51 protein-coding genes and 1 riboswitch (2 of these 52 only partly in view) are annotated in these 57671 nt (G+C 46.3%); of the genes, 40 read left to right on the top strand and 11 right to left on the bottom strand.

Annotated features, from left to right (window positions below; translation table 11 throughout):
• Both G9U52_RS10410 and kduI read left to right on the top strand, forming a co-directional pair.
• On the top strand, positions 1-908 hold the 3' portion of the coding sequence (locus tag G9U52_RS10410; protein ID WP_166149035.1) for a sensor histidine kinase. It extends 847 nt beyond the left edge of the window; 908 of the gene's 1755 nt are visible here — the last part of the coding sequence; its start codon lies off the left edge, out of view; it ends in the stop codon at positions 906-908.
• A 207-nt stretch (positions 909-1115) separates the two neighbouring features.
• On the top strand, positions 1116-1949 hold the full coding sequence (kduI, locus tag G9U52_RS10405; protein WP_166149033.1) for a 5-dehydro-4-deoxy-D-glucuronate isomerase: 834 nt from the start codon (positions 1116-1118) through the stop codon (positions 1947-1949).
• 79 nt (positions 1950-2028) lie between these two features.
• Here kduI and asd read toward each other — a convergent pair whose 3' ends face one another.
• On the bottom strand, positions 2029-2826 hold the full coding sequence (asd, locus tag G9U52_RS10400) for an archaetidylserine decarboxylase (protein WP_166149031.1): 798 nt from the start codon (positions 2824-2826) through the stop codon (positions 2029-2031).
• Positions 2827-3012: 186 nt separating this feature from the next.
• Between asd and G9U52_RS10395 the strand changes: the two genes are divergently transcribed.
• The 10 genes from G9U52_RS10395 (at position 3013) to G9U52_RS10350 (ending at position 12509) form a co-directional block, all read left to right on the top strand.
• The gene (locus G9U52_RS10395; RefSeq protein ID WP_166149029.1) at positions 3013-3978 is read left to right on the top strand and encodes an acetylxylan esterase; all 966 of its coding nucleotides are present in this window, start codon (positions 3013-3015) and stop codon (positions 3976-3978) included.
• Positions 3979-4253: 275 nt separating this feature from the next.
• Positions 4254-4898 (top strand): hypothetical protein, encoded by a 645-nt coding sequence (locus tag G9U52_RS10390; RefSeq protein ID WP_166149027.1) that lies wholly within the window; start codon positions 4254-4256, stop codon positions 4896-4898.
• A 108-nt stretch (positions 4899-5006) separates the two neighbouring features.
• Positions 5007-5113: riboswitch (TPP riboswitch) on the top strand.
• Positions 5114-5229: 116 nt separating this feature from the next.
• Positions 5230-5817, top strand: coding sequence for an ECF transporter S component (locus G9U52_RS10385; RefSeq protein ID WP_166149025.1), 588 nt, complete (start codon positions 5230-5232; stop codon positions 5815-5817).
• A complete protein-coding gene (locus G9U52_RS10380) occupies positions 5817-7319 on the top strand; it encodes an ABC transporter ATP-binding protein (RefSeq protein ID WP_166149023.1) in 1503 nt (500 codons plus the stop codon). Before G9U52_RS10385 ends, G9U52_RS10380 begins: the two co-directional genes overlap by 1 nt.
• A gap of 40 nt (positions 7320-7359) precedes the next feature.
• Positions 7360-8166: an energy-coupling factor transporter transmembrane component T family protein gene (locus G9U52_RS10375; protein WP_166149021.1), complete on the top strand. Its 807-nt coding sequence runs from the start codon at positions 7360-7362 to the stop codon at positions 8164-8166.
• Positions 8167-8188: 22 nt separating this feature from the next.
• Entirely contained in the window at positions 8189-8857 is a 669-nt protein-coding gene (tenA, locus tag G9U52_RS10370; RefSeq protein WP_166149508.1) for a thiaminase II, read from the top strand.
• A gap of 209 nt (positions 8858-9066) precedes the next feature.
• Positions 9067-9192, top strand: coding sequence for a cytochrome c oxidase subunit 2A (locus G9U52_RS10365; protein ID WP_166149019.1), 126 nt, complete (start codon positions 9067-9069; stop codon positions 9190-9192).
• Between the two features lie 64 nt (positions 9193-9256).
• Entirely contained in the window at positions 9257-9745 is a 489-nt protein-coding gene (locus tag G9U52_RS10360) for a cytochrome c oxidase subunit II (RefSeq protein ID WP_166149017.1), read from the top strand.
• Positions 9746-9785: 40 nt separating this feature from the next.
• Entirely contained in the window at positions 9786-11435 is a 1650-nt protein-coding gene (locus G9U52_RS10355) for a b(o/a)3-type cytochrome-c oxidase subunit 1 (protein WP_166149015.1), read from the top strand.
• 162 nt (positions 11436-11597) lie between these two features.
• The gene (locus tag G9U52_RS10350) at positions 11598-12509 is read left to right on the top strand and encodes an acyl-ACP desaturase (RefSeq protein ID WP_166149013.1); all 912 of its coding nucleotides are present in this window, start codon (positions 11598-11600) and stop codon (positions 12507-12509) included.
• A 145-nt stretch (positions 12510-12654) separates the two neighbouring features.
• Here G9U52_RS10350 and G9U52_RS10345 read toward each other — a convergent pair whose 3' ends face one another.
• The 3 genes from G9U52_RS10345 to pyk all read right to left on the bottom strand — a co-directional run bounded on the left by G9U52_RS10345 (position 12655) and on the right by pyk (position 15382).
• The gene (locus tag G9U52_RS10345) at positions 12655-13416 is read right to left on the bottom strand and encodes an EcsC family protein (protein ID WP_166149011.1); all 762 of its coding nucleotides are present in this window, start codon (positions 13414-13416) and stop codon (positions 12655-12657) included.
• Positions 13417-13443: 27 nt separating this feature from the next.
• The gene (locus G9U52_RS10340; RefSeq protein ID WP_166149009.1) at positions 13444-13737 is read right to left on the bottom strand and encodes a DUF3817 domain-containing protein; all 294 of its coding nucleotides are present in this window, start codon (positions 13735-13737) and stop codon (positions 13444-13446) included.
• A gap of 220 nt (positions 13738-13957) precedes the next feature.
• On the bottom strand, positions 13958-15382 hold the full coding sequence (gene pyk, locus G9U52_RS10335; protein WP_166149007.1) for a pyruvate kinase: 1425 nt from the start codon (positions 15380-15382) through the stop codon (positions 13958-13960).
• Between the two features lie 167 nt (positions 15383-15549).
• Between pyk and G9U52_RS10330 the strand changes: the two genes are divergently transcribed.
• Positions 15550-16386 (top strand): helix-turn-helix domain-containing protein, encoded by an 837-nt coding sequence (locus G9U52_RS10330; protein ID WP_166149005.1) that lies wholly within the window; start codon positions 15550-15552, stop codon positions 16384-16386.
• Between the two features lie 52 nt (positions 16387-16438).
• Here G9U52_RS10330 and G9U52_RS10325 read toward each other — a convergent pair whose 3' ends face one another.
• A complete protein-coding gene (locus G9U52_RS10325; RefSeq protein ID WP_166149004.1) occupies positions 16439-18442 on the bottom strand; it encodes a glycoside hydrolase family 127 protein in 2004 nt (667 codons plus the stop codon).
• A gap of 127 nt (positions 18443-18569) precedes the next feature.
• Here G9U52_RS10325 and G9U52_RS10320 point away from each other — a divergent pair, with 127 nt between their 5' ends.
• From G9U52_RS10320 to G9U52_RS10305, 4 genes are all read left to right on the top strand, one after another.
• On the top strand, positions 18570-19469 hold the full coding sequence (locus tag G9U52_RS10320; RefSeq protein WP_166149003.1) for a helix-turn-helix transcriptional regulator: 900 nt from the start codon (positions 18570-18572) through the stop codon (positions 19467-19469).
• Positions 19470-19590: 121 nt separating this feature from the next.
• Positions 19591-19941 carry a PadR family transcriptional regulator gene (locus G9U52_RS10315; RefSeq protein ID WP_166149002.1) on the top strand — a complete coding sequence of 117 codons (351 nt, stop codon included), beginning with the start codon at positions 19591-19593 and terminating at the stop codon, positions 19939-19941.
• On the top strand, positions 19919-21229 hold the full coding sequence (locus G9U52_RS10310) for an FtsW/RodA/SpoVE family cell cycle protein (RefSeq protein ID WP_166149001.1): 1311 nt from the start codon (positions 19919-19921) through the stop codon (positions 21227-21229). Before G9U52_RS10315 ends, G9U52_RS10310 begins: the two co-directional genes overlap by 23 nt.
• A gap of 76 nt (positions 21230-21305) precedes the next feature.
• A complete protein-coding gene (locus G9U52_RS10305; protein WP_166149000.1) occupies positions 21306-21557 on the top strand; it encodes a hypothetical protein in 252 nt (83 codons plus the stop codon).
• A 168-nt stretch (positions 21558-21725) separates the two neighbouring features.
• Here G9U52_RS10305 and G9U52_RS10300 read toward each other — a convergent pair whose 3' ends face one another.
• On the bottom strand, positions 21726-22319 hold the full coding sequence (locus G9U52_RS10300) for a 50S ribosomal protein L25 (RefSeq protein WP_166148999.1): 594 nt from the start codon (positions 22317-22319) through the stop codon (positions 21726-21728).
• Positions 22320-22711: 392 nt separating this feature from the next.
• On the opposite strand from G9U52_RS10300, the gene G9U52_RS10295 reads away from it, so the two are divergent.
• The 5 genes from G9U52_RS10295 to G9U52_RS10275 all read left to right on the top strand — a co-directional run bounded on the left by G9U52_RS10295 (position 22712) and on the right by G9U52_RS10275 (position 28440).
• Positions 22712-23893: a glycosyltransferase family 4 protein gene (locus G9U52_RS10295; protein WP_166148998.1), complete on the top strand. Its 1182-nt coding sequence runs from the start codon at positions 22712-22714 to the stop codon at positions 23891-23893.
• The gene (locus G9U52_RS10290) at positions 23893-24990 is read left to right on the top strand and encodes a glycosyltransferase (RefSeq protein WP_166148997.1); all 1098 of its coding nucleotides are present in this window, start codon (positions 23893-23895) and stop codon (positions 24988-24990) included. Before G9U52_RS10295 ends, G9U52_RS10290 begins: the two co-directional genes overlap by 1 nt.
• Positions 24980-26062: a mannose-1-phosphate guanylyltransferase gene (locus G9U52_RS10285; RefSeq protein WP_243767247.1), complete on the top strand. Its 1083-nt coding sequence runs from the start codon at positions 24980-24982 to the stop codon at positions 26060-26062. The genes G9U52_RS10290 and G9U52_RS10285 overlap by 11 nt, the downstream gene beginning before the upstream one ends.
• Before the next feature lie 30 nt (positions 26063-26092).
• Entirely contained in the window at positions 26093-27037 is a 945-nt protein-coding gene (locus G9U52_RS10280; protein WP_207952884.1) for a DUF1861 family protein, read from the top strand.
• 269 nt (positions 27038-27306) lie between these two features.
• Positions 27307-28440, top strand: a complete 1134-nt coding sequence (locus tag G9U52_RS10275) for a stalk domain-containing protein (RefSeq protein WP_166148995.1) — start codon at positions 27307-27309, stop codon at positions 28438-28440.
• 70 nt (positions 28441-28510) lie between these two features.
• On the opposite strand, the gene G9U52_RS10270 is transcribed toward G9U52_RS10275, so the two are convergent.
• The 3 genes from G9U52_RS10270 to G9U52_RS10260 all read right to left on the bottom strand — a co-directional run bounded on the left by G9U52_RS10270 (position 28511) and on the right by G9U52_RS10260 (position 31751).
• Positions 28511-29221 (bottom strand): cyclase family protein, encoded by a 711-nt coding sequence (locus G9U52_RS10270; protein ID WP_166148993.1) that lies wholly within the window; start codon positions 29219-29221, stop codon positions 28511-28513.
• A gap of 142 nt (positions 29222-29363) precedes the next feature.
• Positions 29364-30383, bottom strand: coding sequence for a Gfo/Idh/MocA family protein (locus G9U52_RS10265; protein ID WP_166148991.1), 1020 nt, complete (start codon positions 30381-30383; stop codon positions 29364-29366).
• A 183-nt stretch (positions 30384-30566) separates the two neighbouring features.
• On the bottom strand, positions 30567-31751 hold the full coding sequence (locus G9U52_RS10260) for a YheC/YheD family endospore coat-associated protein (RefSeq protein WP_166148989.1): 1185 nt from the start codon (positions 31749-31751) through the stop codon (positions 30567-30569).
• Between the two features lie 425 nt (positions 31752-32176).
• Between G9U52_RS10260 and G9U52_RS10255 the strand changes: the two genes are divergently transcribed.
• The 12 genes from G9U52_RS10255 to G9U52_RS10200 all read left to right on the top strand — a co-directional run bounded on the left by G9U52_RS10255 (position 32177) and on the right by G9U52_RS10200 (position 48176).
• Positions 32177-32884 carry a chromate transporter gene (locus G9U52_RS10255; RefSeq protein ID WP_207952883.1) on the top strand — a complete coding sequence of 236 codons (708 nt, stop codon included), beginning with the start codon at positions 32177-32179 and terminating at the stop codon, positions 32882-32884.
• Between the two features lie 29 nt (positions 32885-32913).
• Positions 32914-33450 carry a chromate transporter gene (locus G9U52_RS10250; protein WP_166148984.1) on the top strand — a complete coding sequence of 179 codons (537 nt, stop codon included), beginning with the start codon at positions 32914-32916 and terminating at the stop codon, positions 33448-33450.
• A gap of 283 nt (positions 33451-33733) precedes the next feature.
• Positions 33734-37816 carry a WIAG-tail domain gene (locus G9U52_RS10245; RefSeq protein WP_166148982.1) on the top strand — a complete coding sequence of 1361 codons (4083 nt, stop codon included), beginning with the start codon at positions 33734-33736 and terminating at the stop codon, positions 37814-37816.
• A 418-nt stretch (positions 37817-38234) separates the two neighbouring features.
• Positions 38235-38774, top strand: coding sequence for a glycerophosphodiester phosphodiesterase (locus G9U52_RS10240; RefSeq protein WP_207952882.1), 540 nt, complete (start codon positions 38235-38237; stop codon positions 38772-38774).
• A 336-nt stretch (positions 38775-39110) separates the two neighbouring features.
• Complete coding sequence (locus tag G9U52_RS10235; protein ID WP_166148978.1) at positions 39111-39965, top strand: class II fructose-bisphosphate aldolase; 855 nt, start codon at positions 39111-39113, stop codon at positions 39963-39965.
• A 90-nt stretch (positions 39966-40055) separates the two neighbouring features.
• The gene (locus G9U52_RS10230; protein WP_166148976.1) at positions 40056-41552 is read left to right on the top strand and encodes a xylulokinase; all 1497 of its coding nucleotides are present in this window, start codon (positions 40056-40058) and stop codon (positions 41550-41552) included.
• Positions 41553-41557: 5 nt separating this feature from the next.
• Positions 41558-42601 (top strand): galactitol-1-phosphate 5-dehydrogenase, encoded by a 1044-nt coding sequence (locus G9U52_RS10225; RefSeq protein WP_166148974.1) that lies wholly within the window; start codon positions 41558-41560, stop codon positions 42599-42601.
• Positions 42602-42733: 132 nt separating this feature from the next.
• Positions 42734-43519: a DeoR/GlpR family DNA-binding transcription regulator gene (locus tag G9U52_RS10220; protein WP_166148972.1), complete on the top strand. Its 786-nt coding sequence runs from the start codon at positions 42734-42736 to the stop codon at positions 43517-43519.
• A 168-nt stretch (positions 43520-43687) separates the two neighbouring features.
• Positions 43688-44497, top strand: coding sequence for a DeoR/GlpR family DNA-binding transcription regulator (locus G9U52_RS10215; protein ID WP_166148970.1), 810 nt, complete (start codon positions 43688-43690; stop codon positions 44495-44497).
• Positions 44498-44535: 38 nt separating this feature from the next.
• On the top strand, positions 44536-45501 hold the full coding sequence (locus G9U52_RS10210) for an ROK family protein (protein WP_166148968.1): 966 nt from the start codon (positions 44536-44538) through the stop codon (positions 45499-45501).
• 274 nt (positions 45502-45775) lie between these two features.
• Positions 45776-46816, top strand: a complete 1041-nt coding sequence (locus G9U52_RS10205) for a mannose-1-phosphate guanylyltransferase (RefSeq protein WP_311764843.1) — start codon at positions 45776-45778, stop codon at positions 46814-46816.
• 289 nt (positions 46817-47105) lie between these two features.
• A complete protein-coding gene (locus tag G9U52_RS10200) occupies positions 47106-48176 on the top strand; it encodes a glucose-1-phosphate thymidylyltransferase (RefSeq protein ID WP_166148966.1) in 1071 nt (356 codons plus the stop codon).
• 288 nt (positions 48177-48464) lie between these two features.
• On the opposite strand, the gene G9U52_RS10195 is transcribed toward G9U52_RS10200, so the two are convergent.
• The gene (locus G9U52_RS10195; RefSeq protein WP_166148964.1) at positions 48465-49526 is read right to left on the bottom strand and encodes a glycosyltransferase; all 1062 of its coding nucleotides are present in this window, start codon (positions 49524-49526) and stop codon (positions 48465-48467) included.
• Positions 49523-51358 (bottom strand): glycosyltransferase, encoded by a 1836-nt coding sequence (locus G9U52_RS10190; RefSeq protein ID WP_166148962.1) that lies wholly within the window; start codon positions 51356-51358, stop codon positions 49523-49525. Before G9U52_RS10190 ends, G9U52_RS10195 begins: the two co-directional genes overlap by 4 nt.
• Before the next feature lie 249 nt (positions 51359-51607).
• Between G9U52_RS10190 and G9U52_RS10185 the strand changes: the two genes are divergently transcribed.
• The 6 genes from G9U52_RS10185 to G9U52_RS10160 form a co-directional block, all read left to right on the top strand.
• Positions 51608-52567 (top strand): YutH/CotS family kinase-like spore coat protein, encoded by a 960-nt coding sequence (locus G9U52_RS10185; RefSeq protein WP_166148960.1) that lies wholly within the window; start codon positions 51608-51610, stop codon positions 52565-52567.
• Positions 52564-53643 (top strand): glycosyltransferase, encoded by a 1080-nt coding sequence (locus G9U52_RS10180; protein WP_166148958.1) that lies wholly within the window; start codon positions 52564-52566, stop codon positions 53641-53643. The genes G9U52_RS10185 and G9U52_RS10180 overlap by 4 nt, the downstream gene beginning before the upstream one ends.
• 2 nt (positions 53644-53645) lie before the next feature.
• Positions 53646-54527 (top strand): glycosyltransferase family 2 protein, encoded by an 882-nt coding sequence (locus G9U52_RS10175; protein WP_166148956.1) that lies wholly within the window; start codon positions 53646-53648, stop codon positions 54525-54527.
• A 180-nt stretch (positions 54528-54707) separates the two neighbouring features.
• Positions 54708-55547 (top strand): GT-D fold domain-containing protein, encoded by an 840-nt coding sequence (locus G9U52_RS10170; protein ID WP_166148954.1) that lies wholly within the window; start codon positions 54708-54710, stop codon positions 55545-55547.
• A complete protein-coding gene (locus G9U52_RS10165) occupies positions 55544-56875 on the top strand; it encodes a UDP-glucose dehydrogenase family protein (protein WP_166148952.1) in 1332 nt (443 codons plus the stop codon). The genes G9U52_RS10170 and G9U52_RS10165 overlap by 4 nt, the downstream gene beginning before the upstream one ends.
• A protein-coding gene (locus G9U52_RS10160) for an NAD-dependent epimerase/dehydratase family protein (protein ID WP_166148950.1) crosses the window boundary here: on the top strand, positions 56872-57671 show its 5' portion. The gene runs 163 nt beyond the window's last position; only the first 800 of its 963 coding nucleotides appear in the window; the start codon lies at positions 56872-56874; the stop codon falls past the right edge of the window. The genes G9U52_RS10165 and G9U52_RS10160 overlap by 4 nt, the downstream gene beginning before the upstream one ends.

Genomic DNA, 57671 nt, shown 5'->3' with positions numbered 1-57671 from the left:
CGCTAACGCCGGTTCCTTTCCAGCTGAGTACAGTTACCCTCTCTTTAGTGCTTTTATCCTTCCTGCTGGGGCTTGCCTTGACCTACTACCTAACGCGGCGGAATGTGAACCATATCCGTAATATTATCTCGATTATTAACTATGCGGAGCGAGGGATTCCCTTGCCTAGCATCTCGCCTTCGAGCGGTGTGAATGAATATGATTATATTACGCAAAAAATAGTCAAAAATTTTATTGAACAAAATTATTTGCAGGTGCAGCTGTCCGAGAAAAAATATAAGCTTCAAGCCGCCGAACTGGTGGCGCTGCAATCGCAGATCAATCCGCATTTCCTGTTCAACACGCTGGAGACGATTTATTGGAAGGTGATCGGTTTGACGGGCCAGCCCAATGAGGCTAATCGAATGCTGGAATATTTATCAGACCTGCTGAAATATGCGTTGGACACCCCCAACAAAATTGTCACATTGGAGAAAGAAATCAACTATACGGAAAATTACCTCAGTATCCAAAAAATCCGTTACCGTAACCAGTTTGATGTGATTTGGGATTATGAAGAAGAGGATGTTGAAAGATATAGTGTTGTTAAGCTGCTCTTGCAGCCGTTAATCGAAAATTCGATTTATCACGGAATCAAGGAAAAGCAGGGGAAAAGTGGTATCAAAATCAAAATAACCTGCTTTTCTGCTTATATCCGCATCGCCGTGATCGACAATGGCATTGGCATGAGCAAAGCACGCCTGGAGGAAGTCAGGAGGCAGATGGATTTTGAGGGGCTAGCGAGTGAGCATATCGGTCTGGTCAATACGAACAAACGTATCCAGCTAACCTATGGCTCGGTCTACAAAATTCATATTCAAAGCAAGCAGCAATGGGGAACGGTGGTATCGGTACACATCCCGATGTAGTTAGATTTACATAGAGTCTGAGTAGAGTGAGATGGTAGCGAGGCGAACAGAATTATGATAACATGAGCATGAGTTCGAGAGTATGAGTAGTGTGCAGCGCAGAGATGATTATCCGCGCCTGTCCTCTCTTTAATGAAAGCGTTTAATTGTGAATTCAGCTCCAACCAGCACTTTTCTAGCATCTATTTTGAGGAGGCAATTGTTACTATGGAAATCCGCTATGCAACGCATCCCGCAGAAACCAAAACCTACAACACGGATAGACTCAGAAGCGAGTTTTTGATCGAGGCCTTATTCGTTTCGGGTAAGTTAAATATGGTTTATAGCCATGTAGACCGTTTTATAACAGGCGGTGTTATTCCGGCAGCCGAGCCGATTAAGCTCGAAGCTGACAAGCATGATATGGGCGCTGACTATTTTCTGGAGCGTCGTGAAATCGGGATTATCAATGTTGGTCCCAAAGGCTCGGTTATTGTTGATGGAACCGAATATGAATTGGACAGCAAGGACGGTCTTTACATAGGGCTAGGCAACAAGGAGGTTGTATTTAAAAGTGCTGATGCCGCCAATCCGGCACGGTTTTATTTCAACTCGACGCCAGCGCATACGAATTATCCAACGGAAAAGATTGAGATCAGCAAAGCGGAGCCTGCGCATTTGGGCGCAATCACCTCCTCCAACGAACGTACGATATATAAGTACATACATTTGAATGGCGTCCAAAGCTGCCAGCTTGTCATGGGCATGACTTTACTTAAGCCGGGCAATATGTGGAATACGATGCCTTGCCATACCCATAACCGCCGCTCCGAGGTTTATTTTTACTTCGATATGCCTGAGGATGGCTTGGTGTTCCATATGATGGGCGAGCCTGATGAGACACGCCATCTGGTTGTCCGTAACGAGCAGGCAGTCATATCCCCAAGCTGGTCCATCCACTCCGGCGTAGGTACGAATAATTACACGTTTATCTGGGCAATGGCTGGCGAGAACCAGGAATTTGGCGATATGGATATGGTCGCCCCTAAGGATTTGAAATAGGCATTCATCCTTGTATCAAAAAGATGGATGGCGCTAAACAGGCAATAAAATGCAGCAGGCAACAAAAAAACCGTCGAATTTACGACGGTTTTTTGTGTTTGACGAAGCCAAGCAATTGGCCCATGCTGACTTTGCTGCCAACCTGGAGATCTGGGCGGCATTCGAAGGTGCCGGTTTCCATTAACAGCACGACGGTTGAGCCGAATTCAAAGTAAGCGAGCTCATCGCCACGCTTGGGACGCACAGCTAAAGGCGTTGCATATTGGATGCTGCTAACATTCATCGCACCCACTTTGACAACGGCAACCTCTCCATCATCATGCTGCATATAGGTAATGAGCCGTTCATTACGGCTTAACACTCTGCGCATATTGCGGAGTCCAAATTCATTGACCGGATAAACTTTGCCAAGCACATGCTCTTTTTCGATAATTTGTCCCTCAATAGGGGTGTGGATACGGTGGTAATCGGTAGGGCTTAAATAAAGCACAAAATAAAAACCATTCTTATAGCTGACTGTACGCGGTGAGAAATTCAACAGCTCCTCGACCGTATAGTCTTGTCCCTTGACGTTAAGGATCAAGCCCTCGTTAATTGGCCCCATACCTGTGATGCCCGCATCTACAGGACTAACCAACGCTTGTGGAGTCGCGTCAATAGGGCGTAGCCCGTTTTTAAGCCTGCGTGTGAAAAAATCGTTTAAGGACATATACTCGGTCCATCGCTTTTCCGCATCCTCCAAACGGATGCCATAAATACCGGCAAAGCGCGGAATAAGCTTGCGGCTTATTTTGGATTTAGCAAATGTACCGGTGATTCGTGATATCCCTTTACGAGAGGATAGCTCCGTAAGCAAGCGAAAAAAAGATTTCATCATAACAGCCATTCACCTATTTCTTGTCGATTGGTTACTAACGAATATCTTGACACATAACGTTCCTGAGCGCAAGAACAAAAGAACCTTAAATGCCTTAAATAGATGAATAAAATTAGGGTTGCTTGTAGGGCAATACTTGGTACAATAAGCAGGAGGTTAAGTTTATGAAATAAGGAGTTGTCAGGAATGCCTAATGTTGATATGCCCTTATCCCAGCTTCGGGATTACAAACCGGAATTAACCATGGAAGCGGATTTTGACTCATTTTGGGAAGAAGCGAAGGCGCTCTCTAGCCAGGTACCTCTGAATGCATCGCTTCAGTTGGTAGAGAATCATCCACTACAGACGTTGAAGATCTATGATGTTGTATTTCAAGGCAGCGATGGAACACCCATCCATGGTTGGTATGTAACACCTGCTGGCGAGCATCAAGCGGGCTCTTTGCCGGTTATTGTTAAGTACCATGGATATTCCGGTAATCGGGGATATCCAAATGACCTGCTGCAATGGGCTTCGATGGGCTATGCAGCCTTCGCCATTGATGTGAGGGGACAAGGTGGCTTGTCGCCGGATTTAGCTGTTTATCCACAGGGGGCATCTCCTGGATGGATGACCTTAGGCATCCTTGACCCTGCTTCATACTATTATAAGCAAGTGTATCTGGATTGCGTAAGAGCCCTTGATTTTGTATGTGCACGTGAAGAGGTAGATATGAACCGGATTGCGGTCTATGGGGGCAGCCAAGGCGGTGGGTTAGCTATCGCGGTAGCAGGGCTGGACGCTCGTCCTAAGCTAGCTTTATCTAATTATCCTTTTCTATGCCACTTTCGCCGCTCGGTAGAAATTCATGCTACCGGCCCTTATGTGGAGATCAAAAACTGGTTTCGCCGCTTTGACCCTGGGCATCTCCAGGAAGATCAGGTATACCGTACGTTAAGCTACTTTGATGGGATGAATCTGGCATCACGGGTTACAGCCAGAACTTTGATGGCCATTACCTTACAGGACACAACCTGCCCGCCATCGACATGCTTTGCTGCTTTTAATCATTTGGCTGGCGAAAAGGAAGTCAGGCTTTATCACGATTATGGGCATGAGGGCTTACCTTTCCATGAAGAAGATATGATGCGTTTCGTCCAAAACTACTTATAAAGTTGGAAAATTACCTAACACTGGTGCTTTTGAAACATAGAGTAGGGAGCAAATGTGAAAATATTGTGAATTAATTGTTCGGAGATTACTAGGTCAAAGGGCTTTTTTACCCTGATTACAGGGTGAAAAGGCCCTTTATAAAACTTTTTTCGTGAAAATCGATATATTTTGACAGTTTATTTTCAAAAAGTTAAAATTTTCTCTTTCTTATTTTAAAAAACGTAATATAATAAGAAAAGCAGGAAAACATACACATATTATGGGAGTGAGAATCGATGAAGAATGTACTAAAATATTTAACAGTTTCGACCATGCTTTGGGCTTGTTTGTTGGGGATGTCTTCGTTAGCATTTGCGGATGCAGAAATGGATTTTGAGGTGACCTCAGTAGCTTATGAGGGTGGCGAATTGACGGCGGTTGGCGTATTCCATAATTCTGGAGACAAACATATTTCTGAAGTAACTAAGGTTAATGTTAAAATCGTTCTTCATAATGATGAAGGTGATTCTGCAGAAGTAGCTAATCATGATTTTTCGAATTTGAAGGTAGATATTTTGCCAGGAGAATCTGCTGAGTATACGTTAACCTTCTCTGGTGTGGCAGAATACACAGATGCAACTCAATGGACTGCAGAGGAAGGCGACTGGGAAATCACTTATTTTGATGATGCAGCAGAAGCGACTGAAGAAATGGCAAATGAAGATATTCCAACAGTTGAAGAATTTGTAGATGCAGTAGTAGAAGAAGCTGAAGCAGCAATTGATGCAGCGGTAGCAGATGCTGAAGCAGCAATCGATGCAGCAGTTGAAGCTGGAGACGAAGCAGCAATTGAAGCAGCGTTAGCAGAAGCTGAAGTAGCAATTGATGCAGCGGTAGCAGAAGCTGAAGCAGCAATCGAAGACGTTGAAATTATCGAATAGTTATTAGCTATCATTCATATTCATAGTATGACATCGGACAAGCCTGAGTTCTAGGCTTGTTTTTTTGTTATTGGTCGTTGACTTTTTGAGTAATCATGTTAGTATGAAGAATGTCACTAGGGGAGCCGCAGTAGGCTGAGACTGGATCGAAAGATTCTAAACCCTCTGAACCTGATCTGGTTGAAACCAGCGTAGGGAAGTGGAGAGCACTTGAAGCGTGTAATGGCTACATACATGCAGACCACTTCCGATATGGGAGTGGTCTTTTTGGCTATCTTCTTATCGGCTCATAACAGGTTCACACATAGAAAGCAGAAGGAGTGGGTTTATTATGTCCAAAGGCTTGAAATTGACCGACATTCTGGTCACTATTGTTCTCTCTTTTGTATTTGCTATTATTTATCGGCTGTGGGGGGATGTCTCCAATGTAGCTAAGCTTGCAGGCCTTCAGCTAGACCAGCTGATGTATGGAGTATGGTTTATGGCTGCGGTCGTTGCCTTCCTGATCATCCGTAAGCCTGGTGTTGCACTATTGGCGGAGGTTGCAGCTGCTTCAGGTGAGCTGTTCGCTGGCTCCCAGTATGGAGTCGAGGCTCTGACTTACGGAATTGCTCAAGGATTAGCGGCTGAGCTGGTGTTCTTCTTGTTCCGTTACCGTAGCTTCTCGGCAGCAACAGCATGCTTGGCTGGGATCGCAGCGGCAGTGGCCTCGCTCATTTTTGATGCGTTTAAAGGGTATCTGCTAGATTTGCAGTCATGGAATTTAATCCTATACTTCGTATTCCGAGTGGTGGGCTCGATCTTCTTTACAGGGCTATGCTCGTATTGGCTGGTTAAAGCTTTAGAGGTAACGAGAGTTACTCAACTGGTTCGACCGGCGAGTAAGGCGGATTTCGACGATTTGGAGCGTAAACGCTAATGGAGGTATGCACCTCAGTCAGTGGCTTGCGGCTGAAATTTGCAGGCAGCCCGGCGCTGCAATTCGAAGATTTGTCCGTCGAGCTTTATAGCGGGCAAAAGGTGCTGCTGCTGGGGCCAAGCGGCTGTGGAAAGTCGACGCTGCTGCAGGTGCTCACGGGCTTGATTCCCCAAGCGATTGAGGTGCCTATGAAATGCGATGATATCCAGATACCCGCATCATGGGGGTATGTGTTCCAGGATCCAGATACGCAGTTCTGTATGCCATTTGCAGATGAGGAAATTGCTTTTGTACTGGAAAATTTGGGCGTGCCGAGGGAAGCCATGCGCGAGCTGATCCAGCAGTGCCTGCATGAGGTCGGACTGCCATTCGAGGAGCCACATGTGCCTATAGCTTCGATGTCGCAAGGCATGAAGCAGCGCTTGGCCATCGCCTCGGTGCTGGCCCTGCAGCCGGAGGTGTTGTTCCTCGATGAGCCTACATCGTTGCTGGATCCTGAGGGAACACGGGCTGTATGGGATACGATAAAAAAGGTGGGGCAGCACAAAACGATTATTATTGTCGAGCACAAGATCGATGAAATTATCGACTTTGTGGATCGGGTACTTTTATTTAATGCCGAAGGCGAGATCATTGCGGACGGTGCACCTGAGCCCATATTTGCCGAATATAAAACAGAGCTTCGCCGCTATGGGATCTGGTATCCTGGCGTGTGGGCCGATTATACGGAAAGTGTGGCCTCCACTATGCTTACGCAAAGGCAACAAGACTTGGAGTCCAAGCTGCTTCCTGCGAGGGATACGATCCGTGATCTAGCCGTGCTGAAGGACTTTGTTGGCTACCAAGGGCGCCGCGAAGTGAAAATTACAGCTGCCCATGTTGCTATCGAAGCGGGCGAATGGATAACGGTTGTCGGCTATAACGGCGCGGGTAAAAGCACTTTGCTTCAGGCGCTGATGCAGCTAATTCCAACAAGCGGCAGCTATACGCTCAAGGGCAAGCAAGTGCACAGCTTCAAGGATGTAAAGGATACAGTGGCTTATGTATTTCAGAATCCAGAAATGCAGTTTGTCGCCAATTCGGTGCTGGATGAGGCTGCTTTTGGTTATAGGGCTGATGGGCAGCCCGATCCGGTTGGGCGAGCGGAGGCGCTTTTAGCCGAATTCGGGCTGCAAGGCAAGCTGCAATTGCATCCTTACCAGCTGTCGCTCGGGCAAAAGCGGCGGCTTAGCGTGGCCACGGCGATGGTAAAGCAGCAGCAGATGCTGTTGCTGGATGAGCCGACCTTCGGACAGGATGCCGCGAATACCTTTGCTATCCTGGAGAAGCTGGAGAACTGGCGGCGGCAGGGAACCACAATCGTGATGGTGACTCACGATCTGGAGGTGGTCCGGCATTTCGCTACGCGTGTCTGGCTGGTAGAGCAGGGAGTGCTCGCAGCTGACATCCATCCGGATGTGTATCTGCGCGATACAGAAGCTGTAGGAAGTAGTTTGGGCTAGCGTATCGCCTATGTGAACGTCAATAAGGAAGTGGAAAGCTGTGCAATTTGCATTGAACATTAAAGAAACCTGGCTGCACCGTGCTAACCCGAGCTTTAAGCTTTTATTGTCGATTGTGATGTTTTTTGCGGTGCTGCTAACGGACAATATTAACATATTGATTAATATCACGGTGGCGCATCTGCTGCTGCTCTTTTTTACAGGACATCCCTCTAAAAGGTTGCTGTTGTTGCTGCTGCCATTCCTATTACTGTTTGTCTCATCTTCGATGTCGATGATGCTATTTGGTAAAGGGGATACGGTCTGGCTGCAGTGGGGGCTTGTACGTGTATCGGAGGAAAGCTTTTTCCGTGGGCTTCATATCGGGCTGAAGACGGTCAATATGTCGTTAAGCGGGCTATTGTTTGCGCTGACAACGCGCCCTGTTGCCCTGTTCTATTCATTGATGCAGCAATGCAGGCTGCCTGCCCAATACGCTTACAGCTTTATGGCGGCGCTTAGGCTGCTGCCCATTATGGTAGGCGAATTCCAGACGCTGCAGATGGCCATGAAGGTACGCGGAGTGAAGCGACGGGTCGGCATCCGCGGAGTGTATGACACGATTCGGAGCTATGCGATCCCGCTGCTGGCGCAAAGCATCCGCCGTGCGCAGCGCATTGCTGTGGCAATGGAGGCCAAACGCTTCTCAGCCGTGAAGCAGCGTACTTATTATTACCGTATCGGCTATTCCGGGGCCGATCTATATTTGTTCCTGTACTTGGCTATCATGCTTGGCGCTGCAATTTATATCGGGCAGCATGCCCCTTATTTGGAGATAGGGGATGTTAGGTACAAAGTAAATGGGTGAGCATATAAAGGAGGCAACGATGATGAAATTTAGTGACCAGCTTCGTGAGGCTGTAGAGGTGAGCTGGGAAGCCAGCTTTAACCATCCGTTTGTTCAAGGGATTGCAAAGGGGACGTTACCTTTAGCTTGTTTTCGCCATTACCTGTTGAATGATGCCTATTATTTATCGCAATTTGCTCGTGTACAGGCGTTGGGTGCGGCTAAGGCAGAGGATTTGGCTGATTCCAACCGGATGGCTGCCCACGTTCAGAGTACCTATAATGCTGAGCTGTCGCTGCATGAGAAATTTGCAGCCCAACTGGGGATTACTCATGAGCAAATTATCGCATTTGAACCTTCACCAACCGCTTATGCCTACACCACCCACATGATGAGCGCAGCTTACAGTGGCCATTTGGGCGATATTATTGCCGCGATTTTGCCATGTTATTGGCTTTATCATGAAATCGGTGAACGTCTGCAGAGCTATACGCCGGATGAGCCGATTTATCGGGAATGGATCAGCGCTTATGGGGGCGAGGGCTTCCGTGTGCTGGTGGATGAACAAATTGCACGGTTGGACAAAATTGCCGATCAGGTGAGTGAGGCGGACCGCGCGCGAATGAAACGCCATTTTGTGATTAGCAGCCATTATGAATTTAAATTTTGGGAGATGGCCTATACACACGAACAATGGCCAACCTACAGCTAATATAGGATAATAATCTCCATTAAGGTTATGGAAAGCTATTTCTTTTGCAGATTTTTGCATAAGGGATAGCTTTTTTTGGTTTGGAGAGGGGTTTCTTTTCCGCCATATAACGTTCATCTTTGCAACGCAGTAATGTGATTCAAATCATAGTTGCCCAGAGCGTGAAGCTTCTACAATAGAGACATCAAGTTTGGAAGGATGGGAACACCATGAAAAAAGGCCCACAGCACAGCGACGAATCTTTAAAAGGAACCTTAGTGTCCGTTATGCTTCTCGGAGGTTTTCTTGTAGTAACCTGGGTGGCTATATTTATTTTATTTATAGCACGTGGTTGACATGTAACGACATGCAAAGACATGTAATGGTAAACACAACAACAGATTAAGGGGATGGACCTGAATGCATTTACATCGATATGAAAAAATCTGGCTAACCTTCGGCATTGCGATGCTTTTCGTGTTTCTCATCGTGCTTGGGGTAGGTGCCTTTGCCCAAGGGATGCAGCCTCCGGGGCAGCAGCATAGCGGACATGGCGCACGCGTGACGGTTAATCCAGAAACAGTGGAGTCGACAGCGCCATTCAATCAGCTGGGGCTCAGAAAAATCGGTGAAAACGAGTATGACGCGTATATGCTGGCTTTTGCCTTCGGTTATGGCCCAGAGAAGATGGAGGTTCCACTTGGTGCAACCGTCCATTTTCATATTACGAGCAAGGATGTTGTGCACGGCTTTCAAATTCCCGGAACGAATGTGAATATGATGGTCGTGCCAGGTGAAATTACGAATTTAACCCACACGTTTACGAAGGCGGGCGAGCTGCTGGTGCTCTGTAATGAATATTGTGGGGTTGCCCACGAAATGATGCATACACGGATTATAGTCAAGTAATGCTGTGAGGATCAAGTAATGATGAGGAGTGTTGAGTGAGATGTTAAACAATGAACAAGCTTTCGACCGCCGCGATTCGGCACTGGTGCTGGCTCACATCCTGTTCGCTTTTCTGGCGATGCTGCTTGGTGGTGTAGCAGGATTATTGCAAAGCTTGGTACGCAGCGGAACGATTACCTTGCCCTACGAAATTGGTTATTACCAGCTGCTTACCGCACACGGCGTATTAATGGCGCTTATTTTCACAACCTATTTTATTATTGGCTTCCTGTATTCAGGTGTGGTCAAAACATTAGGAGGGCACTTGCTGCCAATCGTCAGGTCACTGGGATGGCTTGGTTATGCCCTGATGACACTAGGTACGGTGATAGCGACGATTTTGATTTTGCTGAATAAAGCTACGGTGCTGTATACCTTTTATGCGCCAATGATGGCATCTCCTTGGTTTTATGTATCGTTGGTGCTTATTGTAGTCGGCAGCTGGATGAGTGGCTTCGGGATTATTATCCAGTACCGATATTGGAAAAGAACACATCAAGGTAAGCTGTCTCCGTTGTTCGCGTTTATGTCCGTAGTTACGATGCTGATGTGGCTGGTTGCGACGCTTGGTGTGGCGATCGAGGTTATTTTTCAGCTCATTCCGTTATCATTTGGATGGGTAGAGACGATCAATGTAACGCTTAGCCGCACCTTGTTTTGGTATTTTGGCCATCCGCTCGTCTATTTCTGGCTGCTTCCGGCGTATATGTGCTGGTATGTGGTGATCCCGCGAATTATTGGCGGCAAGCTATTCAGTGATGCGCTAGCGAGGCTGGCTTTTATTATGCTGCTGCTGTTCTCGATTCCGGTAGGGCTTCACCATCAGCTGATGGAGCCGGGTATTTCACCCGTATGGAAATTTGTTCAGGTCGTGCTTACCTTTATGGTCGTAATTCCTTCGCTAATGACGGCGTTCTCGCTGTTCGCCACCTTTGAATTGCATGGCCGTACTTTAGGGGCTAAGGGGCTGTTTGGTTGGTTGAAAAAGCTTCCGTGGAAGGACGTCCGTTTTTTTGCGCCGTTCATGGGGATGCTGATCTTTATTCCTGCAGGTGCAGGGGGAATTATTAATGCCAGTGACCAAATGAATGCGGTGGTCCATAATACCTTATGGGTAACGGGGCATTTCCATTTGACGGTGGCGACTAGCGTGGCGCTAACCTTCTTCGGTATTACGTATTGGCTTCTTCCTGCCATGACCGGCCGGGTCTTAACACCGCTCTTGCATAAGCTGGGCATTGCCCAAACGATCACTTGGCTGGTTGGCATGTTCTTCATGTCAGGCGCGATGCATCTAGTGGGATTGTTTGGTTCGCCACGGCGGACCTCTTATACCACCTATCAGGATCATCCGGATACACTGCTATGGATGCCCTACCATGTGGTCATGGCGATTGGCGGGACGATCCTATTTATCGGCGTGCTGATGATGATAGGCAATGTGGTGCTTCTATTAAAAGCGCCGAAAGGCTACACGGAATATCCGATCGCCGAGGTTATCGATTCGGCTGAGCCAACACCGGCAATACTTGAGCGCTGGGGCGTTTGGACAGCGGTATTAGTTGTGTTAATTCTCATTGCCTACACGGCTCCGGTGATGGAGTTATTGAATAATCCAGGTACGGGTGCTAAAGGCATGGTTACTTGGTAAGGTAAGGGTGCTAGGAGTAAGACAAAAATGTGAAAAATTTGTTAATTTTACTCCTTTTTCTGTATAAAGTCTATGAAAATATGAAATAATTATTTATTAAGAGTAATATGTGTTATTCTTACTAATAAGAAATGCTTATTAAGAATTGAGGAATATGCCAATATGCCATTAGAAAATTACAAATTAGATGTTTTCAGTCCCAAGCTTGAGCCTTATTTAACTGAATTATATGCCCAGCACCGTAAGCGTGCTTCAGAAATAGATTGGAGCTACCATGAGTTTATTCCTTGGGAACAAGGGCGATCCTTCAAGACGGAGCCGTGGTCCATCGAACAAAGGACGCTGCCGAAGCCTATTTATTTGGCTGTCGAGACATCGCTTTTGACTGAAGTGAATTTGCCTTTTTTCTATCATCATTTAGCAACAACGTTTAAAGGCTCCCTGCAGGTGCTACAGGATTTCGTCCATACTTGGGTGTCTGAAGAGGACCAGCATTCCTCGCTGCTGGAAACCTATTTAATTATCACTAGAAACGCAGATCCCCATGAACTTCACCAACTACGGAAAACTGTAGTGGAGGGCGGATTTGCCCCGGATTTCGATACGGCTATGGAAACCATGGTATATACGGCTATTCAAGAGCTGGCGACTATGGTGTTTTATAACAATGTTGCGAAGGTTGCCAGCCAATACGACCCGCTTTTGGCCAAGCTGTTAAGAAGGATTGCCAAGGATGAGACGCTGCACTTCGCTTTTTACCGCGATGCTGTGAAAGGGTATTTAGGGGTTGACCATAACTTCGTTTACTATATCCATAAAGCGATGACGAGCTTTGCAATGCCGGGTACCTCAATGCCCTCCTTCAAGGAGCGTATGGATGTGATCGCCAAGGAAGCCAATTATGGACCGGTTTCTTACTTTAATCAGGTATTTGATTATTTGGTGCAGTTCTGGCAGATTGGAAAGCTGCAGCCAAGCCGTGCGGATGCGGAAAACTGCAAGCAGGATTTACTGCAATACCATTTGAAATTAAAAAGAATTAGCCAGCGGCTGGCTGCCAAAGGGTTCAGTTAACAAAGTCACTACGCAGCATTAAGCTTAGTGTGATAACGTACTTGTGCCCAGGAGCGAAGGTGCAGCGTAACAACGCGCACCCAGCATTCGCGGGTATTGGCATTGGCAAAACGAATAAGCATAAGTCCTCTTAAGGAGCTTATGCTTATTCGTTTTGCTTGTAGGACTGTTGCAGCCTGCGAAGACGGTAGCAGTTCATTGCGGCGCTGCCAAGCTCATCAAGCAGCCCGTAATTGGCCCAAGCGCCAACTGCTGCCCCAATAATGGGAACCATCTGGAGCATTTTACGCAAATCGATCGTATCGCGGTACTCCTGCTGCAGTTGTTGCCAGTCAATATGCTGGACATACGATTCCTCTGAGGGAAGAGAGCTGACCGTTTCATTCCAATGCAGAATCGTTTCAAATAATGGCTTTTTCTTTAATTGGCTGGAGAAGGCAAGCTGGAATACATAGAGGACGAACATACGCTCACGATAATCTTGGGTAGAGTGTCCGTAAATATGGGCGAGCTGGAATAATAGCTTCATCTTAATCCCGATCAGAATCGGGAAATCGGCCAAGCCGAGCAGAATGCCGCCAGCCCCCGTTCCGGCTCCCTCGGCCGCAGCGAGCTTTTTGAACAGGGAGATCGTTTCCTCTGCTTTATGATCGCGTGCGGCCAAGCTAAGCTCCACGAGTGGGGGACTCGAAGGGATATAGTCGATGCTGAACAAGGAGGTTTGGACAATTCCTTTAACCGCCGCGGTTATCGTCTGGTGCACTTTATCGGGAATAACTTGGTTGATGCGAGTTGAAACGGCCTTGGAGGTTTTCTCCAGTAGCCCCGGTGGCTTTAGAAGCTCCTTTTCCCACAGCCGCAGCGCTTTAGCTATTTGTTGCTCATAAATGCTCCAACTGTTATCCATCGCAAGTACAAGCCCCCTTTAGGTATCTCAGCCGGTTTTACGAATGCGTGATTCCAATATAAAAGGGCCGAATGGGATAAATGCGGAAATCAAAGCACCCAGGATTCGGATGATCGACCAACGATTCATAATAGCTGCAAAAATCACGGCCGCTATAAAGATCGTGAAAAGCGCTCCATGCGCCATGCCTGTAATCGGAACAGGATTGTATAAATCGGTAAAATATTTAATGGGCATCGCGATTCCTAGCAGCAGGAGATAAGAAACTCCCTCCGCATAACCAGTATACTTTAGAATGGAAAGAGACAGCTTCTTCGACAACCATAACGCCTTCTTTCTAATAAGAGTAAGTGCACTTCTCCATTTTATTAGATATTCCCTTCATTTTATATGTTGAATGTGAACTTAATATGAATTCAGCCAAGTTCTTAACATTTCACCATTTTTAAAGGGGGTTTGCGTGAACTATTCGATCCATATTTGGAAAATAAAAACCGCAGCCAACTCGGTAAGAGTGGCTGCAGCTACATTGGGAGCTTGCCTATTCAATATGCTGGATTTTGATCAAATTGGTCGATCCGGCTTCGCCCACAGGAACACCTGCGGAAACGACAACCAGGTCACCCTTTGCAACCAGGTCGCTCTTCAAGGCGCTGCCGATCGCCGATTGGAACATTTCATCGGTGGATGAAATGGCAGTGCCTAGCACCGGGATGACGCCCCAGCACAAGCTAAGGCGACGTTGGATGCGTTCGCTTGTGGTAACGGCAATAATCGGCGATTGCGGTCGATATTTGGCAACCATACGTGCGCTGAAGCCGCTGCTTGTGGATACGATAATGGCTTTCGCATCCAGATCAAGCGAAGCGCTAACGGCAGACTGGCTGATCACCTCGGTGATCGTTGCCTTCTGCTCGGCAGCTTTAATCCGCAGCATATCGCGGTAAGGCAGCACTTCCTCAATGTTGGCAGCAATGGCGGCCATCATGCGGACAGCCTCCAGCGGGTATTTCCCGGCCGCGGTTTCGCCTGAAAGCATCAGTACATCCGTACCGTCATATACGGCATTAGCGACATCGCTCGCTTCGGCTCTGGTAGGACGTGGGTTGTACTGCATGGAATCCAGCATATGGGTAGCGGTAATGATCGGCTTGCCGACAGCATTGCCTTTGCGGATCATTTGTTTTTGGATAATCGGGACATCCTCGACAGGAATCTCCACGCCCAAATCGCCACGAGCTACCATCAAACCATCGGAAACCTCTAAGATCGCATCAAGGTTATCAACACCCTCTTGGTTCTCAATCTTGGAAATAATCTGGATATGGGAAGCTTCGCGCTCCTCTAATATACGGCGAATTTCTATAATGTCGCTTGCTTTTCTGACGAAGGAAGCAGCAATAATGTCGATATCCTGCTCAATGCCGAATTCGATATGCATCACATCGCGCTCGGTCACGCCTGGCAAGGAGGTATGGATACCTGGCAAGTTAACGCCCTTACGCGACTTGATCAAGCCTCCGTTAAGGACACGGCAATGGATCTCGGTATCTTCAATCGTTTCAACCTGAAGCTCAATCAGCCCGTCATCAATCAGGATACGCGAGCCGGGCTTCAAATCACGGGTCAAATCCTCGTAGGACACGGAGATGCGGCTGGCATCGCCTTTAATTTGTTTAGTCGTTAACGTGAGGGCAGCGTCTGTTTTCAGCTCGTAAGAGGGCTCGAGCAACACACCAGTACGGATTTCCGGACCTTTAATATCCATTAAAATGGAAACGGTCGCGCCTAATTCCTTAGCAGCTTGCCTGACTCTATCGATTCTTCCTTTATGTTCTTCCAAATCACCATGCGCCATATTCAGGCGGGCTGCACTCATTCCTGCAAGGATCAGCTTCTTCAACATCTCTACCGAATCACAAGCAGGTCCCATCGTACACATAATTTTTGTTTTGCGCTGAATCATAGTTGTTGCTCCTTTTAATATCTATTTAGTGAAAATGAACTCGTCTTCGTTGCTATTGAACATTATTGAACTATTGTAGGCATAAAAATTGAATATTACTATGAAAAATAGTATGGTCTTTGTATAATAGTACTTATAATTAACGGAAATGATGGTGAGCCCCAAGTATGATAGCCATTCAGGAAGCCAGACTTGATGCGGGTACAGGCTGGTTTGAGCAATATGAACAAGGTTCCCCCAATTGCACTTTAGTTATGATAAGTTATGGTAAATGTGTGTATTGGATAGAAGGGGAAAAGCTGGTGCTGGAAAAAGGGGATTTACTGCTGATCCCGGATTTAACCTCTTATTATGGGAAATGTATCCCCACCGTGACGCATGAGAAATATGTGGTTTGCTTTCAGAAGATGGCTTCCCCCCAAGCGAACGGATCGGGTAAGCTTGCTCCGAGCCTTACCCGAATCCCAGTGCCAAGCTTGCCTCTACTGGAGGCCACGCAATATTACAAATGGAAAACAGGCAAATATGAGCTGCTGCTGCAGCGGTTTCGGATGCTATACGAGGAATGGAAGGAGCCACTGGCTTACCGCGAGGCGATGTGTGGAGCTTTGGCGCAGGAAATATTGACCCAATTCAATCGGGAGCTAGATGATGGGCATCCCTCTGCGCTGAAGGAAAGGCATGCGAGCTTGATGAAGGCGTATATCCAAAATCATTATCGGGAAAAAGTAACAAAAGAGGAGCTTGGCGAAGTAATCGGCAAGACTCCCAATTATGCAGCTAGTGTGTTTAGCGAGGTTACGGGGCAAACGATTGGCGGGTTTGTACATGCGCTGCGTGTCAAAACAGCGGTCTATTTACTGAGCCATTCGCAAAGGACCGTTGGTGATATTTCCGATTATTTGGGTTATTGCGATCCGTCCTATTTCCATCGGGTGTTCAAAAGAGAGACGGGAAAGCCGCCCGCCCAATATATAAAAGATCGGGACGCAGCGGCTTATTAGTTGTGGCATATAAGTGAGAAGGGCGGGTGGCTTGCCCGGAGCCGTTATTCAGCTACTCCTTGGCGAGCCAGACGAGCATTTCGCCTTCGCCACGATTGCCCCACGCGTAGAAAGGGACAGCACGGAAGCTTACGGGGTTTCGGTTCTGCTTGGCCTTGGCGGGCACGGTATCCGAACGCCTGTACAGGTTGCCTGACCAGCCCTGCAGGCTTGTGCGCGTAGCGCTGCCTTCCAATATGGTAATCCCGCCTAGCAATGTAGCTTCAAAACGGGCTTGCGGCATTTCATTCAGCACAAGTGCAATATCACGAAGATTGGTGCTGTTGTCGACTTCCTCCAGGCAGTACACAATCGGGCCGCGCTGCAAAGCAATCCGCCCTGCATTCGCCCGTACCTCGGGATGCGATTCGGCAATCTCGACAGGCATAGCCAATGTCAATTCGATCACGTCGCCTTGCTGCCAGCTGCGGGCAAGCCGGACATAGCCTTTATCCATGAGGGAGCTTATGTCGATCGATTGCCCGTTGATCTTCACCTGTGCATCGCGGCACCAGCCGGGAATACGCATGCTGACCATAAAGTCGGCTGCCGTCTCTGGGGTCACGGCTATCGTGACGGTTTCATCCCAAGGATAGCTGGTGGTTTGCTTGAGCCGTACAAGCTGGCTGCCGATATTAAGGCTGGCACTACTGTCACCGTACAGCAAGACAATGGCTTCGCCTTCGCTTTGGGCGTACATATATGCCCCGAGTGAAGCGGTAATTCGGGCAATATTAGGTGGGCAGCACGCGCAGCCGAACCATTCTTGGCGCTCAGAAACTACAGCGCTTCCATTAAATTTTAAGGTATTGAAATGATGAGCGGCAGGCATCATCTCCAAATGATTAGCGTAGAAGAAACGGCTGCCATCCTCTGACACGCCACTGATCGTGCCGTTATATAAGGATCTTTCCAATTCGTCGATATAATGGCCTTCACCCGTGTGCAGCGCCATTCGATGTGCCCAAAAAATAAGGCCAATGGAAGCGCAGGTTTCGGCATATGCGGTTTCATTAGGCAGGTCATAGTCGTAGGTGAAGCGTTCCTCACGGTCGGTTGAGCCGATCCCTCCGGTAATGTACATCCGCTTCTCGACCATATGCTTCCAGAGTCGCTCGCAAGCCTCCTGCAAAGCTACGTCCTTCGTCTCAACAGCAAGGTCCGTCATGCCGCTGTATAGATAAACAGCCCTAACCGCATGCCCCTCAACCGTTGTTTGCTCCCTGACCGGAAGATGCGCTTGATAATAATCATAGGGAAGTATATAACCATTTCGTATGGTTTGTTTACCGTCATTACTCGGAGCAGCAAGTTTAGTCGCTGAATTCGCCGCTTCCAAGTCGTAGAAATAGGGCTGCTGGCCACGCTCATTAACGAAAAATTCGCAGAGCTTCAAGTAACGTTGCTCTCCGGTAGCCCGATACAATTTGATCAAGGCAAGCTCGATTTCCGGGTGTCCATCGTAGCCGCGAATTTGCCCTTCCCCAGGGCCGAATATGCTGTCTATATAATCGGTGTATTTGCACATCACATCCAGCATCAACCGCTTGCCCGTCGCTTCAAAATAGGCCACGGCAGCTTCAATAAGATGCCCCGCACAATATAATTCATGACCATCCTTTAAATCTCTCCAGCGTTTATCCGGCTCAACGATCGTAAAGTAGATATTTAAATAGCCATCCGGCTGCTGTGCAGCCGCGATTAGGTCAACAGCCTCATCTACCTGGCGTTCAAGAGCGGCGTCAGGGTGAGTCGATAGGCTATACGCCGCTGCTTCAATCCATTTGGCGATGTCGGAATCCCAAAAGCGGTGGGGCTGATTCGGAGCTCCTTGCTTCCAATCCAGCTTCCAAGCATGCAACCTGCCGGTTGAAGAAATCTGTTCATGCTGAATTTGCAGCGTCATCTGGCGATTCGTATCCTGGCGTTTACGCCAAAAGCCGCCGTCGATGGTGACTTTTTGTAGAGGTACAGGTGTAATTTTACGAATATTGATTCTCTCCGCCTGCTTGGTCATGAATAAGCACTCCCTTGTGAACAAATTTAGATTTGTGGTGCATGATTATTGGCTCTATAATAAGGATACCAATAGCAGACTCGGCTGTAAGTAGAAGATTAATTAGAATAGGTGGAAAAAACCGACTATGTATGTATGGAAAGCATCGATTGAGAAACCGCTTGAATTTATATCTGCCGGGCATTTTACCGCAGGCTACCCTTGGATTCATAGCAAGCGCTCCATTAACAGCTATGAAATTATTATTGGGTTGCGCGACATCGCATATATTGAACAGGAAGGGGAGCGCTTTGAAGTGCATGCCGGCCAAGCGCTGCTGCTGTTACCGAACCGTACGCATGAGGGCTATGCTTTTTCAGACCCGCAGGTGTCTTTTTACTGGCTTCATTTTCAATGCCCAGACGAGCAAGCTGAGCTGCTAGACGAGAAGGGGGCGGAGTCCGAGCTCATTCGTTACAGCCAAAATCCCTTTTTGGAGGGCAGCATTCCTTATGTGCTGCTGCCGGCATTTTTCGAGCCGTTGGAGTTCGATAAGGCGGGCATCCTGTTCCGCCAGCTGCTGCATATTGTGGAATCGCGTTATTACACGCGACAAGGGGCAGACTACATGCTGACCTCCTTATTGATTGAGCTGTCGCAGCAGGCGGTTACAGCCTTTGCCAAGTCGCAGAGCGGGACGGCTTCTAAGAACCAGCGCTTGATGAGTGTGTTGGAATGGATTAGGATCCATGCCGCTGATAAAATTTCCGTAGATGACATCGCCCTGGAATTTAACTATAATGCCGATTATTTGACACGCCTATTTAAAAAAGAAATGGGCATGAACATGCAGGAATACATCCAAAAAGTCAAAATGGACCATGCCAAGGAGGAATTATGCCGGACGGATCTGCCGATCAAGGAAATCGCCCATAACTGCGGCTTCGAGGATGAAAAATATTTTATGAAGGTTTTTCGCAAGCACCAGCAAATGACCCCGACTGAATTCCGCCGCGCTTTTTACCGTACGCATATGAATAATAGGTAAGCGATTGACAGGATAAGCTTGCTTCTTTATAATTACCTAGATAAACGATGCATAGAATATCGATGTCTGTAGAAATGCTTACGAAGCAAGTTTTCTGCGAAAACTCTAAGGAGGGATAGCCATGAAGATTAACAAGGAACTGATGAAAGGCAGTACGGTTATGCTAATTCTTAAGCTTTTGGAGCAGAAGGAAATGTATGGTTACGAAATGACCAAAGAAATTGAGAGTCATTCTAATGGTATTTTCTCTTTTAAGGAAGGAACCTTGTACCCTATTCTTCATGCTTTGGAAGCTGAAGCGATGGTCGAATCCTATTGGAGCGAGCAGGAAGCCCGCAAAAGAAAATATTACCGGATTACAGGTCACGGGAGGCTGCATTTGCAGGACAAGCAAAAAGAATGGGGCGTATTCCGTACGGCAGTTGATCGTGTTATGGGGAGGGGCAAGGATGAGCAGATTCCGACACCATGAGCAGGTACGCCAGTTTCTGAATGAGGTTTGCAAGCCTGTTCAAGCCAAGGCAGCACACCGCGATATCAAGCTTGAGCTGGAAAGCCATCTTGCTGACAAGATTGATGAATACTTGGCGGCAGGCGTCGAACAGGCGGTGGCGATCGACAAGGCCATTTTGGATATGGGAAGCGCTGTAGACATCGGCAATCAACTTCACAAAGTACATAAGCCACGGATTGAATGGAGCTTGCTGGGATTTATCGCTTTGTTCGTTGCTTTGGGCATGTTGGCTATGTATGCTGTAGAGCTGGCAGATCCTAATAGAACCAATGGTACTTTTTTGAGCAAGGTCGTCTATTCAGGTATCGGTGTATGTGTGATGCTTGCACTAAGGTTATGGGATTATCGGAAGCTGCTCCCCTTCTCCTGGCATTTCTATCGTCTCACCTTGCTGGTTATGGGCTGGGTGCTGTTATTCGGACAGCAGGTTAATGGCGCACCTTTTCTGAGGATAGGCTCTACAACGATTAATTTTTTATCCGCCTCTCCCTATTTGCTTATTGTTTTCCTGGCCGGCATTATGATGTCCAAATGGAAGCAACAGCATTTTTTGGTGAAGCTGGCGATGTATGTAGTGATTCCGTTCCTCTTGTATCAAAAGGGCCATGCTAATGCCTCTATGTTTATTTATACAGCAGGCTTTGTTGTATTGCTTTTCTCGATCCGCAAGGGCAATAAACAATTTCTTGGGTACGGGCTTGCTTCTTTTGTGGTGCTAAATCTGCTTGATGTATGGAGTTCCCCCCATAAAATCGAGCGGCTCCGCTCGTTTTTGAATCCTTACAGCGATCCTATGGACTCCGGTTACACGATAGTGCAATCATTAGAAGCGATCCAAGCTGGTGGATGGTGGGGACAAGGATTTGCCGTATCGAGACAAGCCTTGCCTGGTATTCAAAACGAAATGCTGTTTTCATACATGATTTATAGCTTGGGCTGGGTGACAGGGATTGTGTTATGGTTCATATCTCTATTGTTCCTGATACGTTTGGCCGGCACAGCCAGAAGAGTAAAGGAGCCATATGGAAAATTAATCGTGAAGGGACTGCTTGCTGTTTTTGCGATCCAGTTCGTTTGGAGTATGCTAATGCCACTCGGGATACTGCCTTTTTTCTCTTTAAGTCTCCCTTTTATAAGCCATGGAGGCACTCTCACTCTTATACAGATGGCAGCTGTAGGCATCATATTAGGGGTCTATCGGCAAAAAGACATCGCCCGTTTCCCTGAGAATTTAGAAATAAGCTAGAATAAGAGGCTGGCTAGCGGGATTGCATGGTATAATGACTTAACGATAAATGTAGGAGAGGAAGATTAAACCGAAGATGAACAACAACCTGCTGGACAAATATTGTATCGATACGATTGGTTTTGCCGTCTCCAAGATTGGCCTCATTAAAAAGGTAACCAACCGGACGATCCACGTCGATTGGGGCACCAAAGTCATGATTTACATCAATAAAGATTTCAGATGGATACCGCTGAGTAAGGAAGAGCTGGAAAAGAAATATAAAAAGAACAAATTTACCGCAGACTCGCTGCGAAGAGCCGAATCCTTAGGATTAGTTATCCATTAGGGCTAGTCATCGATTAGAAGGACTAAGCAGTTGTGGGCTGCTACGGGCGTACGAGATGGGATTACATACTATGCCTGTTTTCGTCCCGTCGGTACAAGTAAAACAAAAAGAAGCCAGCAGATTCACTTGATAGTGGATGCGCTGGCTTCTTTGTATGGGTTAAATAGCTTAAGCTACTACAACCGTTTCGGTTTCTGCTACTTCTTCTTCTTCAGCATTAGGCTGTGAGATTTGGACAAGCATGGTAGCAGGATCGGTTAGAACCTCAATACCTTCAAGGAAGGTAAGATCGGAAACGAGCAAATGGTCACCAATTCCCAGGCCGCTAATATCAGCTTCGAATGAGCTAATTAGCTTATCGGGCATACAACGGACGTCAACTTCATATAATTCAACTTGAAGTATGCCACCTTCTTTAACGCCAACGGGGTCGCCAGTGAAGTGGATCGTTACTTTGGAATCCATCGTGACATTCATATTCAATTGATAAAAATCGATATGAACAATTTTCTTGGTCATCGTATCTCTTTGAATGTTTTTAATCAATACCGGTTTCGTCCCTTGACCAGGAATTTCTGCATTTAGAATGGCACGTTGGTTATGTTTAATGGTAGCAAGTATTGCTTTTTCTTCGACAACGACAGAAATACTACCGATTTCTTTACCATAGACAATAGCTGGAATTTGACCTTCTTTTCTTAGTGAACCGATTTGCGCTTTAGTCAGGTGTACCCGTTCTTTTAACTGGATAGAATTACTCATAAATGATTTGCCTCCTAATCGAATGGGAAAAGAGTTATAAATAGGTAAAGAGTTATATATGAAAGATATCTCACATACAATAAAAAGGACTGATTAGCAACATGTCTAATCAGCCCGCTACACGACTATATTTTCTTGTTATATGTTAATTTTAACACAAGTTCCTTGCTTGTCAAACTTAAGGCTGCAAAATGGAATCATTTGACAAGTCAAAAAAGCTCATACTAAGGTTAATTGAGCGGATAAGTGCGGAGAACAAGTGCAATTTGCAGCAAAAGCTGATGTTGTGGTTTAGCCAAGAGCATATAGGTGAATGAGGAAATAAAGAACTATCTTTATTTCTTTTTTTTATTACTTCATGTAATAAATTAATTAAAATGGGAGGTTTTTACATGACTAGCAGTTTAAATAAGCTTCATGTAGCTTTTTTGGGAACCAGTTTACCCAGGGAGTGTGGCTTGGCCACTTTTTCACAGGATATGATGGATGAGATCGAACAGATCCCTGATTTCCATACACCCTTCATTATCGCGGTTAACAATAACAAGTCGTATGCTTATGGCAGCCAGGTAATGGGGCAGATTGGCCAGCATAATCGGTCGGATTATCACAAAACAGCGACGGAGCTGAATCATTCCACTATAGATCTCCTAGTCATTCAGCATGAATTTGGCATCTACGGAGGCGAAAGTGGTGAATATGTGCTTGATTTGGCTGAAAAGCTGAAAATCCCCTTTATTGTTATTTTCCACACAGTGTTATCCAAACCGAGTCCCAAGCAGTGCATGATCATGAAGCGGCTTGCCGAGCTGAGCTTTAAGGCCGTCACTATGGTGCAAAATAAAGTGCAGGACCTGCATGAGGTTTACGGCATAGCACGTGAAAAAATTGCCATGTACCATCATGGGGTTCCTATGGTTGATACCGAGTCGAGAATCGAGTTAAAAGCGCGATACGGGTATACCGATCGACAAATTCTTTCGACCTTTGGATTTTTAAGTCCGGGTAAAGGGATCGAATATGCGATTGAGGCCATGCGCGGCGTAGTGGCAAAGCATCCTGAAGCGCTTTATATCATTTGGGGCAAAACTCATCCGGTTGTCAAACAAGAGGTTGGGGAAGTCTACAGACAAAAGCTGACGGAGCTGGTAGCTATGTTAGGCCTTGGGCGTAATGTGCTTTTTGTCGACAAGCATTTAACCCAAGAGGAGGTCGTGCAATCTCTGGTCTTATCGGATATTTACTTGACGCCTTATTTGGGTAAGGATCAAGCTGTCAGTGGGACGCTCGCATACGGAATTGGTTATGGCAGGGTCGTTATTTCGACTCCTTACCGTTACGCTGTGGAAATGCTGGCTGACGGCAGAGGGCTGTTAGCGGATTTTCATGACTCCACATCATTAGAAGCGCATATCTTGAACATCCTGGATCATCCTGAATTGAAAGCTGAGATGGAAAAAAAGACGCTCGCCCTGGGGAGTACGATGATGTGGAGCGAAGTGGCCAAGTCATACGCGGTGCTTTTCCGTGAAACGATTGCGGGCAGCTACGACCTAAAAGGGAGCGCAGTGTAATGGAAAAATTGAAAAGCAAACCGCTGTTAGCGGATTATTTGCACCGTTTAACGGATGATACTGGCATTTTTCAGCATACGAAGTTCGGTATACCGGACCGTTCCAAAGGTTATACTTCTGACGATAATGCAAGGGCTTTGATTGTTGCAGTTATGCTGTATACAAGCCGGAAGGATAAAGCTTCGTTGGATCTTATCCACACGTATTTGTCCTTTGTCCACCATGCGCAAAATGTGGACGGAAGCTTTAGAAATTTTATGGATTACCATCGCCTATTTATTGAGAAAGCCGGGTCGGAGGATTGCTTGGGGCGTTGTATATGGGCACTTGGATTTACACTTTCAGAAGCCTCTGTACCTCATAACCTGCAAAATACATGTCGATATATGATCAACCAAGCGCTTCCCCATGTGCTAGGCTTGCAGTCTCCGCGAGCAATGGCTTACACCATTATTGGCTTAACTTCTATGCTGGAGACGCAGCAAGCCTTAGCCTATACATTCCCTTATCCGAGCAAGGAAAAAGCAGACCCGGATTTCCTGCCGCAGGCGAAGATCGCCTCCATGGTCGAGGAATTGGCTAATCGACTGCAAACGATGTATAAGTATAACCGAGGGGAAGACTGGCATTGGTTTGAACAAAGCATTACCTATGGCAACGCTATGCTGCCATGGGCGCTATTCAAAGCCGCGCGGTTATCCCACAATGAAGAGCTTCGCCAAACGGCGAAGGAAAGCCTGGATTTTCTGGGATCTCTCACCTTTTCTAAGGAAGGCTACTTTAAGCCAATCGGCAGCCATGGCTGGCTGGAACGTGGCGGTGAAGCCGCCTTATATGATGAGCAGCCTATAGAGGCCTGCGAAATGCTGTATGCCTGTCTCGAAGCCTATAAGACGCTTGGCATACGCACTTATTATAATCAAGCCTCCTTGTGCTATGATTGGTTCCACGGGCGAAATTCGCGAAATGAATCCTTAATTGATGCCGAGTCGGGCGGCTGCTATGATGGGATCCATGCACTTGGCTTAAATTTGAATCAAGGCTCTGAGAACATCGTCTCTTATTGTATGGCTCATTTGGTGATGCATGATGAATAGATTCGCAACGATCCTGGCCGGCGGCGGCGGCACCCGATTCTGGCCCTTATCAAGACAAGAAATGCCGAAGCAGCTGCTGAATATTAGCGGCAACGATATTATGCTTAATGATACGATTGAACGCTTTAATGGCGTCATCCCGATGGAAAATACGATCGTAGTGACCAATCGCTCGCAGGCTGTGCTGCTCGAAAGCGTCATGCATACAAGTGTGCAATCCAGCAATATTTTAGTGGAGCCTGTCGCCAAAAATACGGCAGCAAGTATTTTGCTGGCTGCCTTATTTATTGAAAAAAACCACGGTGACTCCCTGATGGTCGTATTTCCTTCCGATCACCATATTACCGAGGAGGATAGATTTAGGAAAACATTGGACGAGGCCTGCAATATTGCAATGGAAACGGGCAAGATCGTCACGATTGGCATTAAGCCAACCTTTCCGTCGACGGGCTACGGCTATATCTCCTGCAATAACGATCCGATTATGACCAAGCCCTGCAACGTTTTTGAGGTAGCGGAATTTGTGGAAAAGCCTAACTTTGCAAAGGCACAATCGTACCTGGAGTCCGGCAATTATTTATGGAACAGCGGGATGTTCATATGGAAAACCTCAAGCATTCTCGACAATTTCCAAAGGTTTCTCCCGCGGCTTTATAAAACTATGCTTCCTCTAATGGATTATATAGGCACAGACCGCGAAGAAGAAATGATCAATGACATCTATCCCTTACTGCAAAATATTTCGATCGATTACGGTATTTTGGAACGCTGTGATGAGGTTGTAGTCTTGGTTGGCGATTTTGGATGGAATGATATTGGAAGCTGGGATGCCCTTGGAGCGATATTTCCTCCTGATGAATATGGTAATATTGTCAAAGCTAGCTACTTGGGTATCGAAACGCGGAATTCCATTATATATGGAGAAAAGCGATTAATTACGACCATCGGTATCGACGGTTTAATCATTGCGGATACAAAGGATGCCCTGCTTATTTGCGCCAAAGACAAAGCACAAGAGGTTAAAGAAATTGTCAAAATGCTTAAAGAAAAAGGCATGCAGGAATACACCTAAGAAAACCTAAGAAAGGCTGAATATACCATCATGATGAAACTGGAATGGAGAACGAAAACCTGCAAAGAATTACTGCTTGAATATGAACCCGCTGAGAAAAAAGGTAAGAAGCTACATTTTGAAGGAGTTGGAGGTCGTGATGTTTATAATATCACGGCTCCTTTTTTTAATGAGGGCGAGCTGTATATAGCCGGTCGCGTTGAAGAACGTAACTCGGAGGAATCCGAAATTATTTTTTTTATTTGCAAGGATGAGGTATGGACACCTAAGCTGGACTTGCCTAAGTTTCAGCTTCAAGATCCATTTATTACGAGAATCAATGGGGAATGGATTTTAGGCGGGGTTCAATTATTTTTTGATTCCGAGCTTACGCGGGCGATTGTAGGGTGGAAAACTGTGCTCTATCGCGGCAAAAACCTGCATGAGCTTGTGCATGCCACATCAGGTCCCTGGAATATGAAGGATATCCGTTTAACTGAATTAAATGATGGGACGATCGGTGTTTTTTCAAGGCCGTTTGGGATTGAAGGCACCAGGGCGGTCATCGGCTTTAGCATACTGGAGTCGTTTGAGGATTTATCGGAAACGTCGATTATTAAAGCTCCGTTGTTTCGTGACCAATTCCTGAAGGATGAGTGGGGAGGAGCCAATGAAATTCATTTACTAAGCAATGGGTTTCTTGGCGTATTGGGGCACATTTCCTATACGGATGAAGCCGGGCAGCTGCATTACCATGCGATGTCCTTTGTGCTCAACCCGTGGACGCGGGAGAAATCGCCAGTAAAAATCATCGCGACGAGAAGCGATTTTCCTGACGGCCCTGCCAAGCGTCCCGATTTGGTGGATGTGATCTTCAGCGGCGGCTTAGTGCGAAAAGTGAATAGCCGCGCTGTGCTATATGTGGGAGCGAGCGATACGGAAGCCCACTGTATCGATATTGCAGACCCGTTTACGGAGTATGAAACAATCGTTTGAGCTTAAAGCCTATCGCTTCTTAAGATATGCAGGGTTCGATCATATATGCCTATAAAACGCATATGATTACTTGAACAGAGCCTTAAAATGGCATTCCATCATATTGATGGAGTGCTTCAAGGCTTTTTTTGCCGTGCATCCGAAATGATTATATGGAGTCTAACTTCCAATAAATAGGGTAATAGAAAGTAGAACATCCAAAACATGAACGAGGTGCGTACACCATACACTTCATAGTTTGCTCAATAGTTGAAGGAGGAATAATGGCGATGAAATTAACTTTTAAAATAATGGCATTAAGTATGGTTGGCTTTAGCTTTGTTTTTGCAAGCTCCATCATACCCAAAATGCTCATAGTCCCAGCCCTACTTCCTATTCCAGCCTCCGCAGCCGCTCTTCCTATCCCAACTCCAGCTGCCTCTGCTGTTCGAATTTCATCAAAAATCATCCAGGAAACAACAGACCAGGTCACGATTGAAATAGATATCCCCGTAATTACGGGACTTCAGGATTCAACCTATGAGAGCGAGCTTAATGCTGAAATAGAACTGAAAGCCACTCAAGCAGCAGAAGGCCTCCAGGAAGAAGCGATCCAGAGTGAAGTAGCGTCTAAAGCTGGGGGCTTTGAGTTTAGACCTTATTTATTGACGATAACGTATCAAGTTAAATCGGATGGAGGGGAGGTCGCTGGGCATATTGTCTCCATAGAGGTGGATTCCTATGTTTATACGGGTGGTGCACACGGAACGAAAATGGTTGAAACCTATAATGTGTATGACGAAGCCCAGACTAGAGAAGTGCAGCTTCGAGATATTTTGGGTGATGAGTATAAAGAGATTGCTGACCAGCAAATTAACGATCTGATGGCAGCAAATCCGGAACATTATGTGTTGGATACGTTTAAAGGCATCGAGGATGAACAGGATTTTTATGTGGAGCATAACCAGGCTGTCATCGTGTTCCAGGAATATGCAATCGCACCGCATGTAATGGGGACTCCCGAATTCCGCATTACCGCTGGTTCGGGAGGCACTTCAGCTAATACAGATATGCCTATACGAATAGTTGTAAATGGAATGGAGCTGGCTTCTGGTGATGCTTCGGCTTACATGGCTGAGGATAGGACAGTCTTATTGCCTCTAAGGCCGATTGCTGAAAAGCTGGGTTATACCCTCAAATGGATTACTCAATACAATACGGTGGAGCTAAGCAAGGGAGAGCAATGGACCAGCCTATCGGTAGGAAAGGACCAATATGTGTATAACAAAATAGGTGCATTTCCACTTGGTCATGCACCTATAATTAAAGAGGACGGAAATATGTATGTGCCTGTAAGCTTTTTTGAAAAGGTGCTGCAAGCCTCGCTTATTAGCGAATCGGGCATCCTTACGATCAAGCAATAATTCATCCTATCCTTGTGTTTACCCATTGTATGAGGAGCCTCCTGCCCTTTAACCAAGGTTGGAGACTTTTTTATTTAAATGCAACTGCCCTTACTGGGGAGCCGGAGCCCTCTTTAATTTTCAGCGGCAAAATAAAAATATAAGACTCACCCAATATTTCTTCTAAACGGTTAAGATTTTCGATAATATTCACTCCATTGCCTAGCAGGGCATAGTGCGCTGCAGAATCGGTGCTAGAGGAGCCATCTATGGAAATAACATCACAGCCGATCGTCTTGATTTTTTTGGATACCAAATATTCAGCGGCAGCCCCCGTAATGCCAGGTCGTGATTGGGCAAACTTTTGGCTAACTGAACGCGGCACCCAATAACGAGCCCATCCAAAATAAAAAATGACGATATCCCCAGGCTCGATCGCTTGGTTGTCTTGCTCCCACTGCTGAATTTCTTCGACAGTGACTTCATCGGTTTCGGTATAATGGGAAAAGTCTAACGTCAAGGCGCGTCCGAAAAATTGTGTGAGCGAAGTCTGATCGATATATTGGTGGGCGGGATGCCCCTCTTGCATAAAATGAGCGGTAGCATCGACATGTGTGCCTGTATGCTCATTGATCAAAAGCTGGTACGACAAGGCTCGGCTTCCATGGGCAAACGTATCCCACAAGGTATGGAAATAGCGGTTATGGGAGGGTACGATAGGCATATCCTCCTCTAAGGTGTGGGAAAGATCGACCAGTTTCATGCTGTCTAGCAGTTGTGACAGTTTTTTAATATTGGACATGGTGGTACCTCCTAAAAAGATGGTGTGTTGAAAGGCGCTGCGCGGCCAAGATATGTGCCTCCGATTGCTCTTGTTCAAATAAACGAAGGCACCGCTTCGCTATCTCCAGAACACCTTGGGCCGCTCCGCTAATATTCACTTTTTACAACATTATTTTGCGTCCTTCTTTGGCGCTTTGCACCGCTCCGTAAGCCATTGCGACGCTTTTGATATTGTCGGTGCATACCGTGGAAGGCGCACGACCTTCGTTTAAAGCAGCGAACATGTCGTCGAGGCAGCCGTCATGGCGCTCTTTACCCGTCCAGGTTAAGTCGGCAACCAATCGTTCGTGCTGGTAGACAAACGCCGCTGGATCGGATTCAGCAGCAGCCTTTTCCGCGTAGGGAGCGGTGCGTCCGTCCCAAATCGCCGTTCCTTCCGATCCGACTACCCGCCAGCTTGATTCCCATGAGGTAGCAGCACCCTCGGCATTATAATAGCCCCTGTATGAAAATACGGAACCATCCTCATATTCGAACAAACAAATTGCTGCAGCATTTCCTTTATAGAAAGCACCAGCGGGATTAAATTCATGGCAATATACCGAAACGGGATCCTTGCCCGTAATAAAACGGGATTGGTCGAACGTGTGGATCGCCATATCGAGCAATAGCGGATTGTCCATAGTTTCACGGAACTTTCCGTTATGCAAAGCCAGGAAAAAGTCCGCGGTGATGAATCCGGCTTCACCGATTCCACCCGACTGGACGAGGTCGCGGAATGCCATCATCTCCTTGGTATACCTGCGGTTTTGCATGATGGCATAGGTGCGGTCTGCCGCTTCAGCCGCGGCAATCATGGCGCGGGCTTCTTCCATCGAAGCGGCCATGGGCTTCTCGCCGAACACATGGCAGCCCTCGGCGAATGCTGCGGTGGATACTGCATAGTGGCTCTCGGAGATAGTAATATCGAACACCAAATTGGCGTCCGTAGCCCGGATCGCTTCAGTGATATCTGTAAATACGGGGCAATCCAGCTTATATGTGGTTTTCATGGCTGCCGCGGCTTCGAGTCGAACATCCACAAGGGCGGTGATGATGCAATCTTCCCGATTTATGGCATAAGCAATCCAAGCCTTGGACATGTTGCCGCAGCCAGCAATAACAATACGATGTTTGATCATGTTCATCCCAACCTCCGCTATTATAGTCCATACATAGATAACCTGTATTCAGTATATAAAGCGCTTGCAGGAGTTGCATCCCAATAACGTATTGATTATTCATAAAATCCGCTGCGTCACTAAGTTCAGGTTATTCCAAATATTAAAAAAAGACAAGTGTTAAAAAAGAGACGAAAGAAACCCTCAAGCTTCGAGGGCTTCTTTCGTCATTCCCATTACCGCTGCTTGCTGCAGCTCTAATTCACGCTGTTCCGGTAATCCATGGTCAAGCAGGAACCTGGCATAAGCCATCGGATTCTCATAGGTTGCTTTCCATTGCTTCAGCATGCCAGCTTCACGGAAGCTGTACCGTTGATCTTTGCCATTACATTCGATTAGCATCGGAAAGCCTTCCACTGTAATGGCGATATCCAGCCCCAGATCGGCCATATGCGGCAGGCTGCAGCCAAGATGCTCCGCAACCTGCAAGGAGAACCGCTCGATACTAGCAAATACGTTTGGCTGCTGCAGATGCGGGTATTCCTCCGCTAGTATATGCTCCAGTCTTGTCACTAAGCCTCCCTGGGCGATATTGGTCAGGAAGCGGTGCTTGGGAGCAACCTTCGCTACAATGCCGGTTATCTGCCACTGGCCTTGGGCACCGCGCTGGACAGACACGCGCAGATCAAAGGGGCGTTCATGGAACGTTGCCAGCGGCAGTCGTTGCTGGACGATATATTGTCCACGCCGCAGCCGGTTGCGTAATAATAGCGGAAGTCGCTTGCCTGGGAATTGTAGAGTTTGCCATTTTTTGTTATGGATGCTTAAGCTGGCAGGATAAGTGAGCTTCCAGCCTTGGCCAGAGCGCTCCAGCTTCATGATGCCGCGACCAATACTGCTTTTATTCGGTTTAATAATTAAGGTATCATATAGCTTCATCATTGTAGCAACATGGCTTAAGGAGGCTTTATAGGTGCAGGGTAAATGAGGGCGCAAGTAGGGAGCTTGTAGCAGCACTTTTTGAATATACAGCTTACCATAGCGGTTCCATTGGTTAAACACTTGCCTGCCTTCTGTAATCCATGAGGCCAGCTGTCTATACTGCTTACGCCCTCGATAAATCGCGCGATTGTGAATAACCTGCGGAATCGGTACGCTTTTGCTTACAAATTCGCCCTTCTCCATCACATAAGCATTAACTTCAATTGCACCTGGCTCCACATCATCAATACGGAAAAAACATGGTGTAAAGCCATATTTGGCTCCCGCTTCTACATAAAAGTCGACAGCTTCATATTTCGTTTTCCCTAATGGAATACTGCTGTGTAGCTTGTCATTTACGAGAATGCCCACGCAGGGATTGGGCATGGTGTTCACTCCCTCCGACATTTTGGGTTTACTTCCTAGTATATGGGGTCGGGGACAGACCTGTTATGGACAGGTGCTGTAGGAGAAAAGTGGAGTTTCTCTGAAAATTGGTAGATAAAGAGGCTAGAGACTACTAACGAAAAAAGGATGTATTTTCTACACTCGTAGAATCAATTAACTTAACATTAAGTATTGAGGGCATATAGAAGCTTTTGGCGCACTGTTAATAAAGCTGGAATTATTGATTATAATTTAAAATGGTAAAAAGTTCAGTTTAATCCCTAGTATCCCCCTCTTTAAACAGGCGGATTTCGGATATAAACAAACCTTTTGAAATCAAATAAAATATTTTATATAATAGTTTATTCCAAAAAGAAATTAAGTAGTGTATAATCGATAAAGAAGCAAAAGACGGGGGATGCTGCGACATGACTAATAATGAGCAGATGAAGATATCAATTACAAGCAAGCAATCTAAGCCTAGCTATACATTCATACCAAGTAAATTATCTCTATCAAGTAAAGCCTTATTAGGGGAAATATTCTGGTCTTTCTGCAAAATTAGTCCGATATCATTCGGAGGCGGCTATGCGATGATTCCAGCGATAGAGAAGGAAATTGTTGAAAAGCGCCAATGGATGGATGAGGAAGAAATAAGTGGAGCGTTGTCAATAGCAGGATCGGCACCTGGCGGCATCGGGATCAATGCAGCAACTTTGATTGGTTATCGTATAGCGGGCATTCAAGGGGCTATAGCTGCAATTATAGGCATGGGATTGCCCACTTTTATTATTATGCTTTCGCTGACAATCGGATATGCATCAGTGGAAAATTCAGTAAAGGCTTCAGCCGCTTTTGAAGGCATCCATTCAGCGGTTGTCGCTTTTATCGTGATCGCGGGCTGGAGGATGCTGAAATCAGCAATTCATGATAAGTCGACCCTGCTGATTGTAACGGCAGGATTGGTTGCACTACTCTTCACTACGATGCATCCAGCTTTGCTGTTGCTGATAGGTACCACAGCGGGACTATGGATTTTGAAAATAAAAGAAAAATTGCATATACAATCAACTGGTTTTAAGTCGGGCAAATCGGCCATTCCCGGTTCCAATTCAGCCATGGCCGGCCAATTTATGTGGGGCGATGGGATTTAAGCGATTAGTGGGGGAAGGAGATGGGGATTATGCTATGGGCTCTAATATGGACTTTTTTTAAGATTGGGCTGGTCTCGTTTGGAGGCGGTTATGCGATATTAAGTGTTATTGAGCGGGAAGTGGTATCGCAGCAATGGATAACCTCCGTTGATTTCGCCCACACCGTGGCCTTAGCGGGTATGGCACCTGGCCCGATAGCGACTAATAGTGCTGTGCTTATTGGCTACAAGGTTGCTGGAATTGGGGGAGCGGTAGCAGCTACGTTCGGTATGATTTTGCCGTCTTTTATTATTATTATTGCGTTGTCGCTGTTCTTTTTTAAAGTGGGTAGGGAACGGTTACTCCAAATGATCTTTTACGGCCTGAAGCCTATGGTGGCAGCATTGATTATTTATGCGGCGATCCGAGTTGGAGTGAACGGGCAACCTTTAATGGGGATGAACTTGCATACGTTGGGTGTTGTACTGATATTTATTTTTGCTATGATTGGGACGATGAAATACCGTATGCATCCGCTGGTAGTATTATCTGGTTCCGCCTTGATGGGTATCGCTTTTTTTATGTAAGCTAAGGGAATTCCATGTAAAAGAGGAGATGCTCTATGCATACTCCTCTTTTTGGTATGAATGAAATGATCAAGCATTTATTCAGTAAGGCGACAGTTTGAGGCTGCGCCTATTTTTTCTGTGTTGAATGACTTCCTTATAGGTGCATGCATATGTTACAAATGACTACTACTTAGGCTGAACCCATACTCGTTAGTGTGGCAATAGTTAAGAAATGATCGACCCAGACCCAGGGAACCTAAGTTATCAAAGGATAGAATACCAATTTAGGAGGATGTGCAGGATGAAGAAGCTAAATAGCCGCGGTACGAGCAAGCCAAGCACGACACAGCGAAAGCGGAGCGGGGCATACATCAATGAATTGAAATGGTTGGACGATATTCAGGAATCTGATAAAAAGATAAAGCCGCGTAAAGAAGAAACCGTGAATGCTACGATCAGCCGTACCATAGATGCTGGGCTGGAGGAAAAAGTTAATAAGGCAGAGGTTCCTTTAACAGTGGAAAAAGCTGGGGCCGATAGCGTCCAGCCTCTGCTTCAGCAGAAACGTAAAACGGCTACGGGTATTGGATCTGGCGCTATCATTTACACGGATGATTTGGCTGAAGAAGCAGTAACAAGCGAGAAGATTGCCCGCAATGCGATTGGAGGAAGTAAAGTGAAACGGGGGGCAATTGGTGTTGACCAACTGGCCGATTACGCGGTGATCGCTGCCAAGCTAGGAGATCGAAGCGTGACCCAACAAAAGCTGGGGCTTCGCTCGGTTACTGAGGAGCATATAGCGTCCTTTGCGATCTCAGGCGATAAAATTCAGGAAAGAGCCATTAGTGGTGAAAAGCTGCAGGATAACAGCATTACTTCGGAAAAGCTGGCAGACAAAACGATCGATGCGATGAAAATAGCTGAACATTCGATTCAAACGAAGCATTTGGCCGAGGAAACGATTACGGGTGAGCTGATCCAGAACCAATCTATTACTTCTGAGAAAATTAAAAGTGGTACGATCCAAGCGACGAATTTGGCGAATTATATAGTCAATACGGCGAAGCTGGCTGATTTGTCGGTAACTACAGAGAAGCTGCGTGACCAATCGATAACTGCGAGTAAAATAGCCGATGGAGAAATAACTGGATCTAAGCTTGGCAAGCAGTCAGTGACTGAGGATAAGCTTGCAGCTTGGAGCGTTGGTTCCGATCATTTGCAATCACGGGCTGTGTTACATGAGCATTTGGCACCTGGGATCGTGCATAGTGATTCGATTGGAGCGAAGCAAATAACAGCGGAGCATTTGCTTGGCGGTGCGGTGCTGAATGAGCATTTGCGGGATGGATCGGTAACCTCGGCGAAGCTGGGAAAGCAGGCGGTTGGAGGCGTGCACCTGCAAGATTTGGCGATTGAGAAAAGGCATATTCAACCCAAAAGCATAGAGACTCAGCATATGACTGACGGTGTTATAACCGCTGGGAAACTCGCTCCGCAGAGCGTGGGTGAGGCTCAATTGAGAGCGGCATCGGTAGGTTCGGATAAGATCATGGATCAAGCTGTCACCTCGGCTAAGCTAGGGAGAAAATCCATTAATGGAGAGCATTTGAACGGGGGCGCTGTGAGCGGCGGCCATATTGTGGAGAAGGCAATCCAAGCGCTCCATATTGGACCACTTGCCATCAGCAAGGAGCATTTGCAGGATCAATCAGTCGTGACAGCAAAGCTGCAGGATCGAGCGGTTACCTCGGACAAATTAAGTGTTGGATCGATCCAGCACCAGCATATTCAAGAGGGTGCGGTTTTGTCGGGGCAACTGGCTAACCACAGTATTACGACATCGAAGCTGTCCAGTGAATCGGTATCGACCGACAAGCTAACGAATTTATCGGTTACGACGGCGAAGCTGGCTCAGGGGAGTGTGACCTCCGATAAATTAGGACGTGAATCGGTGCTTGGAGAGCACATCTCTGCTGGGTCGGTTCAGTCATCTCATTTATCGAAAGCTGCTGTAAAGGCGAACCATCTTGCTAAGGAAGCTGTCACCCGTGAGAAGCTGGCAGACTTTGTAATTACTTCAGAGAAGCTAGCCGAGGGTGCAGTCACAACTGCACATTTGGCAATGGCATCGGTCAAGGCGGCACAGCTTGCTGATGGTGTCGTGAATTCAGGTCACCTGGGTGTGGGTTCAGTAAACAGTGACCATTTGGCTGAAGGGGCGGTGGCGAGCCGGAATTTAGCGACCGGTGCTGTGGGCGGACGGGAGCTGTTATGGGGTGCGGTGAGCAGCGTGCACATAGCCGCGGATGCTGTCGATACGACACAGCTCCATGAATATTCAGTTACAGGATCTAAGCTGGCACGAGGCATCGTAGAATCGGTGCATCTGGCTAATGGAGCGGTTAGCAGTGAGCAACTGGCTGAAGGAGCGGTCACAAGCCTTCATCTTGCTGCAGAAGCGGTGAGCAGCCGGGAGTTAGCCGGAGGTGTAGTCCATGGTAGGCATATTGCTGAAGAGGCGATCGGTACGGCGCAATTACAGGAGCAAGCGGTGACCGGTCACAAGCTGGCATTTGGTGCGGTGGATTCAGGGCATCTGAGCCTGGGGGCTGTGGGTAGCGAGCAGTTAGCAATGGGAGCGGTCACTGGCAGCCATTTGGCGGAAGAAGCAATAGGGGAGAGGGAATTAGCTCGTGGCGTGATTAACGGGACACATATCGCCGCTGAGGCGATCGGTACGGCGCAATTGCAAGAGCAAGCTGTTACAGGGGCAAAGCTGGTATGGGGCACGGTTGAAGCCGCACATCTTAGCGCAGAAGCCGTAGGCAGCGAGCAGTTGGCAGATGGAGCGGTGACTAGCAGACATATGGCAGCAGGAGCTGTGAGCAGGAGAGAGCTGGCGTGGGGAGCAGTCGGTGCAGCGCATATCTCCGTAGAAGCGATCGGCACGGTGCAATTGCATGAGTATGCGGTTACGGGAGAGAAGCTGGCGTTGGGTGCGGTGGAAACAAAGCATCTTTCCGCGGAAGCGGTGGGCAGTGAGCAACTCGCTGAAGGTTCAGTGACAGGGCGCCATCTAGCGGCGGGAGCTGTAAGCGGACGTTCGCTAGCTTGGAGAGCTATTGGCGGTCCGCATATAGCGGAGGAAGCCATAGGAGCAACACAATTGCAGGGTCATGCGGTCACGGGGGAGAAGCTGGCGTTGGGTGCAGTAGGTATGGAGCATCTGAGCGCCGGAGCAGTCGGGGGTGAGCAACTAGCCGAAGGCGTGGTGGAAGGTCGCCACCTGGCAGAGGATGCGGTAAGCGGTCGCGAACTGTCGGTGGGTGCGGTAGGCAACGAGCACGTAGCAGTGGATGCAATTGGCACGACGCAGCTGCAGGAACAGGCGGTGACGGGAGCGAAGCTGGCGCACGGCGCGGTGGAGGCGGCGCACCTGGGCGCGGAAGCGGTGGGCAGCGAGCAGCTGGCCGAAGGTGCGGTAGCGAGCCGCCACTTGGCGGCGGAAGCGGTGGGCAGCGGGCACGTAGCCGCGGAAGCGATCGGTACGTCGCAGCTGCAGGAGCAGGCGGTGACGGGAGCGAAGCTGGCGTTCGGGGCGGTGGAGGCGGCGCACCTAGGCGCGGAAGCGGTGGGTAGCGAGCAGTTGGCCGAAGGTGCGGTTGCAAGCCGCCACTTGGCGGCGGAAGCGGTGGACAACCGGCACATAGCCGCGGAGGCGATCGGCACTGCACAACTGCAGGAGCAATCGGTGACGGGAGCGAAGCTGGCGTGGGGATCGGTGGAAGCCGGGCACCTGGACGGGGGATCAGTGGGAAGTGAGCAACTGGCAGAAGGCGCGGTCACGAGCCGCCATTTGGCAGTGGGAGCTGTAGGCGGCGAACAATTGGGTAATGATATTATTGATGGGCTGCATATTAAGCAAGAGTCTATATCCGGGTATCATCTGTTGCCAGGCAGCATAGCTGGGCTTCATTTGGAATCGGGGCTGATAGAGAAGCTGCTGTTAGCCGCAGCCTCAAGATTCGACAGTATGAATGAGAACCTGATTCCAGTAAAAGAAGTAGCAGCTCCTTCAGCTCCTTCAGATGCTTCGACGGGAGCAAGTTACGAGGGTAAGTCAGTCCAACAGTTCGGTTTATCGTCCTTCCTTATGCAAGGAGAGGAAGAGTTCGCTGAGGTCAGGATCGTATTCGATGAGCCTTTTACGGATGAACAATATGCTTTGGTAGCGACAACCGACCAAACTAACACCTACGGCGTTATTCAACAGAAATTTCGTGATGGTGCAATTATCCAAATTGTCCGAACCCGCTACTCTTCAGAATTGACAGGTATGGTGAACTGGATAGCGATTGGTCAGAGAGCAAAAGCAGAACAGTGATATTTGGCTGATTCAATAGGAGAAATCAGTGTGCGGAATTAGACATTAAATGGAATGTACAGTGGTTTATTCATCGTCAGCAGCGCTTGAAAGGCTGCTGATTCTATTCATTCCCTCCCTAACGCACAAACGTCAATCCTGCACTGAGGACGCCACCTGATGAGCGAAGGATAGCTATATTTTGCCGTCAAGAAAGTTCAACTTCATTAAAGTGCTGAATCGCTAACGGAGCATTTCAACCTGAAAGCTGTCGTCTCAATAGGAGAGGCAGCTTATTAGTGTTTTGTGCGAACTTATAACCTCTGATATTGGTTTTGAGAAACGCTATTGAACGAAACTTCAAATGGATTTGATTTTACAAAATATTAATCTTTTTTTGGTTGACAAGAAACACTGTTCAAATTTATACAATAGTCAATTGAGCAAAGATGGCATTCCGGTCGTTATGCATGATTATACGGTTGATAGGATGTCGGACAACAAAGGGATGGTTCGTGACTACACTTTGGATGAACTCAAGAGGTTCCGCATTAGAGAGACCGAAACGATCCCAACATTAGAAGAAACGTTACGCTTACTCAAAGGTAAGATAAACATTATGGTCGAGCTGAAGCAGGCTGGAGACCTATACCCAGGGCTGGAGGAAAAGGTCATGGAGGTTATTCGCCAAACAGATACATTCGACCAAATAATCATTATTAGCTTCGATCACTTCTCCATTATCCGAACCAGACAGCTGAGTCGAGATATCAGGCTTGGATTGACAAGCAGCTGCAATATGCCTTATGTATTCCCATTTATGAAAGAGTTTGGTTGTGAATTACTGGGTGTTCCGATCCGCATAATGACTGCCGAGTACACGGAAATGATTATGGAGCAAGGTATCATAGTCGGACCATGGCCGGTAGATACAATAGCCGATAGGAATGGATTGCGGCTAAATATCCGACTGCGTTGATTACGACTAATGGGCTGGAGCGGTGGGCTGATTTTTACAAGAGCCATCCCGAGCTGCATTTGGGTAAAGCTTAATCCGCAGGATGGGCCGGAGCAGCAGAATAAGCAGAACAATTCTTAAAAGGCTGCCGGGAAGGTTCTGGTAACCTTATTTCATTTCAAAACAGGTTGACAAAAAACGTAATACAAAATATTATATTAATATAAACGAAATAAAACGAATGAATACGTAAGTTTAAGAAGTGAAATGATTGTTAAATGAAATCGAAGATTTACAAACTATATTGGAGTTCTTGAATCGAGTTTAATTTATAGAATTGAAAGGTAGGAGTAGAACATGACATTAATTTCATCGACACCTTTATTAGTTGAAGCAAGAAAACAGGGGTACGGTATTGTCGCATTTAATGTACATACAATCGAAATGCTACAAGCGGTGGTTGACGCGGCGGAGGAGAGCCGTTCACCGCTGATATTGCAAACGACGGTAGGGACCGTTAAGCATCTAGGTATAGAATATATCGCAGGTGCGGCCAAAACGGCGGCGAGGCAGGCCCGTGTGCCGATTGCACTGCACTTGGACCATTGCCAGGATTTCGAATTGATCCTACAGTGTATGCGGGCTGGATATACGTCAGTCATGATTGACCAATCGATGCATCCTTTTGAGAAAAATGTGGAAATGACCCGAAAAGTCGTCGAAGTTGCCCGTGCGCTGAACGTGAACGTCGAGGCGGAACTAGGCAAAGTCGGCGGCGTGGAAGATGATATCCATGTGGAAGATGATATGGCGACGTTAGCGGATCCGATCGAATGCCAACGTTTCGTAGAATTGACGGGAGTTTTCACCTTGGCGCCCGCAATAGGTACCGCTCACGGCATCTACAAAGGAGAGCCGAATATTGACTTTAAACGAATACAAGAGATAGCAAGCAGAGTGGAAGTACCGCTAGTGCTTCATGGAGGCTCTGGCATTCCGGAAGCCCAGGTGAAACGCTGTGTATCACTGGGTATGGCGAAGATGAATGTCGCGACGGAGCTGAAAAACGCGTTCACATTATCCTTGAAGCAATTTTTTACCGAACATCCAGATAACCTTGATCCGCGCTCCTATATGTCCGTTGCCAAAGAAGTTGTTAAGCAAATGGCTCTGGAGAAAATGCGGCTGTGCGGTTGTACGAATAAGGCGTAGTCGCGTCGGGTGAAAGCAATGCCAGGTATGTGAATATTTACACCCTGAACCGGTTGCTGCCGGTGGAGCGTGTAGAATAAGGAGTTAGTTATGGCGAATGAGTATTTGGTAGGGATTGACATCGGGACTTCAGGTTGTAAGGTTGCGCTTTTTACGCCTGATGGAAACGTATTATTCCAAGGAACGAAGCCTTACACAACGCATTACCCCCATCCGGGATACGCGGAGCAGAATCCGGAGGATTGGTGGCGCGCCGTCTGCGATAATCTGCGTGACATGCTAAAGCAAACGGGCATTGATCCACGTCAGATCAAGGGCATTGGGGTGGACGGACAAAGCGGTGCTGCCATCCCGATGGATGCATACGGAAAGCCTTTGCGAAATGCAATCATTTGGCTGGATCGCAGATCTGTAAAGCAATGTGAATACTTAAGCCAAACCATCGGACTGGAAAAGCTGTTCGCGGTTTCAGGGAACCCCATGTCTCCTTCATATGTCACTGGCAAAATACGCTGGATTCAAGAAAATGAGCCAGACCTTTATCAACAGACTAAAAAATTGCTGCAGTGCAACAGCTATATTGTGTACAAATTGTCCGGGAAATACTCCCAGGACGTATCACAAGGCAACGGCCTGCACGCTTTTAATATCGAAACGGCAGCGTGGGATTATACGCTCTCCGAGCAAATGGGCATTCCGGCGGAATGGCTTCCCGATATATTCGCTTGCAGCGATATTGTAGGAGGGGTCACTCCGTTCGCCTCCGCCGAGACGGGGCTTGCTGCTGGTACACCTGTTGTGGCTGGCGGATTGGATGCCGCCTGCGCCACACTGGGTGCAGGCGCGATCCATGTCGGAGAAGTGCAGGAGCAGGGAGGCCAAGCCGGAGGCATGAGTATTGTCATGGACCGTCCGGTTAAAAACGAGAAGCTGATCTTGAGCTGCCATGTAGTCAAAGACATGTGGATCCTGCAGGGAGGTACAGTTGGGGGCGGCAGCTTGAATTGGCTGAAAAGGGAGTTTGCCGGAGAAGCGGAAGCGGATTTCTTCAGGCTCGCTGGTGAGGAAGCTTCCTGCATCAGGGCTGGCTGTGAAGGGATGATCTTCCTGCCCTACATGGCCGGGGAACGTTCACCTATATGGGATCCCAACGCGAAGGGCGTCTTTATGGGCTTGTCCTTTGAAAAAACGAAAGGGCATCTGATTCGTGCGATCATGGAAGGCTGTGCCCTGGCTCTACAGCATAATTTAAAAACAGCCGGAGAAAACGGTGTGCCGATCCATACCTTGCATAGTGTCGGCGGGGCCGCCAACAGTGTCCTATGGACCCAAATTAAAGCGGACATTACAGGAAAAGTATTCAAAATCCCCTCTTCTGATGCAGCCACCACGATGGGCGCGGCGATCTTGGCAGGCGTTGGAACAGGAGTTTACCGTAACTGTGAAGATGCGGTTCAAAGGACAGTTCGGATCCATCGCGAACAAATCCCGAACCTGGAGCATCAGCAGGTGTATAAGCAAGTATACGACGTATATTTAGAAACCTATGACAAGCTTAAAGATGTATTTCCAAAGATGGGATGGTGAATAGCATGAAAGCTGCGGTGCTTTATGCGAAAAACGATATACGGGTTGAGGAAATCGGGATCCCCTTATTAGAATCACATGAGATTTTGGTGAAGGTGAAGGTAACGGGAATATGCGGGTCCGATTTACCGAGAGTCATGGGGGACGCCGCACATCATTATCCGATCGTACTCGGGCATGAGTTTTCCGGCGTTGTAGAAAAGATTGGAAGCGATGTGACTAAGGTGAAGGTGGGCGACCGTGTTGTGGGTGCTCCGCTTAAACCATGCCATACATGTGATGATTGCTTAAACGGAAATTTCGCACAATGTAAATATTATTCTTTTATTGGATCCAGAGTAAACGGGAGCTGGGCGGAATATGTAGCGATTCCGGAAGCAAACGCGATTCCGTTCGATGAGAGCATAAGCTTCGAGGAAGCAGCGCTGGTGGAACCCTCTTGCGTTGCCTTGCATGGATTAAGATTAATCCAATTTCAAGGCGGGGAGCATGTTGCTATTCTTGGCGGCGGTAATATTGGCTTGCTCACACTCCAATGGGCGAAAATATTGGGAGCAAGAGATGTGACCGTATTCGATATTGATGAAGAGAGACTGGAGACGGCCAAAAGGCTGGGTGCCGATTATACGATAAATTCAACCAGGACCGGGTTTGAAGATGAGTGGAAGCAAATCACAAAAGGCAGAGGATTTGGGGTTGTCATGGAAACGGCAGGCTCCGATGTAACCATGAGACAGAGCTTTGAACTCGCAGCCAACAAAGCGAAAGTTTGTTTTATCGGGACACCTGTACGTGATTTGACTTTTAACCATAAACTGTTTGAATTGATGAATCGCAAAGAGTTTACGCTGACAGGTTCTTGGATGTCTTACGGCACTCCGTTTCCGGGAGAAGAATGGGGACTAACGCTGCATTTTCTCAAACAGAAACGATTAAACTTTAAAGAGATTATTTACAAAAGCTTTAGTTTGAAGGATATTAATGAGGCTTTTGAATTGTACCGGCAACCTGGTGGCGTTAAAGGTAAAATATTAATCAATAATCTGTAACATTCAAAGCCAGTGCAGCCTTCTCAGATGATTTCTGAATTGCCATTTCTCTTAAACTTATTTATACTTACTCATATAAACGAAACGATTCAGAATCTAACGAAATTGGTTTTATGCTGAGAGGGTATGTACATGGAAGCAGATAACAACCGAAAAATGCTGAGCCTGGAAAGGCATCAATTTATTATTGATTACTTAAAAATTCATAAGAGCGTTGATGTGTCATTTCTCAGCTCTGAATTGAATGTATCTGAGGTCACCGTGCGTAAAGATTTAGAGAAGCTGGAACGCGATAAATTATTGTTGCGCAGCCACGGCGGGGCCGTATTAAACGATTATTTATTTAACGAGCCATCTTTTATTGAAAAAGAGGATAAATTTACGGAGGAAAAATCGGCTATCGCCTCCGAAGCTGCGAAGTTAATCAAAAACGGGATGACGATCGCGTTGTCTACTGGAACGACCGTCAGCCATTTGACGAGAATAATTAAAGACCGTACAGGACTAACCATTGTTACTAATGCCGTTAATGTAGCTACAACCTTCATGGGATCGAATGACAACCATATTTTTCTAACAGGGGGGAATATTCGCCCTAACACATTCGCCCTTATCGGGGAAACCGCCGAGAAGGCTTTGGACGGTGTATATTGCGAATATGCTTTCATCGGAACGAATGGCTTTAGTATTGATCAAGGATTAACAACTCCAAGTATGGAGGAAGCGAGAGTCGTCCGTAAGCTTATAGAAAATGCGAAGCATGTGGTTTTACTCGTAGACCATAGTAAGTTTAATAAGGTAGCCTTCTATCGGATTGAGCACGTTAACCAAGTCCATACTGTCATTACAGATAGTAAAGCTCCCTCGGATGAAGTTGAGAAGCTTCGTGAGATGGGCATTGAAGTTATTATTGCTTGATGCCTGGCGAGAAGTATAGGAATATAAAATGCTTAAGTCGGGAATTCCCAGCTCAAGCATTTTTGCTTAACCGAATTGTTGAAAAGGGTCTTGTGATTATCTATACTTAGCTATATGGGGTGAGGCAGGAATTAAGACAGTAAATAATGACAGGGGGGTAGATTAATAGTGAGTGAACAGGATCTATCCAAGGGTGAAGAACGACGCAGTAGGATCATGAATACTTTGAAAATCCAGGGCAAGATCACGATACAAGAAATGATTGAGAAATTTCAATGCTCGGAAGCGACTGCACGCAGAGATTTGGATGTTTTAGTAAGAAAAGAAGGGGCCATACGTACAATTGGTGGAGCCCAATGGGAGGGCTTCTCGGGGCTTCGTGAGTCGTCCTTCCTAGAAAAGAAACAGCTTCTGTGGTTGGAAAAAGAAGCTATAGCCGCTAAAGCTGTATCTTTAATAGAAGAGGGAGACGTTATTGGATTGACCGGAGGAACCACGACCTATCTAATCGCCAAAGCGATTAAGCACAGACGGAATATTACCGTTGTTACGAATGCTGTTAATATAGCAATGGAATTAAGCGATAGTGATGGAGTCCAGGTAGTGCTAACCGGTGGTGTGATGCGTAAAAACAGCTTCGAACTATGCGGACCGCTTGCCGAGAAGGTTATTGAGGATTTGAATATTGGCAAAATGTTTATGGGAGCCGATGGGTTTTCATTGGAGCATGGCGTGACGACTTATTCAGAACTTGAAGCGAAGACAGGACGTCTGCTAATGGAGCGTTCAAGGATGAAGATAGTCGTCATAGACAATTCGAAGGTAGGGAAGGCTTCCTTATTCGGAATCGTTCCGTTATCCTCCTTGGATGCGTGTATAACGGATATTCCCCTAAAGCCTGAACTTGTTAGTGCTTTGGCCGAATTGAATATAACGATTCATTTGGCAAAGAGCCACCATACTGAGAATTTTGAGTAAGAATGTAAGCTTTCTGAGAAAACGTGATGAGGTGAATTATGGGCTTTTTGATTGGCATAGATATTGGAGGCACGAATGTCGTGTGTGGTTTAACGGATGCCGCAGGCAAGCTGTTGCACAAGCTTAAACAGCCAACGGAAGCGTTGATGGGGAGCAGCCATGTATTTGATAAAATAAAATTGATGGTAGAGGAGCTTCTGCGTATCGCTGGTCTGGGGCGTGAAGACATCTCTGCGATCGGTGTTGGAACACCTGGCTTTATTGATCCGATCCAAGGTATTACGTTGTTTGCCGGCAATTTACAATGGGTACAGGTTCCAACTGCTGAGGAGATCCGCAAGCGTACAGGTATTCCCACTTACATCGATAATGATGTAAGAATGTATGTATATGGTGAGGCGGTATGTGGGGCAGCCAAGGGCTATGAGCATGTGCTTGGCATAACGATAGGGACGGGGCTTGCAGCAGCCGTTATCAATCAGGGCAAGCTTTATTACGGAGGCGGATTTATGGCGGGTGAGCTAGGCCATATTGTGATGCCAGACATTCCTTATGTTTGTGGCTGCGGGCTGCAAGGCTGCTTAGAGACGGCGGTGTCTGCCACAGGTATTGCCCGCCAGGCCACAGAGCTTCTACAAAGAGGTAGGTCGAGTATTTTACGTGATTGGTTAGACGGCGCTCACGAGGACAAACTCACCGCAGCCGAAGTTTCCAAAGCTTATGATGAGGGGGATTCACTCGCAATTGAGGTGATGAACCACACAGGCAGGCTACTCGGCAGAGGTCTCGCAAATGCTGTAACCTTGTATAGCCCCGATGTTATTGTTATTGGCGGGGGTGTCGCTTTGGCTGGTGAACGCTTGTTTGCGCCCATGCGTGAGCAGCTGCAGAAATCGGTCTACAGAGGGTATTGGGATCGGTTGTCCATTGTTACGGCGACGATGATTGACGATGCAGGAATTGTGGGGAGTGCAATGTCGGCGAGCAATCGATTGGACGTATAAAGCCCAAGTCTACGCTAATCCTTCGATTATGAAGGCTTAGTGTTTTTTTTGCATGGTGATATTTGAGGGAATTTACCCATTTATACTATTTTATGGCATCCGTCCATCTCCTTTTCTACTTAAGGCATATCCTGTTAGAGGGTATTGTTGATGAATGATTTTCAGGAAGGGGTTGTTTCATGTTCTATTATGCAAATATGAAAGTGGCTGATGCCGGAACCCAACAATCCTTGCTTGAGGGCAATTATTGGCTGATGGAGAGGGATGGTAGACGATGAAGGGCATGAAGATCGTCATTATGGCAGGTGGCAAAGGCAACCGGTTTTGGCCAAGAAGCACAGAGGAGCTGCCTAAGCAGTTCCTCTCACTAGTATCCAAGGACTCGATGCTGGTAGAAACCTACCAGCGATTTCTCCGCTTCGTCCCAGCAGCAGATATTTATGTAGCAACCGTTCACAAATATACGGCAATTGTAATGGAGCAGCTAACTGAGCTTGATCCCAACCAACTTATTATCGAACCGGAACAGCAGGATACAGCGCCTAGCATTGCCCTGATTACCCGGCATTTTTTATTTGAAGGACGGGATGAACCGTTTTTAGCGATCCCATCCGACCAATATATTTCAGACGAAGTGGCCTTCTTTGAAGCTCTTGAAAGAGCGGCGGATGCAGCACATGAAGAGGGTGCAATCGTGACTCTAGGTATTGTGCCAACCCGCCCTGAGACAGGTTACGGTTATATTGAGGTTGTACACAAAGCCCATGACGATGGATTGGCTTATAGGGTCAAACGATTTATCGAGAAACCGGATCAGGACAAAGCTAATGAACTAGTTAAGCAGCCCAACGTATATTGGAATAGCGGTATTTTTGCTTCGAAACCCTCAACAGTTGCTGGTTATCTGGAGAGGTTTCAACCGGAAATGTGGCATATGCTCAAACAAAGCAATGACCAATTGCAACAAATCTATCCGTTGCTTCCGAGGATTTCGGTTGATTATGCCATTCTAGAGAAAGCGGATTTGGTCTACTGTATCCCTATTCATTTCGGTTGGGACGATGTAGGATCGTGGACGGCACTAACGCGATTATTCTCTAGTGATGAGCAAGGTAATCTGATTGGTGGTTTGGTTCATACCTATAATTCGGTTGACAATATCATCTTTTCTGAAAAGCAAAAAACCTTGGTTATTGGTGTGGAGGGACTCATCATCGTATCAACTCCATGGGGGCTGCTGGTCTGCCATAAATCGGAGGAGCAGGCGATTAAGAAGGTGTATATGTCCACACAACATACAGATCATAGCTCCTGAAATATTTGTAGCCCAGATCGTCCTGCGCGACTCTACTGATTGCATATGGACTAAACGGACGAATCGGATTTAATTCCTCGCTGGAGCAAGCCATTTTATGTTTCAGTACCACACGTGACATGTACCGTGTCATCGACAAGCGTGTTTCAATACATTGGTAAGAAGATGAAGACTGTAGCAACCAGTATGCAAGTTCACAAGCCGATTTGGATCTAATTGCATACGGCACTTTGCAGAATGTTTGTCTAGCTTAAGTCACCTTCATGAGTTTATAGTGGGAGGTACACAAATGAAAAGTTTGATTTTATGTGGCGGAAAAGGATCTCGTTTGCGTCCCTGGACGTTTTCGCGCCCCAAACATCTATTGCCGATAATGAACAAACCCGTCCTTTTTTATGGAATCGAATTGATGATACAGGCAGGCATTACGGAAATTGCCGTCGTAGTTCCTCCGGGGCTCCGGCAAGAATTTGATGATGCCTTGCGGGGAGGGACGCCGTGGGGAATTGCCATTACTCTAATTGTACAACCTGAACCAAAGGGATTGGCGGACGCTGTTCGAGTTGCGGAAAACTTTATCCAGCACGACGACTTTCTTTTATATTTAGGCGATAATGTGATCGATGGGTCTTTGCAGCCTCTTATACAAAAATTCCAGTCAGAAAATCTGGACGGGCTCGTGTCCGTAAGTCATGTTGATGCGCCGGAGCAATTTGGTGTCGTTCAACTAAGTGGAGAAAAAATTGAAAAAGTGGTGGAAAAGCCTAAACATCCTCCAAGCCATTTAGCCATTAACGGGGTTTATTTGTTTAAGCATTCCCTTTTCGGAGCCATTGCGAAAATCTCGCCCTCGGCACGGGGCGAATATGAGTTAACCGATGCCATTCAGCAATTGATTAATGACGGATTTCATCTAGGGGTTTTTCGTTCACCGTATTGGTGGAAAGATGCGGGACAGCCTAAGGATTTGATTATGTGTAACCAATATTTTTTAGATAAAATGCAAGGCTGCACATCTAAAGGGGCGGTTGATCAGAAATCACTTATCTCCGGTCAGGTTGTTCTAGGGGAAAATAGTAAAATCATGAACAGCATCATCTGCGGACCGGCTATTATTGGACAAAATACTACCGTTGAAAACTGCTATATTGGTCCTTACACCTCCATCTCGGATCATGTGTCCATTTACAACTGTCAGATTGAAAACAGCATCGTTATGGAAAATACAGTGCTGAACAGCATTCCACATCGCATTGAGAAAAGCTTGATCGGTGGAGAAGTAAAAATGATTGGGAAATCTCAACAATTAAAAACGATCCAGCTATGGATAGGAGACCATTCACATTTGTACTTCCCATGATAAATAAAATTTAACAAACATATGAATGACATGCATCCGAAAGAAGGATATTGGGAGCTCGATATGTATCCGATGAAATTCTGGGGATGCTTTTTTTTTGCGTGAAAATAGGGATGGACGGGCTTCTTGTTTATATACCATTTACGCGACGAAAAACTGCCGACAAGGACTTTGTCGACAGTCAGAGTTCATATTCATTAAGAAATAACCCGAACCCTGCCTAATTTGGCGAAGTATGATTCGGGTTATTAGGCTGTAAGTGGTTTCGGATACATAAGCTACCGCTGATTAACCATGTTTCGATAGGACTTCATCATAATATGTTTTTTGTTTTCTCAACTGCCGCTTTAAGTTAAAGTCTTTTTCTATTTTTTTTCTCGCATTTCGGCCAAAAGACTCCCACTTTTTCGGTCGTTTGGCTAACCATATCATTGCTTTTGCTAGCTTACTTACTGATCTTTCAGGTACTAATAATCCGGATACCTTGTGTTTAACCAGTTCTGGAATTCCTGCGTGGGTCGTTGAAACGACAGGCATCCCGGTAGCCATCGCCTCTTTCAACGTATTTGGAATGCCTTCTTGGTTCCCCTCTCGGTCTGTGTAGCTTGGAGCGCAAAATATATGGGAGCCGTGATATTTATCCTGGATTTTGCGGTAATCGATCCAAGGTATGATCTTGACACTGTTGCTAAGTTTATATTGTTCGATCAGCTTACGGTATTTGGTTTCACAAGGCCCTTTGCCGATTAAAATTAACTTTGCTCGACGTATCCGCTTTTTTACAAGGGCAAAAGCACGAATAAGCTCGGAGAATCCTTTTTTATCGACGAAACGTCCGATGGCCAGGAAATAGATTTTTTTCTTAGTGTCTAATTTACGTGTGCGGTACTGAAACCGTTCCAGATCAACGCCTCCGTATAATACGCGAATTTTTGCTTTGGGACAGCCCAGCTTGATAATTTGTTTTTTTAGATGCTTACATACCGGAAAGAACCGGTCACCAGTCTTAAAAACCGATTTTAATCGTTTTAAATTTTTTGCTTTCTTGGGATAAGCTGTGGCGTCTTTACCACGAAATCCAACGAACAAAGGAATTCTAAATTTTTTCTTCAAAAAATGGAATTTGTGCGCTAGAGACCCGTGATGAACGTGAACCCCGACGATTTTTAATTGCTTTATTAGACCCGGCTTGTCGTTTATTTCTTTTAAGGAAATAACAGACTCGGACTTGAACGGGGCTTCAGTCAACATAATACCTCGGTACCCGTTGATTTTGAAAATTTGCGGTGTTACATGACCATCCTCCAGTGAGTATTTATGGTGCAGGATAGCTGGATAATTACTTGTCAATGACGATTCCTCCTTTTACGGAAAGTTGTGTGCTTATTATTCAACGAGCGAAGCGTAGCCGTATTCCATCTGTATAATTTATAGGCGTTTTTTCTGATTTTATAGTGACGGTAAGTAGAGGGGAGCTTCTTCCTGTCATGCAAGCGATAAACAACAAGCGGAACTTTTTGGCAGTATCCCCGATAAGTTTTTGCTAAACGGAGCCACATATCCCAATCTTGGGAATATCGGTATTGCGAGTTGAAAAGTCCGGTCTTATCAAAGCAGGTTTTGCGTATGGCGGCCGTGGAGGTTCGAATAGTGAATGTTCGTTTGTACAGATGAAATCTAAACTTATTCAGATCATTAAATTGTTTAACGTTACGAATGGTATGATTCTTTTTTCCTCGTCTAGCGTAATAATAGCTATATAAAAAATCGCAATCCGGATGAGTATTTAAAAATTCTTTGTTTCTTTGTAATTTATTAGGAAGAAAAAGGTCATCCGAGTCCAAGAACGCGATGAATTTTCCTCTGGCTAAACGAATACCTGTGTTTCTCGCTTCGGAAGGTCCAAGATTTTTTTGATACACATACCGCACCCGATCACCAAACGTGCTTACTATTTTTTCGGTTCTATCTGTCGAACCGTCGTTAACCACGATGATTTCATAATCCTCGCATGTTTGCCGGAGCACACTTCTAATAGCTCTAGCTATATACTTATCACGGTTATACGTCGGAATAATAACGCTGAACAAAGGTGTTTCTCGTTTTTTTTCCTCATGGGCCTTGATCACCTGCTCAAACAGCTGCTCCAAATTCCTGGTTTGTACCAACAGGTCAAAGTTGGCTTCGACTTTGGCTCTTGCCCGCCTTCCGATCCCCCGCCATGTTTGCGGAGCGCGTATCAAAGCGAGCAGTTTTCTTGCAAGGTTACCAACGTCTTTTTCGGCAACGAGATGCCCGGTCACTCCATCCTCAATTAGCTCAGGGATTCCCGCATGAAAAGTGGATACTACAGGAAGCCCACAGGCCATTGCTTCTTTAATCGCGTTCGGAAGTCCTTCTTGGTTACCCGTCTGGTCCTTTAAGCTGGGAAGGCAAAAGATATGGGCCTGTTGCAAATGTTTGATTACCTCATGACGCGGAAGCGCACCCATAAATTGGACATGCTTCTCAAGGTGCAAGGCTTTGCTCAAGCGCTTTAGCTTGTTTTTTAATCGGCCGTCCCCGATTAGACGGAGCTTGGTATTTGGAAGGGCTTGATGGACTTGATGAAAAGCCTTAATCAGCACGTCAGCACCCTTCTTTTCAACCAGCCTGCCGACAAACAAAATCTCCACCGGGCCTTCTGCCGGAGCGGATCTTTCCTTATAGGTAAATTGATCCAGATCGATCCCGCTATACTGGACAACAATTTTTTCTTCTGGGCAGCCATGCTTGACTAACTGGTCCTTCATCGATTGGCACGGTACTGTGAAGCAATTCCCTAAGGAAAACAGACGTTTAAATGATTGCTTATTTTTTTTCATCATTTGGGTGCCTGGGGAATCACAACCGTGAAAGGAAGTTATGAGGGGAACTCCCCACATGGTCTTAAACGGCATCATTCGTATCCCTGCTGTACCGAAACGAGCATGAATCAGTCGAAAAGAACGATTCCGCAGCATGTAGTTCAACCTGCGATAGGTGGGGTCTATGATTACATTCTTCAACGGAAAATTGCCCTTATTTCTTCGTTTCCTGCAAAAAACGTAAGGCTCAAAGTTTTTCATTTGCTTGACTTCACCATAAATAAAGGTTTCGCTGAGCGGCAGAAAAGTGGAACGTACTACGGCGATGCGATCCAATGATGTTCCTCCCTTTGTGTTTATTATTGTTTACCTAATCTATGTATCTGTCGAACCGGGTGTATAGACTTCCGCTGAGGTTGGGTATATTTCTTTGACGGGGATTCTTTGCCCAAGCATTCGTAAATAGCCATGAATAAGGTAATAGGGGAAGTTTAGGCAGAAAGGAACGTAGGAGGTGGGAGGGTGGATCAGCTAAAAAAGCGGATAGAAAGTGAATACGGGTTCCACATCAAGGCATGGGATGTATTGAAGGACGATAAAAAATCAAGCTTAGTCGTTCGGCTTGTTACGGAGAAGCACTTAGAGTATGCACTCAAAAGCTTATTTCTAACGCCCGATCGGCAGCAGTTTATTACCCAAACGGAGCAGATGTTAGTCCAAAAGGGGTTGGAAGTGGCCGCTCCTATACCGACTCTGAATGGTGAGCTGAGCATGATTTACAAAGGTGCACCTTATGTTTTATATGAATGGATTGACGGTAAACAAGCGCAACTGCATCACCCAGATCACCTTGGAGCCATTGTTAAGATGATGGCCAAATTTCATCATATCTCCCGTTCTTTAATATTTCCTCCCCATATAAAAATTGAAGCACCCCCTGATCGTTGGAAAGAATATGAACAACGTAGACAGACGATGAAACACTGGCTTCGTAAACACAAGAATTCGGAAACCCCAATAGATGATATCATCAAAGACTATATCCCTTTTTTTTGTAAAATTGCAAAAAAGGCGTTAAAAGGACTAAGAAAGGCGAGTGCCAGTTACGAACATGATATTAGAAAGGTGTATACCTGCGAAAGCTTAGTACATGGTGACCTGCATCATTGTAACGTCATTTACAGGAAAGGCACTGGCAAACCGACGATGATTGATTTTGAGGATGTAAGGTACGATCTTCCCTCTAAAGACTTGTTGCGCATTTTCAGTATGTATAAGAAATATACGCCATTTAACAAAAAGGAATTTATCTACATGATGAAAACGTATGAACGCAACAATCCGCTTTCCCCCGAAGTGAAAAATCTTGTCTATATTGACATGCTTTTTCCACATATATTCGAACGAATGCTGCGCAAAAAAATATACAAAAAAAAGAGCGCTCAAATCATTAAAAAGCAGATCAAGAGGGAGAAGGATAAAGCAATATGTGTTTATCAGAATTATTTTAAGCAGAAAGGTCATGAAATGGAGGGGCAACTATGAAAAAAATCGCATTTGTCCGCACACGTTACCTTCCCCCGTCTGAAACATTCATTTATGAAGAGTTGAAAAATATTAAAAGCTTCAAGCCAATCGTGTTTGCTCGAAAAAAAATGAACTTAAAACGTTTTCCTTTTCCAAGGATAAAAAAATTGCCTCGTGGTTTGGGAGCCATCGCTCGAGCGTTCAAGAAAAGAAAAATCAAACTCATCCATGCTCGTTTCGGAAACGCGGGGGTACGTTTGATGAATGTGAAGCGGCGGCTGCGCATTCCCATGCTCACTTCATTTCATGGATTTGATTTGCCTACGAAACGAAACAGGCGAAAATCTTATCACCGGCGGCTGCCGATGCTTTTCAGAAAGGGCGATAAATTTACGGTTCCGTCCCATCATATGAAACGGAAGCTCATCCGTTGGGGATGTCCACGGCGTAAAATTAAAATTATGTACAGCGGGATCAATCTCAAAAGGTTTTTTTATACAGAGCGAGCCCCCAAAATAAACGCCAATGTCATCATTTCGGTCGGGCGGTTGCATAAGAAGAAAGGGTTTCACTATTTAATTAGGGCATTCAAAAAGGTGCATAACCAATATCCTTCCAGCCGTCTTATTATCGTAGGTGAGGGAAAGCAACGGAGGGAATTAAAGCGTCTTATTTCATCATTAAAATTAAAAAAACATGTTCGTTTGAGGGGGCTCGTTGCACATAGCCAAATGGCTGCCCTTCTCAGAAAAGCGGACATCTTTTGCCTTCCAAGCGTAACTACCATTGAAGGTAATCAGGAAGGCATCCCCAACGCAATCAAGGAAGCGATGGCAACGGGGCTTCCTATCGTTTCTACACGCCATGGCGGCATTCCTGAGTTGGTTACTAATGGCCAGCAAGGACTATTGGTACGTGAGAGAGACGTGAAAGGGCTCGCAAGAAAATTAAAGCAATTAGTGGGAAACCCGTCTTTGCGAAAAAAAATGGGGAGGAAAGGAAGTAGCAAAATAGTACGAAATTTTAACTCGGCCAAACAGGTGCGAAAGTTGGAATCTATATATCGTCAGTTAATCAGGAAAGGACGAAGATAAACATGGCAGGAAATGAAGATGGAAACAAATACCAAAACGAAACGACAAATGAGGATCCTGTCGAGAAGGAGTTAACGGTAATGAAACATCGCAATCCTCTAATTACTGTTGTCATTCCCACTTATAATCGGGCGAAGTATATAAGACGGGGCATTGAAAGCGTATTGAGGCAAACCTGCAAACGCTGGAAGATGCTCATTGTGGATGACGGCTCGAAGGACGGTACGAAGAAAGTTATCAGCCGTTATTTAAGCGATCCTAGAATCAGGTATGTAAGGCTTAAGAAGAACAGAGGTGTTTGCTTCACGCTAAACCACGCATTGAAGCTGGTGGATACCAAATATTTTTCCCAGCTGGACGCAGATGATTGGTATGAGCCGAACACGCTCGAAACGTGCTTGAAAAAGATGAAAAGATCAAGCAGAAGGGTTGCTGTCGTATACGGTCACGAAAGGGTTTGGAAAGCGAAGAGGGGCGGGAAAATTAAATATTTAGAAACAAAGAAAAAGCGTAGTATTCGGGGGAAGTATGATTTTATCAAATTCCATCCCATGATTTACCCGCGTTTTTACCGGACCAAAGCACTTCGGGCTGTTGGCGGCTGGTCGAGAAAAGTACCACAACGAGGTCGATTTGCGGAGGATAGACAAATTTTACTTAAGCTGGCGGGACGTTATAAGTTTAAAGCGACGCATAAATCGCTATATAACCGGTTGAACCACAGCAACAATATCTCCAGATCAAAGAACCGGCATAAATATGCCAACGTGACAAGATATCTATATAATAGAGCATTAAAACGATGGGGAAACGTGTATAAGGCAAAATTCGTCTGGGTTAACGGTCGATTAAAAGTAGGCAAATTAATAAAAAGAAAAAGATGAGTTTCCATTAAAATACACTTACCCGTCGTGTTTGTCTGCTTAAATGGACAGATACCCCGTATCATATGATATGGCTGCCACATAGCATATAAAGCAATGGAATAGCTACCGATGTGGAGAGGGAAAAGGCCGGGTTATGCGCCTTACTCCCTCTCACTTACAGAATAGCGAGGAAACTATATGGAACAAGACAAAAAATGGTTAACAACGTTGGATGTCATTGATGAGGTCAGGAAAGCAATGGAAGCGAACAGACCTCTTTCTGTAGTTCGTGTCGGTGATGGGGAAAACATTTGCCTTGCCCAATATAAAGTGTGGTCGATACGTAGGGTGCTTTCCACACGCTGGGCGAAACTGTCACGCAGCACGAACAGGAAAGGGGTTCGATTACCGAACGTTGAGCTCCGTGACAGATTGATTAAATCGATCAAGAAAGCGGACATTGTCGGTATTCCTTACTCTAAGGACATGGAAATATTGGCAGAGCATCAACAACATTTGCGCCGTTTAACGGACGCTTGCTTCCAAAGATTCGATATTGTTCCCGAAAAGCTTTGTCACACGTTCATTAATCGGCATATGGTCGAGAAGCAGGAATTTTGGGAGCTGCTGAACGGCAAAAGAGTAGTTATTATTTCCCGCTGGGCGGATCGGTTTAAAAAGCTGGTAGGCACGAAATACAGAGGATTTGACATTGAAGTAGTCAGGACAATCCGAATTGATCGCTATAATGAAATTCCAAAGGTGCTGCGCCAAATGGAGTCGGTGAAGTGTGACATTGTATTTATTTCTGCGGGTGTAAATGCCGTAATATTAGCACAGAAGCTGGCTGAAAAGCAGGGGAGGATAGCGATTGATTTTGGGAAATCCGCGGTATTTATGGTAACAGGGAATCGAAAAGTCAAGCCATGGAACCCGAACATAGCCCCCCAAGATCCAGTGCTTCCTATTGCTATTGAGAATCAATGTGTGCTGCTTAGTGCAACGGAGACCTGTGAAATAAAGGAGGAAGAAGCTTGAAAATCACTGTCATTGGTTCCGGATATGTTGGTACAACGACAGCAATCGTATTAGCCGAACTAGGCCATGACGTTATTGGTTATGATATCGATAGCTGTAAAGTAGACAAGTTAAACGAGGGTAAGCTGCCGTTCATTGAACCTGGCCTGGATGAATTGCTTACTAAGCAGCTGAAGGCCGGACGAATTGTTTTTACATCCAATAGTCAACCCGCTATAATGAGCAGCGAAATTTTAATGATTTCGGTAGGTACTCCTTCAAACTTAAACGGTGGAGCCGATTTAACGTATGTAGGGAAAGTGTTGGATGCCATTGCCATGCATATTAATGAACCTAAAATTATTGTTACTAAAAGCACGGTGCCTGTTGGCACTAACCGTTGGATGAAGCGACAATTGGAAGAGAAAATCGATACGAATAAGTACCCAATCGAGGTCATTTCAAATCCTGAATTTCTACGCGAGGGTGTAGCTCTGCATGATTCGCTTAATCCATCCCGGACGGTGTTGGGTGGAGAGAATAGTGCGGCTATCGAAAAGGTGAAGCAGCTGTATGCAACGCTGGAAACCACTTATTTTATTTGCAATTATGAAACGGCTGAGATGATTAAGTATGCTTCCAATGGATTTTTGGCCACAAAAATATCATTCATCAATGAAATCGCCCGGTTAGCCGATAAGGTCGGGGCGGATATTATAGGTGTAGCGAGAGGTATGGGATTGGATCCGCGCATTTCGCCGCATCACTTGTACGCCGGCATCGGTTATGGCGGCTCCTGCTTCCCTAAAGATGTTGACGAGCTTCTTCATCTGGCGCAGCAAAAGGATGCAAATCTAAGTATTCTTAAGCAAGTGAAGCATATCAATGATACACAAATAGATTGGTTTATTCAAAAAATAGAATCACAGATGAATTTGGGAGGAAAGCGGGTGCTTGTGCTTGGTGTCACCTTCAAGGAAGACACTGATGATCAACGCGAATCCCCAGGCATTCGGATTATTGAAAGGCTGTTAGTTAAAGGGGTTGAAGAAATTAGAGTTATGGATCCGACCGTCACTACTCTGGAACAAATGTATTGGACAAAAGGGTTTGACGATAGTGGAAAGCAGAGGGTCAAGATAGTCACAGAACAGGACGAAGCGGCGACCGGGGTTCATATGGTGCTGCTGACTACCCCATGGCCTCAATTTACTAATTATCCTTGGAAGAAGTGGGCTAACAAGGTCGAATCCGCCTATATATTCGATGGACGAAACTATCTCAACCCGCAGGAAATGCGCAGCAATGGCTGGCATTATATTGGTGTTGCAAGAGGTGAGCAGAAATGAACATTCTGGTTACTGGAGCAGCAGGCTTTATTGGGTCGCATTTAAGTGAAGCGCTGCTGAGTCTCGGTTATCATGTCAGAGGAATTGATCAGATTGAACACAGCCCCTATCGGAGCATCAAAGAAGACAACCTAAAGAAAATCATGGGGCATCCTGAGTTTGAATGGCTTGCTGCCGACTTGCTTAGCGTAGATTTGGAGGGTTTCGTCCACGAGGCTGATGTTGTGTTTCACCTAGCAGGTTTAGCTGGCGTACGAAACAGTTGGGGCCCATCCTTCGCTGACTATTTGCAGGCTAACGTTTTGCTGACGCAAAAAATTCTCGAAGCGTGTAAAAATTCTTCAAAACTAAAAAAGCTAATTTACGCCTCCTCATCCTCCGTTTATGGTGGAGGGACGGGATCATACAGTACCGAAAATTCCCCTACCCGGCCAATATCCCCGTATGGATTGACCAAATTAGCCGGGGAGCAGATTTGTTATATTTATTATAAACAGTTTGGGGTGCCATACACGGCGTTAAGATATTTCACGGTTTATGGACCAAGGCAGCGCCCCGACATGGGTTTTCATAAGTTTATGAAGGCGGCGCTGCTAAGCCAACCTTTAACCATTTATGGAAATGGTGAGCAAAAACGCGATTTCACCTATGTCATCGACCTAATCCAGGCTAATATTAGCGCGATGAACTACAGTCGGCATGGATCTGTGTTTAATGTTGGCGGAATTGAGACCACATCGGTCAATGATGTAGTAAGAAAAATTGAGCGTCTATCGGGAAAGAAGCTGCAGATCAC

The sequence above is a fragment of the Paenibacillus agricola genome (assembly GCF_011440305.1).
Lineage (GTDB): Bacteria > Bacillota > Bacilli > Paenibacillales > NBRC-103111 > Paenibacillus_S > Paenibacillus_S agricola.
This window is presented reverse-complemented; position numbering and strand designations above follow the sequence as displayed.

What these genes read in the sequence shown, in the direction of transcription:
- kduI (WP_166149033.1), top strand. Translation starts at nt 1,116, where the DNA reads ATGGAAATCCGCTATGCAACGCATCCCGCAGAAACCAAAACCTACAAC.
- asd (WP_166149031.1), bottom strand. Translation starts at nt 2,826, where the DNA reads ATGATGAAATCTTTTTTTCGCTTGCTTACGGAGCTATCCTCTCGTAAA.
- G9U52_RS10395 (WP_166149029.1), top strand. Translation starts at nt 3,013, where the DNA reads ATGCCTAATGTTGATATGCCCTTATCCCAGCTTCGGGATTACAAACCG.
- G9U52_RS10390 (WP_166149027.1), top strand. Translation starts at nt 4,254, where the DNA reads ATGAAGAATGTACTAAAATATTTAACAGTTTCGACCATGCTTTGGGCT.
- G9U52_RS10385 (WP_166149025.1), top strand. Translation starts at nt 5,230, where the DNA reads ATGTCCAAAGGCTTGAAATTGACCGACATTCTGGTCACTATTGTTCTC.
- G9U52_RS10380 (WP_166149023.1), top strand. Translation starts at nt 5,817, where the DNA reads ATGGAGGTATGCACCTCAGTCAGTGGCTTGCGGCTGAAATTTGCAGGC.
- tenA (WP_166149508.1), top strand. Translation starts at nt 8,189, where the DNA reads ATGAAATTTAGTGACCAGCTTCGTGAGGCTGTAGAGGTGAGCTGGGAA.
- G9U52_RS10365 (WP_166149019.1), top strand. Translation starts at nt 9,067, where the DNA reads ATGAAAAAAGGCCCACAGCACAGCGACGAATCTTTAAAAGGAACCTTA.
- G9U52_RS10360 (WP_166149017.1), top strand. Translation starts at nt 9,257, where the DNA reads ATGCATTTACATCGATATGAAAAAATCTGGCTAACCTTCGGCATTGCG.
- G9U52_RS10355 (WP_166149015.1), top strand. Translation starts at nt 9,786, where the DNA reads ATGTTAAACAATGAACAAGCTTTCGACCGCCGCGATTCGGCACTGGTG.
- G9U52_RS10350 (WP_166149013.1), top strand. Translation starts at nt 11,598, where the DNA reads ATGCCATTAGAAAATTACAAATTAGATGTTTTCAGTCCCAAGCTTGAG.
- G9U52_RS10345 (WP_166149011.1), bottom strand. Translation starts at nt 13,416, where the DNA reads ATGGATAACAGTTGGAGCATTTATGAGCAACAAATAGCTAAAGCGCTG.
- pyk (WP_166149007.1), bottom strand. Translation starts at nt 15,382, where the DNA reads ATGATTCAGCGCAAAACAAAAATTATGTGTACGATGGGACCTGCTTGT.
- G9U52_RS10330 (WP_166149005.1), top strand. Translation starts at nt 15,550, where the DNA reads ATGATAGCCATTCAGGAAGCCAGACTTGATGCGGGTACAGGCTGGTTT.
- G9U52_RS10325 (WP_166149004.1), bottom strand. Translation starts at nt 18,442, where the DNA reads ATGACCAAGCAGGCGGAGAGAATCAATATTCGTAAAATTACACCTGTA.
- G9U52_RS10320 (WP_166149003.1), top strand. Translation starts at nt 18,570, where the DNA reads ATGTATGTATGGAAAGCATCGATTGAGAAACCGCTTGAATTTATATCT.
- G9U52_RS10315 (WP_166149002.1), top strand. Translation starts at nt 19,591, where the DNA reads ATGAAGATTAACAAGGAACTGATGAAAGGCAGTACGGTTATGCTAATT.
- G9U52_RS10310 (WP_166149001.1), top strand. Translation starts at nt 19,919, where the DNA reads ATGAGCAGATTCCGACACCATGAGCAGGTACGCCAGTTTCTGAATGAG.
- G9U52_RS10305 (WP_166149000.1), top strand. Translation starts at nt 21,306, where the DNA reads ATGAACAACAACCTGCTGGACAAATATTGTATCGATACGATTGGTTTT.
- G9U52_RS10300 (WP_166148999.1), bottom strand. Translation starts at nt 22,319, where the DNA reads ATGAGTAATTCTATCCAGTTAAAAGAACGGGTACACCTGACTAAAGCG.
- G9U52_RS10295 (WP_166148998.1), top strand. Translation starts at nt 22,712, where the DNA reads ATGACTAGCAGTTTAAATAAGCTTCATGTAGCTTTTTTGGGAACCAGT.
- G9U52_RS10290 (WP_166148997.1), top strand. Translation starts at nt 23,893, where the DNA reads ATGGAAAAATTGAAAAGCAAACCGCTGTTAGCGGATTATTTGCACCGT.
- G9U52_RS10285 (WP_243767247.1), top strand. Translation starts at nt 24,980, where the DNA reads ATGATGAATAGATTCGCAACGATCCTGGCCGGCGGCGGCGGCACCCGA.
- G9U52_RS10280 (WP_207952884.1), top strand. Translation starts at nt 26,093, where the DNA reads ATGATGAAACTGGAATGGAGAACGAAAACCTGCAAAGAATTACTGCTT.
- G9U52_RS10275 (WP_166148995.1), top strand. Translation starts at nt 27,307, where the DNA reads ATGAAATTAACTTTTAAAATAATGGCATTAAGTATGGTTGGCTTTAGC.
- G9U52_RS10270 (WP_166148993.1), bottom strand. Translation starts at nt 29,221, where the DNA reads ATGTCCAATATTAAAAAACTGTCACAACTGCTAGACAGCATGAAACTG.
- G9U52_RS10265 (WP_166148991.1), bottom strand. Translation starts at nt 30,383, where the DNA reads ATGATCAAACATCGTATTGTTATTGCTGGCTGCGGCAACATGTCCAAG.
- G9U52_RS10260 (WP_166148989.1), bottom strand. Translation starts at nt 31,751, where the DNA reads ATGTCGGAGGGAGTGAACACCATGCCCAATCCCTGCGTGGGCATTCTC.
- G9U52_RS10255 (WP_207952883.1), top strand. Translation starts at nt 32,177, where the DNA reads ATGAAGATATCAATTACAAGCAAGCAATCTAAGCCTAGCTATACATTC.
- G9U52_RS10250 (WP_166148984.1), top strand. Translation starts at nt 32,914, where the DNA reads ATGCTATGGGCTCTAATATGGACTTTTTTTAAGATTGGGCTGGTCTCG.
- G9U52_RS10245 (WP_166148982.1), top strand. Translation starts at nt 33,734, where the DNA reads ATGAAGAAGCTAAATAGCCGCGGTACGAGCAAGCCAAGCACGACACAG.
- G9U52_RS10235 (WP_166148978.1), top strand. Translation starts at nt 39,111, where the DNA reads ATGACATTAATTTCATCGACACCTTTATTAGTTGAAGCAAGAAAACAG.
- G9U52_RS10230 (WP_166148976.1), top strand. Translation starts at nt 40,056, where the DNA reads ATGGCGAATGAGTATTTGGTAGGGATTGACATCGGGACTTCAGGTTGT.
- G9U52_RS10225 (WP_166148974.1), top strand. Translation starts at nt 41,558, where the DNA reads ATGAAAGCTGCGGTGCTTTATGCGAAAAACGATATACGGGTTGAGGAA.
- G9U52_RS10220 (WP_166148972.1), top strand. Translation starts at nt 42,734, where the DNA reads ATGGAAGCAGATAACAACCGAAAAATGCTGAGCCTGGAAAGGCATCAA.
- G9U52_RS10210 (WP_166148968.1), top strand. Translation starts at nt 44,536, where the DNA reads ATGGGCTTTTTGATTGGCATAGATATTGGAGGCACGAATGTCGTGTGT.
- G9U52_RS10205 (WP_311764843.1), top strand. Translation starts at nt 45,776, where the DNA reads ATGAAGGGCATGAAGATCGTCATTATGGCAGGTGGCAAAGGCAACCGG.
- G9U52_RS10200 (WP_166148966.1), top strand. Translation starts at nt 47,106, where the DNA reads ATGAAAAGTTTGATTTTATGTGGCGGAAAAGGATCTCGTTTGCGTCCC.
- G9U52_RS10180 (WP_166148958.1), top strand. Translation starts at nt 52,564, where the DNA reads ATGAAAAAAATCGCATTTGTCCGCACACGTTACCTTCCCCCGTCTGAA.
- G9U52_RS10175 (WP_166148956.1), top strand. Translation starts at nt 53,646, where the DNA reads ATGGCAGGAAATGAAGATGGAAACAAATACCAAAACGAAACGACAAAT.
- G9U52_RS10170 (WP_166148954.1), top strand. Translation starts at nt 54,708, where the DNA reads ATGGAACAAGACAAAAAATGGTTAACAACGTTGGATGTCATTGATGAG.